Raw genomic sequence first — 57,671 nt, forward strand, 5'->3', positions numbered from 1 at the left:
AGCAAATTGTTGCTGGGGCTTTGCGATATCTATTTAGTTCTCGTAGTAGTTTGGGTGATGATGGCCATCATTAAAGCAGGAGGAGATTTACTAAAAGAGAAACCTAGCTTTAGGGGTAAACCGATAGATAGCTATCTGCAGGTCATCCGTATTTTGCTGTATCTGTTTGGTACGGTGGTGTTGTTTTCTAACCTAACGGGAAAATCGCCAGTGGCATTTTTTACGGCAATGGGTGCTATTTCTGCTGTGCTGTTATTAATGTTTAAGGACACGATTATGGGTTTTGTAGCCAGCATCCAAGTAACCACCAACGATATTGTACGTATTGGTGATTGGATTACCATGCCTAAATACGGCGCTGATGGCGATATCTTAGAAATTAACCTTACTACGGTGAAGGTGCAGAATTTTGATAAGACAATTACCACTATTCCTACGTACTCCTTAATTTCTGATTCATTCCAAAACTGGCGTGGAATGCGCCAATCTGGGGGACGAAGAATCAAAAGGGCAATCAACATCAAGCAATCAAGTATTCGGTTCTTAAAAGAAGAGGAATTGGCCCAATTTGAGCAAATCCAATTGATTAGTTCTTACATCCAACATCGCCAAAAAGATATTGAAAAACATAACACACGTACCAACGCTGATAAAAGCTTGTTAATTAACGGTAGAAACTTGACCAACGCAGGCTTGTTTCGTAAGTATATCGATAGCTACATTTCTAGCCATTCGGGAACGAATAAGCGCATGAACATTATGGTAAGGCAGTTAGCACCTACGCCACATGGCTTGCCTATTGAGATTTATGTATTTGCCAACACTATTATCTGGGCAGAGTACGAACATATCATGGCTGATATTTTTGATCATATCATTGCCGCTGCGCCTTATTTTGGGCTACAGATTTACGAAGCGGAAGGTTCAGGAGATGTGAAGCAATTGGAAATGTTAAATCAGGGCTAACTATCTAAGTTGTGAGGGGAAATCTTCATCTGGAATAGGTAGCAGTTCTTTTTTATTGTTCTTTAACAATTTGACCCCAAAGAAATAAAAAGCAAAGTTTATTGTGGCAAAGAGTGTTAAGCCAATGAATATTCCAATTATATAACCAATAGCATCTGCTCCATCTTTCTGCAGATTAAAGCGGGCTTCTCTTAATATAAAAGGTTATAGAGCCAGATATGATAGCAAATGTTAGAAACAAGCCTATCAGAATTAGAAGAGCGCCAAATATTTTTCTCATTACCGAATATACGTTTTGGCTTTAGTTGAAACAACATAATTTTATATATTTGCGCACACAATGGGCCCCGTAGTTCAACGGATAGAATAGAAGTTTCCTAAACTTTAGATAGCAGTTCGATTCTGCTCGGGGCTACTTTTTAAAGCATCAATCAGAAAATGGTTGGTGCTTTTTGTTTATTGATTGTTATAGAATTGATAAACAATCTCCATAATCCGATGTTAACGTTATTAAATATTTTATTATGGCTAAGCAAAAAGAAAAAGACCCCTGTTGGAGTGGCTATGAACAAGCTGGTACAAAGAAGAAAGGTGACAAAACAGTCCCAAACTGTATTAAATCAGATAAGAAAACAAAAAGCAAGAATTAGTTAATAGACTAACTCGCTAAAAGATAACTGGTTTTACCCAAACAACTCCTTCAAAATTGGGAATCTTTCTTCGTTACGTATAATTAACGGAGTAAGCAAAATAGGCACAATAACCGACACCAAAAAGGCATCCCAACCGAAGTATTCCATCCCTCTGAAAATAAGCGAATAGAGGAAAAATACAATCATATGGGTGAAGTAAAGCACAGTACTACATTTCCTTAAAAAAGCATTGTTTTTTACGCTTTCTAACTTTAAGTTGATGGTTAAATAAAACAGCGTGATAGGCAAAAAAGAAAACAATAGCGGCGATACAATCTCAACTTCATACAGCTGAAAAGCAACGGCAACAATGATCATCAATAAAACAATCCATGCAGACAGCTTGATCTTGTTGAGCGCAATTAATCCGCCAACCATCAAATAAAACATACCTGTAAATAATCTTCCTGTTAAGAATAAATATTTAATGGCTCTGCCAATAGCCAATAATAGGCTGTTTTCGCTTTCTTCTTTTACCAAATAATTAAATATAATGGCGATGATAAAAATGATTACTGAGGCGATAAAAACACCTTTCCATTTAAAATTAATTAACGTCAAGAGATAGATAAATGCGATGGAATAGGTCATTGAGAGTAAAAACCATAATGGCCACGAATAATAATTTTCGCCAAAGAAAAAGGTGCCTCTAATAAATAGAACTAAGTCTTTTTGGAATATGAGGTCATCAGTGAAATACCGCCAAAGTGTAATGGGCAGAAAAATGATGGTCCAATAGAGGTATAGTTTAAAAATCCTAAATAGATAAGGCCTAATCGTATCTAGTTGATATTTCTTATCGTCAGTTCTGTACACCTTTGAAAAAAGGAAAAAACCTGCTGCCATAAAGAAATAGGGTACCACTAATAACAGCGATGTTTCCCATAACTGCATAAAAATGAGATTGTCTACGTCCTTAAATGGATGGGTATGTCCTGCGACAACGAAAAGTGCCAATACAAACTTAGTGACATCTATGCCCTTAAATTCCTTTCTCCCTACTGAACGTGTTGTATCCATGAGTAAGCCGTTTAATTTAGAAACTAGCCCTAATGGGAGGTAGGCTGCGTATCTTATTAATTTTTGCCGCTTATTAAGAGCGATTGTTTGTAACGTTAGCTATTTCAAAAGGTAGGTGTAATCTATTAACGAATTTAATAAATTGCTGTAGATAGTAACAAGATGTAATTAAGATTTGTTTGTAAGGGATTTATATATAGTTGATTGTAAACAGAAAAGGGAGCAATTTTGATCTGCTCCCTTTTCTGTTTATTAATTTTATGCTTAATTGGTAATGGTAAAATTATTAGGATGAATTACGGTTTGCCCGCCAGTTCGTATCGAAAGTTTCATTGCTCCAGGCGTTACGTTTGATGGCACCGCTACAATCATGGTATTTTCGGTAACACTAATTGGCGTAACGGCTACGGTACCGAATATCACTTGTCCACTACCCTGGTAAAAAGCTGAGCCTTTAATGGTAATTAACGTACCTGCTACACCAGAGGTTGGCGTAAATGAAGTAAATGTTGGGCCAAGTATATCAAATTCGCCTGGAATTAATATTCTCTTATTAGACGGGTCGAAGGTTAATTTCACTTTGCCTGCATCTATGCCCGTGGGTACAATTACTCTTAAGTTAGTTGCCGAAGTGGCTGTTGCGTAAGCGTTGACGTTTCCAAATGAAACGTAATAACTTGTGTTTACAATGAAATTACCTGCAATGTTTACTTCTTTGCCAGGGCCGCCTGATGATGGGGAGAAACCAGTGATTTGGTGACCTAATACTTTTAGCTTTTTAGGTGCCTGTACCTCGTGAGGACCAACTCTATAATATATTGTGTGCTCTCCCTCTGGCGTGCTGGCTGGAACGTTGTAGCTGAAAACGCTACTACTAGAATAACCAGCATTCTGATATTCTCCGTTACCTATTTTTATCATTTGTCTATTGGCACTTCCATCATATTGTGTAGGGAAATTGTTACCGCTAATGGTGATGTTTTGCGTTGGTAAAACGGCTTCTGGGCTCACCGAAGTAATTTGTGGTGCAGCTACGGTAAATACACCTAATGTTTTTCTTTGGCCATTGCTCATTACCGATACGTCTGATGTTTCGCCCACACTAAATGGTACCAAAACTTGCGAATAATAGTTGCCGGTATTGGCTTGAAAGTTGCCAAAATAGATGGGTATGCTGCTACTATAATAAGAATTGTTCGGCATGTTGTCTCCAGAAAGGGTAACTAAAGTGCCAACTGGGCCAGTTTTAGGCGAAAAATCTTTGATGTTGGCCAGTATGGTAAAATACATCGAATTGGTAGCCACTGCACCATCTATAGCTATCGTTACCGATATCTGTTGATTATGATAAGCGTTGATGCCCCCAGGTATTTCTACACTTAATTCGGTATCTGTAGCGCTAATAACTCTCGCTTTTACGTTTTGGAAGTTTACTACTACAGCGTTGATATTGGGATTGTAGAATTTTCCAGCAATCTTAACTACATCACCCGATTGGCCAGAACTTGGTGAAATAGCACTACTGTTTGGCCTAGGTAAGCTAGCTGAAATAGCTGAACCAAATACCGTTCCTTTGTCATCGGCGATGTAGGCCCTGGCCCAAATCATATTCGAGTTAGAGCTGTTTAATGTGATGTTGGTTAACGTTTTGCTAAACTCGCCTTCTGTTGGATTGTTACCTAAAGATACTTTAGTTCCACTATTTTCGTCAGGAACAGAAGTGCTAGTGCTGTAGATAAATCCGTAATCTATAATTTTTTGTTTGCCCTTAGTAATGATATTGCCTACCAGTGTTACACTATTATGGGAAACAGGAGTAATGGTTAACGTCTGTATTTCTGGAGGCGATAATTCATCTTTCTTGCAACTGTTTAAAACTAGAGCAAAAAGGCAAAAAATGCTAAAAAGAGTTAATTTTTTCATGAGCGTATATTAAAACGAATAACCTATACGAATACCATTTACAAGCGAGGTGCCAAATTTACTGGTTGAGTTATTACTGTAATAATTTGGAGTTGTAGGGTTCTGTCCGGTTACGGTTGCCTCTGGTGATTTGTATTTTGTTTTAGAATAACCTAGGTTAAATTCATACCCTAAAAAGAAATCTTTTGCCATGTAAAAATCGAAACCTGCAACTGCGGTTACGCCAAAGCGATTATAAGCATTTTCTGTAACCTTTGTTATTGTAGTGGTGTAATAATAATAAGGTGGCGTACCAGCTTGAATGTATTGGGAAGTATATTCTACCCAAGCATTTTTAATTTTTGAAGTAGAGGCGTTGTTAGAGATTTCTTGGTTAGCACTTTTTGTTCCCCAAAAAATATCGGCTCCAATATAGGGAGATAGTCTTTTAGTTCCTTTAAAGTGTTTTTCGATACCAAAGTTTAAACCAAAACTGGTGCTTTTTCTTTTCTCGGAAGTGAAGTTAGATTGAGCTCCGTAAGGAGTGCCATAGTTTTGAGCCGAATCAATAGTGTTAACGTTAAAACCTAATCTTAAGGCTAATTGAGGAGATAGAAAGTATCTTCCTTTTACCTGATTAAGTACGTTGTTGAAACTTAAATTTCCTTTGAAAGGGTTGAAGTTTAATTCGGTAGCGAAGCTTCCTTTAGTAGGTTTGAAATCAGAAGTTTCAGATTCTTGAGCGCTAGCATAGAGCGAGACCATTGCGATTGCAACGGTTAAAAACATTTTTTTCATTAGACGGGTTAATTTTTGCTGCGAATATAATTGTTATTCGCTGAAAGAGAATAGAATAAGTTGAACTTTTAGTGGATAAGCACTGTATTGAATTTGATAAACAGTTTAAATAGATTTTCGAAGGCTGTTAACGGTAATTTTTTGGCAATATCGTCCACATCGTGATATGCAGGAGAGCCACCCTGTGTATATAAGAAAAATGCTGGAACTCCCTTTTCGGTAAAAAAATGATGATCGCTGTTGGCGGCTTTTCCCCTAGGATTAATTTTAGTTAGGTATTTATGCTCGGCATTAATCTTGTTGAGCAATGCAAATTCTTGGGGATGTATGGTCGCATTGACAACTGTAGCTCCAGCATCGCCATTGCCCAATAAATCTAAATTCCAAAGAAATCGAATGTTTTGTAAAGGGAATAGCGGATTTTCGGTAAAATACTTAGAACCCAACAATCCAGCTTCTTCTGCCGCAAAGGCAATAAAAACAATGCTGTACTTTGGTGGATTGGCAGCGTAGTACTTTGCTAGGTTCAATAACATGGCTATTCCGCTGGCATTATCATTAGCACCCGGGAAATAAATCTGTTCGCCCATTCCTCCCAAATGATCATAATGTGCGGTAAATACAATCATTGAATCGGGCTTTGCGGTGCCCTTTACCATGGCTAATACATTTGCCGCTTTAAAATTAGGCTCTAATCTGTTCTCTACATCAACCTTAATCACCGTAGGGTTAGTTATTACAGCTTTTTGACTGATTTCGATAATCGTGTAATCCAATACTTTTTGCGAAACCGACCAAGTTAGTTTAGGCTGTAAACTGATAGCGATACTTCCGCTTTTACCTAGATACGTAAGACTATCTTTTTTGACGAGGCTATCGGTAATGCTTATTCCTTTGCTTGCTTGGTGTACGATAAAGTCTTTTCCTGCGATTAATTTCCTTCCATCTAGCTTCACCTCCATTTTACTTGGAAAAGTGTTTACAGCGAAGGAAAAGCCTTGTTTAAAATCATTACTACTAATAGGCACCAAACCAAAGCTTCTAAATTCCTTTTCAATATAGTTGGCGGCTTTGCCCATCCCATCTTTGGTATAACCACGGCCCCAATACTTTTTAGAAGTTAAGGTGTTGATGGTTTTCTTTGCGTAGTTTAAGTCTTGTGCGAAGGCATTAGAACCAAAGAAAAAAGAAATGAATAGGAGGAAAGGTAAACGGTACATACGAAAAAATGCTTTGTGCCCACAATATATAAAATTGCCGACACAAAGCATTCGTATTGCTTTTTAATAAGGATTATCCTTTGATTAAATAAGCATTGATGATTTTAGTAATTTCTTCTTTGTTTTTAGCCGATGACCAGTTTTCTTTTACAGATTGTGCATTGGCAGCGAAGAATTTCTCGTAAAGTAATTTATTATCTACTTTCGGAGCCAATTTGATTACTGTATTGTTAGCAAAAACATTGTCCCAAATGTCGCGGGCATCTTTCCAGAATGGGGCATTTTTCTTCCACCATTCTTGTGAGTAGGCAAAAGATTTAGGATCTGTTTTAACAAATTCTTCTAAGCCTTTTTCTTGCGCAATCATTTTATCTTTTTCTCCTGGCGTACGAACAATTTTCTTGTTGTCTTGCTCAAACATCCAGCCGTTTGGTGTTAAGTATACAAAGTTACGACGGTTTAACACGTTATAATCGTTGCGCTCAGTGTGCTCGCGGCGAGGAAGCGGAGAATCAGAATAGCTTAACCATTGCGACCTGCCATCTACATGCACCCAGCTACCAATAGCTTGGTAACGCGGACTGTCATCCACTTGGAATACTTTTTGAGTCCATTTACCTTTAGTTTCTTCAGGTTTTAAGGTAAGGGTTTTCCAAGTGTCTTCTTTATCAAAAGCTAAGATTTTTGGATCTTCGTAAGTCCAATCTTCACGCCAGTGCTTAATGATCATGCTGTCGCCTCTCATTACCAATAAATGCTGAATCACGATTTTTTTAGGAGAGTCTTCCACAATAATGGCGATTTCTTTTGCAGAAGAACGATGTCTGTCGTGATACTTGTAGTCATCATTAGGAGAAAAAGTTTCTGCATAGTTAAAAGTAACCTTGTAAAAGCCAGCTAATGCTTTAATTGCGTTACGGTCTTGCTCAAATTTGTTTTGTGCAAAGGCAAACGAACCCGATAAAAGTAAGACTGCCAATAAATGTATTTTCTTCATGTTTTTATAATTGCTATTTAGACTTATTCCAAAGTATCTGCAAATTAACAAACCATAATTCTGATAAGCAAATTATTTTTAATTATTCTAAATAAGTTTAGTGACTTGGTTTTGATTTGTTTCTTCGGCCCCACCAAATGATACAACCAGTGATAGGTAAACTTGCGGCAATTAAACTGGCTATAAATGCCAGTATTTTCCCTGGAATGCCGGCAATGGCACCAATATGGATGTCATAGTTCATCCGTATGATTTTGTCGGCGGCAGAGGTATTAGCGAATTTTCCAAATATGTGTTTCACTTCAATTTCTTTTAAGGTGTGTTGGTCGAAATACCTGTAATCTGCTTTCCAATAGGTGCTAGGATCTGGATTTTTAGCAATTTCTACAGTTCCTTTTTTATCCTCGGGAATGTGTACATCCATACTTCCTTTAAACTTTGGGTCTTCCTTCATAAATCTTGCCCATAATTGATCTGCCGCTGCGGCGTTTAAATTCAATTTGGCAATAGATGTCGTATCAGAATAGGTTTCTTCAAACATTGTGATGCTTTTACCACCAGAGCTCACCCAATAAACAGATTTAGAAAACCACTGAAAACCCATGATCATACCTGTTAAACCAATAAAAATGGCAACGAAGGTGATATAAAAGCCTAAGACGTTGTGCAGATCGTAGTTTAACCTGCGCCATTTCGATTTCAACTTTACAGAGAATCTTTGTTTCCTAGCTGCTTTACTTTTTGGCCACCATAAAATCAATCCCGAGATAAGCAGGAAAACGAACATCATTGTGGCTGTGGTTAAAATCGGTTGCCCAATTTCTGGAGGTAGCCACAAGTAATAATGCCCCATGATGATGATCCTAAAGAAATCCTCATCCATATTTTTAACCTTTAAAACTTTACCGCTGTACTGATCAACAAATACGGTATAGTAGTAGGCAGGGACATCGTGATAGTAAACTACCTGTGCGGTTCTGCCAGGCTGATAATTTACGCTGTGCGCTTTCTTGTTTGGCAAAGCTTTATCTGCAATTGCTTTGAGTTGAGTTGGCGGTAAAAGAGGTTTGCGCTGTGTTTCAGTAAAGCGATAAGATTGAGTCGCATCTTCAATTTCTCTTTCAAATGCTAGGATGCAACCCGTAATACCCAGAAATACCACAAAAAGCCCGGAGATTAAACCGAGCCATAAGTGTATTCTGCCTATCCAGTATTTAAATTGATTTTTCTTTTTCTTTATTGGCTTTCTAGCTTCCATTCTGTATCATTTGAAAGCCAACCAAGCTTTGTTTTGATGGTTGGCTTTTTATAATTAAAATTTATAAGCTATGCTCAATCTATAATTTCTAGGCGCTTCAGCTTGCCAAGAATAAACACCTAAATCGTAGTTAGGGGCATTCCAATAGCCGGTGTAGTAAGCTCCCGTGAATAGATACTTGTCTAGTACGTTGAAAACATTCGCATTTATTCTCAAGCTTTTATTTTCCCAGAATAAACCGCCATCTAATTTGAAATAGTTTGGCAGATTACGCTCTTCGTTAGTACCGCTAAAAGTACCCATGGCACGACCAGCTAAATGGCTGAAACCAGCGCTAATACCAGTGCCTTTTAAAGCTCCGTTTTGTAAGGTATAGCTTAGCCAAGCGTTTGAGGTATGTTTAGCAAAGCCGGGTACTACTTCTCCCACTGCCACTCCTTGTACTCCATCAGCAACTTTGGTAATTTTTCCATCGGTGTAGGCATAGTTGGCAATTAGCTTTAAACCTGCAGTAATTTCACCTCTTACGTCAAATTCGATACCTTGTGCTCTTTTCTCGCCAATTACGATGCTATAGTTTTCTCTGATAGGGTTTGCGGGATCAGCAGGATTCGGAATAAAACTATTCGTCGGGTCTGTGCCTAGTTCATTTTGCTTCACTATCCTATACACCGATAGCGTAGTATTCCATTTGCCATCTAGCCAATCTTTTTTAATACCTGCTTCATAATTGGTTCCAGTTAATGGCAGGTTTTCTTGACCATTACGTAAAATGCCTGATTGTGGTACAAAAGATTGGTCGTAAACTGCATAGATTGAAGTATTCTTGTCAACGGAGTAACTTAAGCCAAGTCTTGGTGTCACTTTTTTCGCTGTATTAGGCGTACCACCATAGGCAGATTGGTTAACATAAGTATATCTTCCTGCCAAAGTCAGTCTCAATTTATTATTGAAGAAACCTAATTCGTCCTGGATATAAGCGCTAAGGTATTTTTGATCGATGTTGTTTGCTGCACCTCGTTCCTGTAGACTAAGGCTTCTATCAAATGAAGGATATCCATTACCTGGAAAGCCATAATTTGGATTATTGACATCAAACGGTGCGCTGGCCAAGTCTAAATCATGAGATTGGTTAAAGTCTGCTATGTAATGTTTCTTACCTCCATCAAATCCAGCTAAAATTCTGTGTACAATACCACCCGTATTTGCTTGGCCATTGATGAAAAACTGAGCCAGTTTCATGGTGCTTTCTGCATCCCAAATACCTACATTTCTGATAATGGTATTGTTTGTATAGACGGCCGATGGCCAAGAACTGTAACCGGTTTGCAGATATTTTGAGTAAGCCACTTGCGCAGTAGCTTTCCAAGTATCACTGAAATTATGTTGTAGGTTTACAAATGCGCTATGGTCGTTTATTCTCGTGTCTGGTACTCCAGGCTGCGTAAAAGTAAAGTCTCTAGGCAGTGTAGCGTAGCCGTTAGGACTAAAGATATAATACGAACCTACTTCCGTCATCTTTGCGTTTTGTAAAGCATATTCTGCAGTAATTTTGGTCTTACGGCTTAATTGATAACTCAACGACGGAGCGAAAGTGTATCTATCGTTGCTTTCATAAGGTCTAAAAGAGCCTTTAGTTTGTGCTGCTGCATTCAGTCTAAACAAGAATTTACCGTCGGCGGTTATTTTATGGTCAAGATCTATGGCAGTTCTGTATAAATCAAAGCTTCCAATGGTGAAAGAAACCTCCCCTTTATTGATTCCAGTAGGTTTTTTAGTTACAACGTTGTATAAACCGCTCGGATCGCCATTGCCCAACATAAATCCAGCTGGACCTTTTACAAACTCAATATGATCTACAAAGCTCATGTCTTCGGTTAAGGGCCCCCAGTAAGAGTTTACGAAATTAAAGCCATTACGCATTGCTTGTACTTGCGATCCTCTCATTTTAATATTGGTGTATAAGTCGCCCCAATGTTCTGATCTAGCAGCACCACTTACATTTCTTATCAATCCATCGCTCATACTAATAATTTGTTGATCTTTAATAAGTTGCTCGCTAACCGTTTGGATGTTTTGAGGAGCTTCTAATAGAGGTTCATTTAATCTAAGAGAGGCCGATGGCAAACTAACCTTATACTTGTTTTTCTTGCCTTCAATGGTAACTTCTTGAAGTGCCTCTTTATTTTCGGTAAGTATAAAATTCAAGCTGGCTGTTTCTCCAGCAGTTACGGTGATGTTTTTCTCTTGGGAGATTAAACCTACGGCACTCACTTTTAATGTATAATTGCCTGGTTTTATCTTATTCAATGTGAAGTTTCCATTATCATCAGATAAGGTATTTTGAGTTAATCCTTTTAGGCCAACACTGATAAAGGCGGCAGGTTGCCCGTCTGATGTGGTAATTTTTCCTTTGATGGTAGAGGTCTGTTGAGAGAAAGCGTTAAGACTTAGGGATAGCAGCATAAAAACTATCGTGATTGATCTTAAAGTAGCTTTAGAATACATTTTAATTTTTTATTTAGACTTATTATAAATTGTGGCAAATATAGAGCGTAATTTTTTAATTACAAATTAAAATGAGATTAGAAGATAGATTGATGTAAAACTTGTCAGCTTTTCTGCTGTTATAGCAAAAAAACATCGTTATGGACATTAGATCTAATGAACCTTTTTGGTTAGTAAATAATGGAATTTTAAATGCTTATCCCTCGCTAAGAAAGGATATGGTTTGCGATGTACTGATTGTTGGTGCTGGTATTACTGGAGCATTAATGGCACATGCATGTGTTGGTGCAGGTTTTCATACCGTCGTGATTGATAAGAGGGAAGTAGCTAACGGGAGTACCTCTGCAACAACTTCTATGTTGCAATATGAAATTGACGTACCACTTTATGAATTGGAAAAACTAATAGGCGAAGTAGGAGCAATAGCGAGTTACAAAGCTTGTCGAAATGCTATTGATAGGCTAGGGCGTATTGCCGAAGATATAAAATCTGATGCGGGTTTTACCAAGAAAGATTCGCTTTATTTTGCCAATACAACAAAAGATGTAAAGTGGCTAAAGCAAGAGTTTGAAAAGAGACTAAAGGCTGGTTTCGAAGTACAATGGTTAGATGCAAAACAGATTCAAGCGGACTATGACTTGAAAGCGGAAGGTGGAATTCTGTCAAAAGATGGCGCAAGTGTAGATGCATTTCGTTTGGCTCATCAATTGCTAAACTATAATCAAAAGCGAAAACTAGAAATTTATGATAAAACAGCACTCAAAAAGGTAAAGTACCTGAAAGACGAGGTGTTGATAGAAACGAACACAGAAGCAAAAATTAGGGCTAAAAAAATTATCTACTGTACTGGATATGAAAGCACACAGGTTATCCCAGAGAAGATAGTGAAGCTGAAAAGCACCTATGCCATGGTTAGCGAAAGAATGGATCAAATTCCATCCTCGTTAAACAATACCTTATTTTGGAATACCGACAATCCATATTTATACATGCGTACCACGGCTGATGGAAGACTATTGGTTGGTGGCGAAGACGAGAACTTTAAAAATGCTACGCTACGAGATGCTTTGCTGAATAAGAAGGAAGAAAAGTTAACAAAAGCAATTCATAAGCTAATGCCCAAAACGGAATTTATAACAGACTTTGTGTGGTGTGGTACTTTTGGCGAAACCAAGGATGGTTTGCCTTATATTGGTCCTCATCCCAAATTCCCAAACACTTATTTTTGCTTGGGATTTGGAGGAAATGGGATTACATTTTCGGTAATTGGTGCCGATATGATTGTGGGTATGTTGCAAAATGAAATAGACCCCTTTGCTTATTTCTTTAGGTTTGGCAGGTAATTATTGGTGGGTAATTACCTGTCCGTTAAAAGTTCTTTCGTTGTTGCCTGGGTTAAACTTGCCACCAGCAATAATGGTATAGAATTTTCCATTTACTAAAGTGTGCTCGACAGTAGTTTTAGCTGTACTCGCAGAAGTTTCTTTAATTTCGAAAACCTTTGCACCAGCATCTACAGCTGCAAATGCGCTATTTTTCTTAAAAGCTTGGTTAGATGCTAAATTGGTGGTTGCATCTTTGATACGTAAATCTAAAGCAGTTGCATCAGGCGATAAATTAATGAAACGTACGTAAGCTTTGTCGGCTGCTGGAGTCCCAAAATCATCTGTAACAAGCACACCATCAAAGCTTCCGGTGTTGCCCGTTAAATATAAAGTAGAAAAAGTGTTGTTGCCTACCGCAATGCCAGTTTTAGTGTAAACTGAAGCCGTTTCACTCGCTATGGTAAACTTGCTTTCGTAAGTGCCTGCAGTAAGTTGGGTATATTTCACACCTCCTGCATAAGGTAAAGCAGCGCTATTCAATTTTGAACCATTTAGATATACGTCATGAGTAGCGGTGCTTGGTGAAGCATTATAAATACTTAAAGAACCATATTCTGTTACTTGGGTATCATTTTTTCCGCAAGCAGAGGCCAAAGCAACTATTGCGATTGCGAATATGCTATATAATGTTTTGAATGAGAATTTGGTATAAGTTGTATTCATGTTTAAGAATTGATGACTAATTAGTCGTAAGATTATTTTCAAATATACAAATATTGCTTTTATCGGTTTTATTCTGATGTTAAACTTTGTTAAATCGAATCAGAAGACAAGTTTTAAAAGAAAAGACCCGAATTTACTTCGAGTCTTTTAAAATCTATGCAATTAAGTTTTTGATGGCTTGATTTACTTTCTCAAATCCAAATTGATTTAAGGTTTGTTTCATTCCTGCAGCAATTTCCTCATTCATCAAGTTTCCAATGGTACCTTCATGCGTATGTTTTACTTCGTACATGGGTTTAAATGTTCCAGTTTCAATCTGCTCGCCAACTACTTTGTAGGCATCCCTAAAAGGCATCCCGTTTAAAGCTAAGTCATTTACCACTTCTACGCTAAATAGGTAATCATATTTTTTGTCTTTAAGGATATCATCTTTGATACTGATATGCTGCAACATGAAAGTGGTGATTTCTAAACATTCGTTCAGTGAAATAAAGGCTGGGAAAAGATTTTCTTTCAATAATTGTAAGTCCCTGTGGTAACCTGATGGCAAATTGGTGGTCATCATGGCTATTTCGTTAGGCAAAGCCTGAATTTTATTACAACGAGAACGTACCAGCTCAAAAACATCTGGGTTTTTCTTGTGCGGCATAATGCTACTTCCAGTCGTTAATTCGGATGGGAAACTGATGAACCCGAAGTTCTGGTTAATGAACAAACAAACATCCATCGCCATTTTTGCTAAAGTTGCCGCTACTGACGACATGGCCTGTGCTAAAATACGTTCGGTTTTGCCACGTCCCATTTGGGCGTATACTACGTTATAATTTAAGCTTTCGAAGCCTAAAAGTTGTGTGGTTAAAGTTCTGTTTAATGGAAATGAAGAACCATAACCGGCAGCCGAACCTAATGGGTTTTTATTGGTGATCTTCCAAGCGGCCAACATCAATTCCATATCATCTGCCAAGCTTTCGGCATAAGCGCCAAACCACAAACCAAATGAAGATGGCATCGCAATTTGTAAATGCGTATAACCTGGCAACAATTTGCTTTTATGTGCTTCGCTCAGCTGAATTAGCTGATTGAACAAAGCTTCGGTGTTACCTACCATTTCTTCAATGCAACTACGGAAATATAGCTTCAAATCCACCAAAACTTGGTCGTTACGTGAACGCCCACTGTGGATTTTCTTGCCGGCTTCGCCGATGCGTTGTGTTAACAACCATTCTACTTGCGAGTGCACATCTTCTACGCTTTCTTCGATAACGAAGTTACCTTCTTCAATTTCTCTGTAGATATTTTTTAAAGCCACCTGAACTTCCGCTAGCTCTTCGGCGGTTAACAGATTGATGGTTTCTAGCATTTGCGTATGCGCTAAAGAGCCCAATACATCAAACTTTGCCATTTGCAAATCCAACTCTCTGTCTTTACCTACAGTAAAGTTTTCTACAAATTGGTTTACATCAATATTTTTCTGCCAAATTTTCATTGTATACGTATTTGTTTTTCAATTATTATGAAGTTTGCTAAAGCAATTTTCATAACATTAACTCCGTCATTGCGAGGAACGAAGCAATCCTTTTTAATTAATACTTGCTGTAAAGATTGCTTCGTTCCTCGCAATGACGAGTAGCCTAAGCAATCAGTTAAATTCTATAATCCCACCACTGGTTTTAACATCGCAATATAACCCTCAATCCCTTGTCTAATTTCATCTACATACAAAAATTCATCTGCCATGTGTGAGCGACCAGAAAAACCTGGGCCACATTTTAGCGATGGAATAGACAATAAAGCTTGATCTGAAGTAGTAGGTGAGCCGTAGGTGGTTTTTCCTAAGGCAATACCTGATACTACAATTGGATGGTTTTTATCAATCGACGAAGGTTTTAGTCTTACCGAACGAGGTTTCACTTCGCAATTTACATGTTGTTTAATGATTTCTACCACTTCTTCGTTGGTATAAGCATCAGTTACTCGAACATCAACTGTGAAAGTACAATTTGCTGGCACTACGTTATGTTGCGAACCAGCATTGATAATGGTTACCGTCATTTTCACCGGACCAAAAACTTCAGATACTTTCGGGAATTGGTAAGTACGGAACCATTCGATATCTGGTAAAGCTTTGTAGATCGCGTTCTCTCCTTCTTCCCTCGCTGCGTGACCAGCTTTTCCGTGAGCAGTGCAGTCGATGACCAACAAGCCTTTTTCGGCAATAGCCAAGTGCATTTCTGTAGGTTCGCCAACAATAGCAAATTCCAGTTCTCCCAAATCAGGGATCACCAATTCCAAGCCATCGTTACCTGAGATTTCTTCTTCGGCAGTTGCCGCTAAACAAAAGTTGTATTTTAAACCTTCTTGCTCGTAGAAATACAAGAAAGTAGCAATTAGCGAGACCAAACAACCACCGGCGTCATTACTGCCCAAGCCAAACAACATACCATCTTCAATTGCCGCATCATAAGGATCGCGGGTATAGCCCGAATTTGGCTTCACCGTGTCGTGGTGCGAATTCAGTAAAATGGTTGGTTTAGCCGCATCGAAATGCTTGTTGTAAGCCCAAACATTATTCAGCTTACGGTTGGTTTTAATGCCGTGTTCTCCTAAAAACTGCGCAATTAAATTCGCAGTTCTATCTTCTTCCTTGCTAAAAGACTGAATGCGTATTAAATCACGCAATAATTCAGTACTTTCTTTAATTAATCTATCTATCATTCTATTTACGATATTAGAATTACGATTTACGATTTTGTTCGTTTCTGCGAATAGTTACAATTGATGCCACTATGATTGACAACAGTTCATTTCCCTCTTCCCAATTCTTTCGGATAATATCTTTTTCATTTGGGTTGAATTCTTCCAACAATTCTAGAAAAAACATCGTTTCATCTAATTCTTCTTCAACTATCTTCAATTTATTTACGAAATCTGCAGTAGATTTTGCTCTACATGCAGCTCTATAATTTGCCCCAACCGAACTAGAACATCTTACCAATTGATTAGAATAGTTTTTATTTACTACGTTATACGACAAGCTCGAAATTAGCTTAGCTATTGATATCGAATATGCTTTCGTTCGCTGTTTTAACATCTCGCTATTCATAATCGTAAATCTAAAATCGTACTTCGTAAATCCCCTTATTCATTATACAGTCCACCAGCTTTTTTAGCTGATAGTTTAATTCCTTTAATTAGCGATGAACTGAAACCATTATGCTCCATTTCATTTAAGCCTGCAATGGTACAACCTTTCGGCGAAGTTACCTTATCTATTTCAGTTTCTGGGTGGGTTTGGTTCAACAAAAGTAAATCTGCTGCCCCTTTTGCTGTTTGTACCGCCATTTTCAGCGCATCATGCGCATGAAAGCCAATTTCTACACCACCTTGTGATGCCGCTCTGATGCTACGCAAAAAGAAGGCGATACCACAAGCACATAAAGCAGTTGCCGAAGTCATCAAATCTTCTTGAATAGTGACTACAGCACCAACGGTTTCGAATAAAGTTACTACTTCGGTTAAATTTTCTTCCGAAGCATTATCTGTAGCCACGCAAGTCATGCTCTGACCAATTGAAATTGCGGTGTTTGGCATGGCTCTAATCACCTGCACATTTTCGCCCAACTCCTTGCGAACGTCAGCACAAGTTACTCCAGAAATTACCGATACAAACAATTGCTTTTCTGGATTTACGGCAGGAGCTAATTGCACTAAAACTTTTTTCAATTGCTGCGGAAGTACCGCTAAAACAACAATATCAACGTCTTCAATTGCGGCTAGATTATCATCGCTTACTTTAAATCCTGCAGCCACTTCCTCTGTCATCATTTTGATGTTTCTACGGGTTAAAGTGATATTTTCTGCCTTGCAATAAGCTTTGTTTACCAGTCCTTTCGCTAAAGACAGTCCGATATTTCCGCTACCGATAATGGTTATTTTTTTTGCCATGATTAAAATTCTCCTTCGGATTGATTACACCGATTATTTGATTACACTAATTTCTATTTTTTGAAAACAGTTGCGATGCTCTTTTTAATGTTAGTCCTGCCTGTCCCGTATTTATCGGGGCTATTCGCTCTAATCTTTTTTAAACTTCTTGTCATGCTGAGCTTGTCGAAGCACATTTCATCGCTCACAATGCTTCGACAAGCTCAGCATGACACGCAACGGAAGTTTCTACTTAAAAAAGTATTTCCGCTGCTATCAGGTTTATTGAACTTCTTTCGTGCAAACTACATCAAACCTAAATCTTCCGTCATTGCGAGGTACGAAGCAATCTTAAAGCGAAAGATATTTAACCATAGTTGTAAGATTGCTTCGTACCTCGCAATGACGAGATGGCTAAGCTAGGCCAAAAACCTTAAACCCTACACATTCTACCTTTCAGCTTTACTTCAACAACTTCGTTCCAAACGTTCCTTTTTCAATTTCAGCTAGTTCATCGGCTTTGCCAATATAAACCGAAGTAACCCCTTTGTTAATTGCTTCAAACGCATTATGCAATTTTGGTATCATTCCGCCAGCTACCGTGCCATCAGCTTTTAATGGCTCAAAATCTGCTGACCGGATTTCCCTTACTACAGTTGCATCATCATTTACATCTTTCAGCACCCCTTTCTTTTCGAAGCAATATACCAAATGTGTTTCGTATGCACTAGACATCGCTACTGCTACCGCCGAAGCAATCGTATCAGCATTGGTATTTAGCAACTGCGTTTCACCATCGTGAGTAATGGCGCAAAGTACAGGAACAAATCCCGCCTGTAGCAAATTAGCTAAAGACGAAACAGAGACCGAATTTTCATCTAAATCTCCCACAAAACCATAATCTATTTCCTTTACTGGGCGCTTTTTCGCTTTGATGATATTTCCATCCGCACCAGTCAAGCCAATTGCATTTGAACCTTTGGCTTGCAGTTGCGCTACAATATTTTTGTTAATTAACCCAGCATACACCATGGTCACCACCCGTAACGTATCGATATCGGTAATCCTACGTCCATCCACCATTTTTGCTTCAATACCTAATGATGCACTGGTTTCTGTAGCAATTTTACCGCCGCCATGAATTAATATCTTTGGACCTTCTAACGCCGTAAAATCGTTTAAAAAATGATGTAAGTTCTCAGAATTATCAATGACGTTTCCGCCTATTTTGATGATGGTTAGTTTTTGCATAGTGTCTTCTCGTCATTGCGAGCCTGCGAAGCAATCCTAAAGGGTTTGCCAAGTTAATACTCTTTTAATGTAATGTTTCAAACAAGTCTAACCAATTTGGATTGAGACTTTTCACTAATTCTATTTTTTGTTGTCTACTTCCTGATTTAATTCTCTTTTCTTCAGCTATAGCTTCTTCAATATTTGGATAAAAAATGAAAATATACTAGTTTAAAACATTTATATCTTGAAGTAAAACTGTTCTGGTAGACATTGTTTTTGTGCTGCCAAACTCAATTTCTTAAATCAGATGTTACACCTGTATAATAAACGTTATTAAATTCATTTTTTACGATGTAAACACAGGCACCTCTTTGCATTACAAGCCTCGCAATGACGGTAATGTTATTTTAATTCTTCCAACATTGCTTTTAGTACCGCTTGTGCAGACCACAATCTGTTTCCTGCTTCGTGGATAACTAACGAATTTGGTCCATCCAATATTTCAGAAGCCAATTCTAAATCGCGACGAACTGGCAAACAGTGCATTACTTTTGCGTTGTTGGTTAGCTTCAGTTTCTCGTTATTCATCATCCATCCCTCTGGAAAGTCTAACAACTTACCATATTCCTTGTAGCTACTCCAGTTTTTCACGTAAACATAATCAGCATCAGTGATAGCTTCATCTAAGTTATGAGAGATTTTTGCTCCAGTCGTAAAGCTTTCTTCTAACTCAAATCCTTCTGGTTGTGCAATGGTAAAATCTAACATGCCTTCGGCTTGCGCTCTGCTCATCCATTCGGCGAAAGAATTTGGAACTGCCTGCGGCAAAGGTTTAATGTGTGGTGCCCACGCCAAAACTACTTTCGGTACTTTTCCATTAGCCTTTTCTTCTGCGGAAATTGGGTTGGTTTCGGTGATGGTTACTAAATCCGCTAAACTTTGTAGAGGGTGTCTGGTAGCGCTTTCTAAGCTCACCACAGGTACACCACAAAACTTCACAAACTTATTGAAAAACTCCTCGTTGTAATCTTCTTCTCTGTTTTGCAATTTCGGGAAAGAACGCAAACCCAAAATATCGCAATACTCGCCCATTACGGCAGCAGCTTCGCGGATATGTTCCACGGTGGTACCGTTCATGATGATACCATCTTGCGTTTCCAAAGCCCAGCCTTCCTTATCCATGTTCATCACCATTACGTTCATCCCTAGGTTAAGGGCCGCTTTTTGGGTACTTAAACGGGTACGCAAGCTTGGATTCATAAACACCAATCCGAGGGTTTTATTTTTACCCAAATCGCCGTAAGCATAAGGATTGGCTTTTAATGCCAATGCGCTTGCTACTAATTGTTTGATGTCCTGCACATCACTTACCGATGAAAATAATTTCATTTTTTATAGTTTAAAGGGGTAAGGTTTAGAGGTTTCCCTCAATTATTATTTCGTTATTGCGAGGCACGAAGCAATCTTAGTGCAAGATGCTTACAAAAGTTGTAAGATTGCTTCGTGCCACGCAATGACGGGTCGTTTATATTATTTCACTAATTCAGCAAATGCTTTTAGGAAATCGTCTGCGTTTTCCTTCGTCAAATTCAATGCTGGCAATAAACGAATTACATTAGGCTTAGCTTCACCAGTAAAAATGAAATGTTTGAACAACAAATCTTTCTTTACATGAGCTAGTTCTTCTGGTAACTCAATGCCAATCATTAAGCCTCTTCCACGAACTTCTTTTACTTGCTCGAATTTCTTCAATTCTTCGATTAAGTAAGTGCCAATTTCTTCAGCGTTTTTCATCAAGTTATCTTTTTCGATAACTTCTAGCACTGCTAATGCTGCTGCACAAGCTAGATGGTTGCCGCCGAAAGTGGTACCCAATTGTCCGTGCCAAGGTTTAAATTTTGGTGCAATTGAGATACCTGCAATTGGAAATCCATTACCCATTCCCTTAGCCATCGTGTAAATATCAGCATCAACGCCAGCCCAATCGTGCGAATAGAATTGTCCTGTTCTACCGTAACCACATTGTACGCTATCAGCTACGTAAACAGCATTGTACTCATCGCAAAGCGAACGGATTTTTTGCAAAAAGCTCTTAGAAGCTTCTTTGATACCACCAACCCCTTGAATACCTTCGATAATTACCGCAGCAATTTCATTTCCATGTTTTGAAAATTCATCAGCTAAGGCTTGCTCATCGTTAAAAGGCAAGAAGATGATGTTCTCGGTTTCATTTACTGGAGCTACAATTTTCGGATTATCCGTAGCAGCAACCGCTAAAGAGGTACGTCCGTGGAAAGCACCTTTAAAAGCGATGATTTTCTTTCTTCCGTTGTAGAAAGAAGCTAGTTTTAAAGCATTTTCGTTCGCTTCTGCACCAGAGTTCAATAAGAACAATTGGTAATCGGTTTTTCCAGAAACCTGACCTAATTTCTCCGCCAATTGTGCCTGCAAGGGAATTTTGATAGAGTTAGAGTAAAACCCAACTTTGTTTAACTGATCGGTTAAACACTGCACATAATGCGGGTTGGTATGGCCAATGCTAATTACCGCATGCCCGCCATATAGGTCTAAATATTTTTGTCCGTTAGCATCCCAAACATTGCTGCCTGCTGCTTTGGTGATTTCTATGTCGTTTAATGGATATACGTCGTATAAGTTCATTTTGTTGTTGCTGTGTTGTTGTCATGTTGAGCTTGTCGAAGCATCTGCAAGCGATAAAACAGATGCTTCGACAAGCTCAGCATGACAGGGTGTTTAAAAATTTGCAGCCTTTAAGCGCAAACCACTGTTCTCTTCCAAACCAAACATTAAGTTCATATTCTGAACCGCTTGTCCGCTGGCACCTTTTAAAAGGTTATCTATAATGCTGATGATAAATAGTTTATTGCCATGTTTTTCTAAATGAACAAGGCATTTATTGGTATTTACCACTTGCTTTAAATCGATGTTTTTCCGGCTTACGTGAGTGAATGCATGACCAGCATAATAGTTCTCATACAATTCGTAAGCTTGCTCTTCCGTCAAGTCGATTTCTATGTACATTGCCGCCAAAATACCTCTAGTGAAATCTCCACGTTGTGGGATGAAGTTTAAAGCCTCTTTAACTTCGCCCTGCAGCTGAGTTAAGCTCTCGCCAATTTCATTTAGATGTTGGTGTTCGAAAGCCTTATAAATCGAAAGGTTGTTATTTCTCCAGCTGAAGTGTGAGGTTTTGCTCAAACTCTGACCTGCGCCCGTAGAACCTGTAGTTGCATTGATATGCACTTCGCTCTGCAATAATCCTTTTGAAGCCAATGGCAATAAACCTAATTGGATACAAGTAGCAAAACAACCGGGGTTCGCAATATTTTGTGCCGATTTGATTTTCTCTTTGTTCAGTTCTGGCAAGCCATAAACGAAGTTACGGGTTGCAAGTTGCGAGTTTTGGGTTAACCTAAAATCCTGAGATAAATCAATGATTTTAACTTTTGCATCAATCGGGTTTGCTTCCAAAAACTTCTTTGCATCGCCGTGACCAACGCACAGAAACAATACATCGATGTCTTGCGAAATTTGGTCTGTAAATTTCAAATCAGTATCACCAAATAAATCGGTATGTACGTCCGAAATTAGATTGCCAGCGTTACTGCTGCTATTTACAAAAGCAATTTCTACTTGTGGGTGGTTTACCAAGATACGTAGCATCTCGCCACCTGTATAACCTGCTCCTCCAATAATTCCTGCTTTTATCATATTTTTTCTAGGTTTAGGGTATAAGGTTTAAGGTAAAAGGTCAACTGCATGCCTTTAGACCCTTACCTTATTTTATTTCAATTTTATAAAGTAAAAACTCTTCGTCTGGTCCCTGTTTTACAAAACCAATTTGCTCGTAAAGGCTTTGCGCTGTAAAGTTATCAACGGCTGTTTCTAGCTGAACAAAAGTAGAGCCTTGTGCTTTAGCAAAATCCATCACGGTCTTAATCAGCATTTCCCCAATTCCCTGTTTGCGGTAATCTGGGTCAACAAACAAATCGTTCAGTATCCAATTCTTAGTTAATCTGGCAGATGAATATTTTGGATAAAGCTGTGTAAATCCTACTGGTTTATTTTCATCTAAAGCCACAAAAATTATCGACTCGTTGTTTTCTAATCGAGCATCAATGAAAGCCTTTGCCATTCCTAAATCAGAGAATTTACCGTAAAATATTCTGTACTGATTAAACAAGTTAACTACTAAGTCAGCTTCATTTAAATCGATACGTTTTATTTCTATTTTACTCATTTTTTAGGTTTAGGGTTTTTAGAGTTAAGGCTTAGGGTCTTTGGCGAAAAACCTTACGCCTTTTACCTCAAAGCTTTTACCTTCAGACGCTACGCTTCTGAGTTCACTTTATGCCAAATCATTACCTGGTTACCGAAAATTTTAGAGAAACCTTTCACATCTTCCCCGCTCCAAGCATTGTTCATTTCGCCGTAGCTGCCAAATTTATTGCTCATTAAATCGTTAGCACTTTCGATACCGATGATATGGAAACGATATGGCAACAACTCTACAAATACTTTTCCATTAACAGTGCTTTGAGTAGAGCTTAAGAAAGCTTCCATGTCTCTCATAATCGGATCGTGGAATTGACCTTCGTGCAACCAGTTACCATAAAATGATGATAAGTTTTCTTTCCAGCTCAACTGCCACTTAGTTAACGTGTGTTTTTCTAAAGCATGGTGCGCTTTGATGATTACCATTGGTCCTGCAGCCTCGAAACCAACACGACCTTTAATACCGATAATGGTATCACCAACGTGGATATCACGACCTACGCCGAAAGGAGCAGCAATTGCTTGTAATTTTTGGATTGCTCTCACTGATTCCAATTTCTCTCCATCAACTGCAACCAATTCACCTTTTTCAAAAGTTAATTCTACTTGTTTAGCTTCAGTTTCTGTTACCTGAGTTGGCCAAGCGCTTTCTGGCAACGTTTTGTTAGAAGTTAATGTTTCTGCGCCACCTACCGAAGTACCCCACAAACCTTTATTGATTGAGTATTTTGCTTTTTCCGCAGTGTAAACCACGCCATGTTTTGCTAAATATTCTATCTCCGCTTCGCGAGATAATTTCAAATCTCTAATTGGTGTGATAATCTCCACACCTGGAATAAGGATATTGAAAATCATATCGAAACGCACTTGGTCGTTACCTGCACCAGTACTACCGTGAGCTACATAATCAGCACCAATTTTCTTTACATAATTGGCAATAGCTGTAGCTTGGCAAACACGCTCTGCACTTACTGATAATGGATAAGTTGCATTTTTTAAGACGTTACCATAAATCAAATACTTGATGCTATCGTTGTAATAGTTTTCGGTTTCATCTACCGCAGCGTGCGAAGTTACACCTAAAGCATAAGCCCGTTCTTCAATTTCCTTTAGCTCATCTTCAGAAAAACCACCAGTATTTACTACTACCGAGTGTACTTCTAAGCCTCTGTCTTTGGTTAAATGAATGCAACAGAATGAGGTATCTAAACCTCCGCTAAATGCTAAAACAACTTTTTTCTTCATCTTGTATTTAATTATTACCACCTTAGACACCTAAGAAAACCTTAGCTAGATGGTTGATATATGTTATATATTTTAAATTCTATTTTTTTACCAGTTAAAACACTTTAAAAAACTTAAACTCAGTTGTACTAAAGTGTCTAAGGTGGTTAAATTAATTATATATCTATTTATTTAAAAACGCTAAAAATAACAACATCGATTTTAAATCTGTACCACCTTTGTTCTTCTCTATTAAACGCTGCTTAATGCGCATAAAACGTTCATAAAGCTTTGGTTTTCTCTGCAATTCTTCCGCAAACTTTTTCGCTTCCTCATGCTTTTTCTCTGCAGGGTCGTACAACATTGCGGTACACATACAGATTTTGCGCTCCTTCATTTTAAGGATATCGAAGTTCACGCAGCTTTGGCAACCTTTCCAGAAATCTTCATCCTGGGTAAGTTCCGAATAGGTAACAGGTTCGTAGCCTAAATCAGAGTTGATTTTCATTACCGCTAAACCAGTGGTTAGCCCGAAGATCTTAGCTTTAGGATACAGTTTTCTCGATAGGGCGAAAATTTCTTCCTTGATAGATTTTGCTAATCCAGCTTTACGGAATTTAGGACTTACAATTAAGCCAGAGTTGGCCACAAACTGACCATGGCTCCAAGTTTCGATGTAGCAAAATCCAGCCCACGTGCCATCCTTATGGAAAGCGATGACAGACTTTCCCTCCTGCATTTTACCTGCAACATATTCTGGCGAACGTTTAGCGATACCTGTGCCTCTAGCTTTCGCAGATTCGGCCATCTCTTCAACTATTTCTTCTGCAAAAACACGATGTTCAGGAAGTGCGACTTGCACTATAAAATCGTTATTATTCATTAATTCTTTAACGAAAAAATATGGTATTCTTGTTAATTGGATTTTTAGTGAGGATCAATTCCTCATGGGTTTAAGTTCCCTAGGGGTAAGACTTAAATCCGCGGCGTAAAGAGCTGCCGACTTGTAGTGATATGAAATACGGGGTGTAAACGCTCAATAAAATAGCCGTTAGACGCCATATTCTTGGCCTCTAAAACAGATAATTTATGTGCAATTTGTTTACTCATTTTTTAATCAAATCAATTGTGTAGAATTGATTGTGGCGCAAAGGTTTAAATAAAATTTGAGTTGTGCAATACAATTCGCATTTTTTTACATTTTGTTTATCATTTCTTAATGCACCCGAAGCGTACTCCGCCTGTTATCAATAAAAAAATCCCATTGGACTATGCTAATGGGATTTTTTTATTGAATGTCTTCAGGTTTATCGCAATTCTATTTCAGACTTTCCCATAAGGAATCCATCTGCATACAAGAAAATGCCATAATTGCCTTTGATGAAAGTTCTGGGGTTAATCCAATCTATCTTGAAGGAAGTGCCATCATTGTTATACGAAATCTCAATGGCTCTGCTGTATTGCATTTGTTGCCCATCCGCTTCAAACATGTTGCTCTCATCAGCAATTAAATTACCTGCTGGATCAATCACCCTGAGAAAGATTTTATGGTACGTTTTTTCTGCTAAGTCATTTGGGGCAATACCGAAATCAATAGTTAATTTATTGGTTGCGCTGGCTTTAGTAACTAAAGCGCTTTTGCCGTTATCTTTTACCCTAAAAGCACTCACGTTAATATTAGAAGCTTTTAAAGAAGAACCAACCTTTACTTTTCTATTCAGATTTCTATTTTCTCTTCTTAAATTTTCTGTTTGTTCGTTATAATCGTTGATGCTTGTTTTTAAGCTATCACGTTCTGTTTTAAGATAGGAGTTTTCCTGCTCTAGAATCGCAATTTGATTATTGTAACTCTTTACGAAATCTTTTAATGAATTGATTTGCTTGTGAGCCTCGTCTAGTTCCTGCTGAGTAAGCTCTCCTTTTTTTAGCGCTAACTTCAATTCAGCAATTTTCTCCCTAGCTAATTTTTGCTCTTCAATTAACCTATCATTTAAGGTCACATTTAGCAGGTTTACTCGGTCAAGTTCTACTTCTATTTTCTCTACTTCAAGTTTAAGGCGGTCTTTTTCGGTGTTTATTGTAACAAATCTGCTAGTTTGCTGCCTATCTTTAAAATATAGATAACCGTTTATCCCTAGTAACGCTATAATGACAATAATCAGGAAGTAAACTTTGTTACGATCTACCTTGTTATCTGCCGCTTTTTCTTGTGTCTGCATTGTTTTTCTCAGTCTCGAAAGTAATTATGTAAGCGTCAATTGAAGTGCTAACTTAACAATAAAATCAAAAAAGTATAAAAATAATGTCACTTTTGTATGCTAAAGCTCGAAAGTAACGTTAACAGAATAGCTTATTATCAAATCATTTAGGAATGCCCTACCACTTATTGAAGTACAACATCTTTACGACTCTTTTTTTCTTATTCATATCAGCGTCAACATTAAACGCTCAAGAGGAGATTAAAATTGCACCTAAGCGAGAATTTCGTGGTGTATGGGTGGCAACCGTTACCAATATCGACTGGCCATCTAGGCAGGGCTTATCTGTAGATCAGCAAAAGCAAGAACTGATTGCCATTCTAGAGCAGCATAAGAAGACAGGATTAAATGCCATTATTCTACAAATTAGACCAACAGCAGATGCGGTTTATGCTAAATCAAGAGAGCCTTGGAGCCATTGGTTAATGGGTAAACAAGGCTTGGCACCCGCTGCGGGTTACGACCCTTTAGCTTTTGCAGTTAAGGAATGCCACGAAAGAGGAATGGAGTTACATGCTTGGTTTAACCCGTACAGAGCAACGATGTCGGCAAGTCAGGTCACGCATCCAGAGCATATCACTAAACAAAAACCTGAACTTTTTTACCGTTACGGCGGACAAATCCTTTTTGACCCGGGGATTCCAGAAAATAGAGAATACATTACCCAAGTAATACTAGATGTGGTAAAAGGTTACGATATTGACGGGGTTCATTTCGATGATTATTTCTATCCATATCGTATCGCTGGACAAACTATTAACGATAGCGCAACCTTCTCGAAATATCCTAACGGGTTTGTTAAAATTGATGATTGGAGAAGAAACAATGTTGATTTGTTGGTGAAGATGGTGAATGATAGCGTACATCATTACAAAAAACACATCAAATTTGGTATTAGTCCTTTCGGGATTTGGAGAAACTTTAGGGAAGATACTTTAGGCTCTAAAACCAATGGCTTATCTAACTATGGAGAGCTGTATGCTGATTCTAGAAAATGGATAAAAGAAGGATGGGTAGACTATATCAATCCGCAGATTTATTTTTCTTTTTCTCGTGCTGCGGCGCCATTTAAGGTACTGTTAGACTGGTGGGATAAAAACACTTACGGTAGGCATTTATATATTGGCCAAGCGGCTTACCTTATCCATAATGGTACTACAAAACGAGAACCAGCATGGGCTAGACCTAACGAAATCCCAAACCAAATCAGAGCAATTAGATCGAGTAATAGAGTGCAAGGAAGTGTTTATTTCAGTTCCAAATCCTTATCGACGGTAGCTCGTGGCCTAACGGATTCTTTAAGAAACGATTTTTACAAATATCCAGCTTTACCACCGCTAATGCCTTGGATAGATGACGTGGCGCCAAATGAACCTCAAAATTTAACAGCTGAGGCAACTGCAGATGGTATCCAGTTAAAATGGACAAGACCACTGAAAGCTAAAGATGGTGAAACTGCGTCAGGCTATGTCGTTTATCGCTTTAACGAAGGTGAGAAAATAGATGTTTTGAACGCTAGAAATATCGTACGTATTACCTTCGAAGATTATTCGTTCTTTTTGGATACTAATGTGGAGAAAGGGAAACGTTACAGTTACCTAGTGACGGCTTTAGATCGAATTAAAAACGAAAGTGATGCAAGTGGCCCAGTAGGGGTAGAGGCGAAGTAAAAAGAAAAATAAAAATGGCGCTTAACTAAGCGCCATTTTTATTATAGTAAACTATAGACTTACGAAGTTTAACTTTAGATAATTGATTTTCAATTGTAAAGTTGAGGGCTTAGCCGTTTTAAAACTTCGTAAGTCTCAGTGCTTCAATTCCTAGTTCTCAGGTAACAATACCAAACGAATATAATTATCACCGTTTAAGTAATTCTGTGCTGCGGTTTTGGTTGCTTCAACAGTTACGCCGTTAATGCGTGCCGTGTTGCCTAAAACTTGCTCCAAATTATCGCCATATTTTAAACGATTGGTTAAGTACCCTAACCAATATCCATTTTCACGGATGCTTAACTCTTCCTGTCTCAACTCTTCAGATTTAAATTTCTGTAAATCTTCTGCAGTTACCCCATTTTTAGCAAAGGCATTCACCTCTTCTATAGCAGCATTCACCAGCTTATCTACATTAGCCCTAGCACAGCTAAAAGAAATAGTGAAGTAGTAATGAGCTGTAGGGTTTTTCTGTACGCTTAATGATACGTTAGGACTATAAACACCACTTTCTTTCTCACGTAAACGCTCGGTGATTTTAATATCTAAAGCCGCTTTTAAAGCATCTAACATTACATTATTATCTGCGTTGTAAGTATAGTCGTTATGAAAAACCAATTGTACATTTGCTTTATCTTCCAGTCCTTTTTTAACCGTTTTGCTTACTTTTCCTTTTGGAGGGTTAACACCATTATCTACAAAGTTTTCGTTTTTGTTTAACGATGGTAAACTCGCTAGGTAAGTAGTTACAAAAGGTTTGATTTTCTCTACGTCGAAATTACCTACAAAAACGAAGGTTTGTCCGCTAGCATCGGCAAAGCGATCTTTATAGAAAGCAAAAGCTTTGTCTATGTTGATTTTATCGATATCAGCTAAGTTTGTTGGCATCCCACGTTTGTGGTAATTAGCCATTACTGCTTGTACCGTATCTGCAAAAACGCTTGATGGGTTACTGTTCTTATTGGCAAGAATTACTTTGTAATCGCTGATGTTTTTATTGAAAATCTCAACGTCTTTACGTGGATTTGTAGCACGAGCGTAAATCAGTTGAAAAGCGGTCTCTAAATCTTTCGGAGAAGCGCTTCCTGAGAATCCTTGATACAAATCATCAATGTAAGCGCCAGCCGAAGCCGTTTTGCCTGCCAAGTATTTAGTCAATTGGGTTGGATTAAAATCACCCACACCGCTTTGCGCAATTAGGTTGGCGTTATCAGCAGAAATGAAATCGTCGTTGCTGGCTAAAGAAGCACCACCTTTGCCAAACGAAGTAAAAATCACTTGGTCATTTTTGAAATCAGTAGGTTTTAAAACTACTTTAACGCCATTGCTCAACGTTAATGTAGTTACGCCAACTTTATCGTTTTTGGCTTCGCTTACAATGGTTCCAGCTTTTGGAGCCTGCGCAATTAAAGGTTTGTTTACTGTGTTATCTATATAAGGAGTTACGCCATTGCCAGCGGTTTTAATTGCAGCTAATAGGGCAGCTTCTGTCGGCAGGTTTTCTTTTTCCTTTTCAGGGGCTTGCACCACTACAATCTGATTGGTTTTGGTCACCATTGCTTTGGCAGCCGCGTTAACTTCTGCTAACGTGGTGTTTTGTAACAGCTTTTTAGAAAGCTCGTAAGTGTACTCGGCAGATGGAATAGCTGCACCAATTAAAAAGTTGTTCAGGTATTGCTGTACATAAGCCGAAGATTTGGTTTTATCTTTTTCCTTGAACTGCTTTTCGATACCTGCTTCCATTTTCTTTTTAACGGTTTCTAGCTCGCCTGCAGTAAAGCCAAATTTAGCCATACGCTCGTTTTCTGCCAAGGCAGCTACTATAGCTTTTTGCAACTCGGCACCCGATTTTGCTACAGCTATTGTTTGCAATGCGCTAACATCCCAAACTAAACCACCTTGATAAGGCGCATAAGTGCTTTGAGCAAATAAGAAAGGTGCAGTGCCTTTTTGAGTTAATTCTGTAATACGTGCACCTAACATGTTGTTCGCCATGCTCTGTAGCAATTGGGTTTTGTAATCTGCTTCAGTTTTTACAGGTCCTTGCTTTTGCTTGTAAATTACCTGTGCAACGTTGTAAGGTTGCTCTTTATCTACAGCAATTTTAATTAAAGGCTGTGCATTGTCAGGAATGTTATAGTAAGTTCTCGCTCGCTCCGTTTTAGGATTAGCTAAGCCTGAAAAGTTAGCAATAATTAGTTTTTCAACTTCGTTCACGTCAAAATCACCAACTGCAATTACACTTTGTAAGTTAGGGCGGTACCAATCTTTATAGAAATTACGGATTTTATCGTGAGTAAAATTCTGTAGAATCTCAACTTTGCCAATTGGAATACGCTTAGCATACTGAGAATCTCCTAGTAAGAAAGGCAATAATTGGTTGCTCATTCTTTGTTGTGCATTTTTACCACGCTGACGGTCTTCCTCTACAATTACACCACGTTCATTGTCAATTTCTTTTCCATCCATGGTGATTTTACCAGCCCAGTTAGCTAAGATTTTAAAGCCAGTTTTAAAAACTTCGGCACTATCTGTAGGAATTGGCAATTGGAAAACAGTTTGGTTAAAACCAGTGTAAGCATTTAAATCTGCACCAAAACGTACACCCGCTTTTTGTAGGTAATTGATGATTTCGTTTTTAGGGAAATCGGTAGTTCCGTTAAAAGCCATGTGTTCTGTAAAGTGAGCTAAACCTAATTGGTCTTCGTTTTCCATCAAAGAACCAATTTTGGTTCCTAAATAAAGCTCTGCCCTGTTTTTAGGCTCAACGTTTTTTCTGATGTAATAAACCAAGCCATTTGGCAACTTTCCAATTTTAACATTTGGGTCGTTAGGTAAAGTTTGGCTAGCTACAGGTTTTGCGGCAGTTTTAGCTGCTGTAGCTTTGGTTGGAGCCTTTTTTTGTGCAATTGCTGGTTGAGCTAAGGCGATAGAAAGAGCGCCAACAGCAAGTAAATGCAGATTTTTCTTCATTTAAATAATTTTAGTTAAGAGGTAGAATTCGTTTTTCAATAATTAGATAGGGTATAAGCGATAAAGTTACAGAAATGAAATTGAATGATAAGATGACTAAATGAGATCAAAATCTCCTCCCGAAGTTTAAGGATTTCGACCACTCAATACTGGCCTGTATTCTTTGTTCATTGCTCTTTATTCTTTGCTCCTTTAAACCTTAATAATGATATTTCTCTTGTACATTACCCAAAGAATAATATACCAAAAGAGTACAAAAGCAATGGCATAGGCTAACGAAGCATTTAATGGATTGGAAAAGCTGTTAGCAAACCACGCTTTGTTTACGTAGTTCAAGGCTCCTATTTTTTCTCCCTCAAAATCAACTTTGAACATGTTTACCAATCGTGGCATTAAGCCTGATAAGAAGAAAACGGTAATCGCATTTACGCCATAAACCACAAAAGGTTTCGTAAAACGATTGTACTGGTTCACATCTATTAGCCAGTAAGAAAGCGATAAGATAATTGTCGCCAATCCGCCCGTGTAAAGCACGTAAGAGCTAGTCCACAACGATTTGTTGATAGGGAATTGTAGATCCCAAAGTAAACCGCCAATAAATAGCAACGTGCCCGCAGAAAATAACCAAGCAATTTTAGTAGCGGGTTCAATGGTTTTCTTTTTAAGGTATGTTCCTACTAGCACGCCAATTAAACAGGTGCCAATAGCAGGAAGTGTACTTAAAATTCCCTCTGGGTCCCAAGTTTTGGCTGATTTCCATAGATGTGCTTCCGTTAAAAGGGTTCTGTCTAACCAAGCACCTAAATTGGTTTCCTTTTCTAAATTGGCAGGGCCGAAATCAGGAACGGGTACAAAATTCATCAATGCCCAATACCCAAAAAGTAATACCACAATGGTTTGAAAAAGCCTTTTATCGCTCAGCTTTAAAAATAGAATGGACGATACGAAAAACACAACAGAAATTCTTTGCAAAACACCAGGTATCCTCACAGTTTTTAGTGACTCCATAAAATCGAAATCACTAAAGTTTCTTGGAAAAAATGCTAGGATAAAACCTAAAAGGAAAAGCGTGATGGCTCTTTTTAAAGCTTTTAAAATAGTGTTGCCATGTGTGGCTTTGTCTTCTCTTTTGCTGCCCATTGCGTAGGCAATAGAAACGCCAACGATAAACAAAAAGAAAGGAAATACTAAGTCGGTAGGTGTGCAACCGTTCCATTCTGCATGGCCTAATGGCGGGTAAATGTGCGCCCAGCTTCCTGGATTGTTTACCAAAATCATTGCGGCAACAGTTAGGCCTCTAAAAAAATCGAGTGATAAGAGACGTTGTGGTTTGGTTTCCATGCTTATAAAATAAAAAATCTTCTATCCTTAGTTTGTTTAGCTAAAGATAGAAGATAAATTTTAAACCCTCTCTGCCCTTCGGGCATCTATTGAGGTTTGTTTATTTTGTTTTAGCCTCAATGAGCTCGCTATGCTTCGGTTCTCCCTAAAAGGGAGAGAAAAAGAAGTGTTGTTCCCTCTCCTTTTAAAGGAGAGGGGGTAGGGTGAGGTTTAAAAATGAAATCTCACAAAAGCTTCCATCGCTTCGTAATCTGCTAAGCCTAATTCGTCATAGGTTTTTGCAGTTTCGCGATTTCTGTCTTCTGCTCTTTGCCAGAATTCTCTAGGGTCATCACCAGGGAAAACTGGAATATCTTTTTGTGATTGATGTTTGAAGATAGCCAATTTCTTGCGCTCCACTTCCTTAGGGCTTAATGGAACCGCCATTTCAATTTCATGTGGTTCAAACTCGTGCCATGCACCACGGTACATCCATAACCAGCAATCTTCAACCCAAGCCTCAGTACCTTTTAAGCGTCTCAGCGACTCCACAATTAAGTTAAAACAAACAATGTGTGTGCCATGTGGATCTTCAAAATCACCAGCAGCAAATACTTGTTGTGGTTTTACTTTTTGAAGTAATTCCATCGTTAATTGAATATCAATCTCAGAAACTGGATTTTTCTTCACTTTACCGGTTTCATAGAATGGAAGTGCCATAAAGTGAATATTTTCATCAGGTAAACCTGAGAAACGAGCACCTGCAATCGCTTCACCCTTTCTAATTAAGCCTTTAACCAATTTAATCTCTTCGGTATCTACTTGATTAGGTAACTTGTTGGCCATAAACTCACGCATATCTTCGTAAGTTTTTCTCATATTGGTTTGATCAATGCCCATTTTCTCAGAAAAATCGATATTGAACTCAACAAAGCGCAATACATCATCATCCCAAACAGCAGTATTACCAGAGGTTTGGTAAGCAACGTGTACCTCGTGACCTTGGTCTGCCAATCTGATGAACGTACCGCCCATAGAAATTACATCATCATCTGGGTGCGGAGAGAAAACAATTGCTCTCTTTTTCGCAGGATTTGCTCTTTCCGGACGTTGGCTATCATCAGCATTTGGTTTACCACCTGGCCAACCTGTAATGGTGTGTTGTAGCTTATTGAAGATGTCGATGTTGATATCATAAACAGGACCTTGCTCTGTAGCCAACTGCGCCATGCCATTGTTGTTATAGTCGTCTTCAGTTAACTTAAGGATAGGTTTTTTAAGATGCTTTGCTAACCAAATTACCGCTTTACGGGTAAGCGTTGGGGTCCAATCGCAATCTCTCGCTAACCAAGGTGTATCGAATCTGGTTAAGTCTAAAGCTGCATCTTGATCGAGAATAAATTCTACATTCTCTGAAAGTTGCAAATAAGTTGCAGGTACCTCGCTAGAGATTTCACCTTCAACGGCCTTTTTAATAATTGCGGCTTTTTTTCTATTCCAAGCCATCAGAATAATCTCCTTGGCTTTGAAAATAGTACCGATACCCATGGTAATGGCTTTGGTAGGTACATTAGATTTACCACCGAAATCACGGGCAGCATCTCTACGGGTAAGGTCATCTAGCGTAACTAAACGGGTTCCGGAGTTTGGTGCAGAACCAGGCTCGTTGAAACCGATGTGACCTGTACGTCCGATACCTAAAATCTGAATATCCAGTCCGCCAACACTTTCTATTTTCTTCTCGTAGTTTAAACAGAAAGCTGGAATTTCTTCAAGACTTAGGGTTCCATCCGGAATGTGTACGTTGCTTTTGTCTATGTCGATATGATTGAAAAGATTTTCATTCATGAAGTGAACATAGCTCTGTACCGAATTAGGTTGCATTGGATAGTATTCATCCAAATTGAAAGTGATTACATTTTTAAAGCTTAAGCCTTCTTCTTGATGTAATCTAACCAATTCTGCATAAACAGCAACTGGCGTGGCGCCGGTAGCTAAACCTAATACTGCATTTTGGTTTTGTTGTTGTTTTTCTTTGATTAGTGAAGCGATACGGTTCGCAACGCTTAGAGAAGCTTCCTTAGGATTTTTAAAAATACTAACTGGTAGCTTTTCGAACCTCGTTTCTTCTAATAGATTTAATCTTGCCATTAATCTTTGGTTTTATTATTGAACGGAGCAGTAAATATAGAATAGTTAAAGAGAAAAAAAAATAGCTATCGTTAACTATAACAACGACTTTCTGTTAAAAAGTGGCTTTAAAGGCCTTCTCAAGCGTTTGCACTTTTTAAAAAAATTAAAAAACTTTTTTTCAAGAAGGTTAAAGAAGCCAGTTTTTGAATAAAAAATGTAGATACGCTTAACTTTATCAAAACAACTTGTACCTTTCGCCATCCAAATATTTTGCATTCAAATCATCACAATTTCATGTCAGTTGGCATCCAAAAAAAATGAAGGCTAAAAGCTGTTTGGATAGGATTAAACCATAAAGCTCTAAAGAGAAAATAAAATTTATGCTGATGAAAAATCAAATCGAAAGTCTATATCAGAAATCTAAAAAAGAAGAAAAATTGATAATCGGTCTAATGTCGGGCACTTCTATGGATGGCTTGGATATTGCCCTTAGCTCTTTCAAAGGTAGTGGCAGCGAAACTGAGATCAAACTCTTGCATTTTAAGACAGGCGATTATACCGACAACTTTAGACAACAGGTGAAATCAATTTTTTCGAAAAAAACGGTTGACCTGGAGATGGTTTGTTTAATGAATGAGCAAATTGCGCTTACTCATGCCAAACTAATTAACGAGGCAATTGCAGAATGGGGTTATCACAATGAAGATATTGATTTCATTGCCAGTCACGGACAAACCATTTATCATGCTCCAAAATCATTACATGGGCAAGAGGGTTTGCCAAATGGCACGTTACAAATTGGTGACGGCGACCATATTGCAGTAAATACTGGAATTATTACCCTTAGTGATTTTAGACAAAAACATATTGCTGCTGGTGGCGAAGGAGCTCCCTTAGCCGTTTATGGAGATTACCTTATATTCTCTAAACAGGGAGAAGACAGGATAATGTTGAATATTGGCGGTATTGCCAATTATACTTACCTGCCTGGAGATTTAAGTGCTTCTAAAGTTTTCTCTACTGATGTTGGTCCGGGAAATACTTTGATGGATCAATATGTTCAACAACATTTTGAGGGTTTATACTACGATAAAGACGCAGCAATTGCACTAGCTGGAAAAGTGAATGTACAGTTGTTGAAAGAACTTTTAGCAAATGATTTTTTCGCTGCGGATTTTCCAAAAACAACAGGCCCAGAGCTTTTCAGCATGGATTATCTCGAAAAGGCTCAAAAGGCATCTGGCACTGCAGCATTGGCAAAAGAAGATGTGATGGCTACGCTTTGTCATTTTTCTGCACAAGGTATCATCGGGTCAATCAAAAGGGCACTGAGAGATCTATCTAAACCCGTTTTGTATTTAAGTGGTGGAGGGATGCACAATCCATTGCTGTTCTCGCTTTTACAAGCAGAATTGCCAGAAGTAGTATTTAAAACTACGTCAGATTTGGAGGTTAATCCAGATGCAAAAGAGGCTGTTTTATTTGCACTATTAGCTAACGAAACCATTTGCGGTAGCCAAATTTACTTTGGCGAAAGACAAGGAGTGCCTTCTGTTTGTATGGGTAAAATTAGTTTGCCGAAATAAATTTCTCAAAATTGTAATGTTGTTTGCAGCTTAATGCGAATAATTGCTGATATTCGCTCTGTAATTAGAGTTTTTATGTTTGAAAGCAGCAAATTACAGAACAACTAACCATTTTTATACAAATCTAGTATGAGTAAATTTTACATCTCATGGCGTGTCAAATCGAGAGCACTCTTTTTGACGCCAATCCTATTGCTGTTATTCTTTACGGCAAATGCACAAACAAATCGTTACGTAATTACTGGTAAGGTTACAGAAGATGCCAGCAAGTCGCCTATTCCAGGAGCTGGAGTAAAGGTACAGGGAACTAACTTTGCTGTTGCAGCCAATACCGATGGTAGCTACTCTTTAGTAGCGAATTTGGCGCCAGGAAACTATCAAATAGCAGTAACCTTTATTGGTTACAAAACATCAACTAAGCAGGTAACTTTGGGTAGCAATACCAACGTAACCGCCGATTTTTCTCTAGCACAAGATGCGATGGGATTAGATGAGGTAATTGTGACGGGTACTTCTCAAGGAACTACAAGAAAGCAATTGGGTAACTATATCACTTCAGTAAAAGGAGATGATTTAAATAAAGCACCTAGCGGAAACGTACTTTCATCAATGCAAGGTAAGGTTGCGGGAGCGCAAATTACTCAAAACTCTGGTGATCCAGCTGGGGGTATGTCGGTTAAGCTTCGTGGTATCAGTTCGGCTAATTCATCTACAGAGCCTTTGTACATTATTGATGGGGTAATTGTTAACAACTCGACAACCAGAGTAACAAACACCACTGGTAATTATGATGGAGCTAATTTTGTTGGAAGCATTGGCCAAAATAGAATGGTGGATATTAATCCGGCTGATATTGAAAGAGTAGAGGTGTTAAATGGAGCTTCTGCTGCGGCTATTTATGGTTCAAGAGCAAACGCTGGTGTAATTCAGATTTTCACTAAAAAAGGTGTTGCTGGTAAAACTCAAGTAAGTTTCAATACCAATTTTGTAATCAGCGAATTACGTAAGAAGATTGAAGTGAACCAATCGCCAGTTAAATTTGGTGGAAGTGTTGATTCATTTACTCAGGATGTTATACAAACCGTTGCTCCTGCACCAGGCGCCACTCCTGTATTGCTAACTAATACTACCGCTGTAACACGTTATGATTATCAAGACTACATCTTTAGAACGGGTGTGGGTACGGATAACAATCTGTCAATTTCTGGTGGTGGTGAAAATACTAAAGTCTATACTTCTTTCGGTTATTTTAACAATCAAGGTATCATTAAAAACACTGATTTTCGAAAATATAACTTCAGAACAAATTTAGACCAAAAGTTAAACAATTGGGCTAGCTTATCTGCTGGTTTAAATTATGTGAAAAGTGCTGCGAACGAAAAGCCAGATGGCAACTCTTTCTTCTCGCCAATGAACTCTGTTACTATTATTGGCAACTTTCATGACATTTGGAGAAGAGATGCCAATGGAAACCTAATGGCTGTAGGAGAAAGAGGGCGTGTAAACCCTGTTTCTGTTATTGAAGATATTAAACAAAGACAAGAAGTAGACAGGATTATCGCTAACTCTACGTTGAAATTGAATCCTGTTAAAAATTTAACAATAGATTTTACTTTGGGAGTGGATAATTCATCTCAAAATGGAACTACTTATATACCGCCGTATACTTATAACGTAAATCCAGATTTCTTTGGTGGAGGTGCTCTAATGACTGCCACTCAAAATGGTTACACCAGTGCTGCAACCAATAAAGCTTTAATGTTTAATAATGAGATTAATGCTACTTATCAAGCTAAAATCTCTGATTTATTAAGTTCGGTAACACAAGTTGGTTATTCGTACCAATATGAAAAAGGTCAATACGCCTTATTACAAGGTAGAGGCTTGGCACCAAAAATTAGTACAATTAATGGCGCAGCTACACCATTGCCAAGCGCAGAGGGAAGAACCGAACTATCTATTAGCGGCGCTTATATTCAACAGAACTTTAAATACAAAGATCACTTGTTCGTAACAGGTGCCTTGCGTATGGATGAATCTTCGGTTTTTGGTAAAGACAATAGAAATCAACTGTATGTAAAAGCAAGCTTAAGTTATGTGCTTTCTTCTGCTGATTATTGGAAGACAACTAGCTTTTCTTCTTGGTGGAACACATTTAAGTTAAGAGCAGCTTATGGACAGTCTGGTAACTTGACAGGTATTGGTGCATACGAGCGTATCAATGCATATAATGGACAGGCATTTGTAGGTAATACTTCTTTGTTTAGTCCTTTTCAGTTAGCTAATGAAAATGTTAAGCCAGAACGTCAGGATGAGTTAGAGGTGGGCGCCGACTTAGGTTTCTTTAACAATAGATTGAATTTAAGTGTCAACTATTACAATAAAAAGGTAAAAGATCTATTGCTTTCTCAAGTAATTGCGCCTACCGAAGGTTATACCAGTTTCCTAAATAATATTGGCTCTTTAAAAAACACTGGTTTTGAGTTTGTTTTAGGAGGTACACCTTTAAAAACTGAAAACTTCAGTTGGACTACCTCAGCTATTTTTAATAGGAACAGAAATGAGGCTTATAACATAGGTGCAATGAGATTGTTGAGCACTAATCCGGGTGCTCCAGTTGCAATTATTGACGGAAAGCCTTTAGGTGTTTTCTACGGAACTTATTTTGCTAGAAATGCCGACGGAAGTTTAGTGACTAATGCGGCGGGCATTCCGCAACAGGCAAAAGCCGCAAATGGAGATCCGTTAAGAAAAGTGCTAGGGGATCCAAATCCAGATTTTAACTGGTCATTTGTAAATGATTTTAACTATAAGAGATTTGGTCTACGCATTCAGTTAGATGGTGTGCAAGGTGGCGATGTATGGAACGCAGATTGGAGAACTAGACAAGGCGTTGGTAATGGTAAAGTAGCCGAGCAAGAGCAAATGGGCTTATTGCCTAGAGGTTATGTGGCTGGAGTTTATGCCATTGAAGAATGGAGAATTGATGACGGTTCTTTTGTGAAGTTGAGAGAAATTTCTTTGAGTTACAATATTGGAAAGGTTAAATCTATTAGTAACATGACGGTAGTATTAAGCGGTAGAAATTTGATTTCTTGGGATAATTACAAAGGCTATGATCCTGAATTAAATTCAGCCGGTCAGTCAACTATCCTTAGAAATATCGATTTTGGTTCGGTGCCAATTCCAAGAACCTTTAGCTTAGGTTTACAGGTTAAATTTTAATGGTTTTAAGGAGAAAAATGATGAAAAATATTAAGATAAATTCAATATATATAGCTTGCGGATTGTTGACAGCTGCAAGCTTGGTGTCATCTTGTAAAAAAGATTTCGAAGATCCGTCTAGAGCAAAGGTAGATGCTGCTTTAGGCTCAAGTCAGGGATTATCAGCTGTTGCAGTTGGTATTCAACGAACTTATTCGCTTGGAAGGACTGGTGTAGTATTTAATTCTATCGCAGCGGCTGGATTTTCTAGTAATGAGCTAAAATTGCTGAATTCGGGTAATATCCCTGAATTACAATTGAGTACTGGAGGTAATGCCGTTGATGCTACTAATACCATTTTGTTCAATATGTGGGCAACTTCTTTCAAAGTCATCGACGAGAGTAATAAAGTTATCGCTAGTGCTGAAGCCTTGGGAGATAAAGGTTATGCATCGGGTTTAATTGGCTACGTAACCATTTTTAAAGCATTGTCTTTAGGGACAATTTCATCATTTTGGCAACAGGTTCCGGTTACAACGGGTAAGAATGTCCCTTTCGTTACAAGAGATCAAGGCTTTAGGGCGGCTATAGCTGCTATTGACAAAGCATTAGCTGCAATTGCTGCAAATCCTATATCTGCTCAGTTTACTGGTGTGCCAAGCATGAATATTGTGAATACATTGCACGCCTTAAAAGCTAGGTATGCATTATTTACAGGGCAATATCCTTTGGCTTTAAGTGAAGCAAATGCTGTGTTGTCAAATACTGGTGCATCGTTAGTTTTTGATAGCGCTAATCCGAATGTTCTCTTTAGCATTATTAGTTCTAATAACGTATTTCAGCCTACAGATGCTAATCTGGGATTACCAGCATCCTTGGCTCCTAATCCAAATGATAAACGTATTCCGTTTTACACAGCAATGCAGGGCACACCTACTGCTACTTTGCGTATGACTGGTTTTTCAACAAAAGTAGATCAGGCTATTCCGATCTTTTTACCAGGCGAGATGACTTTAATCAAAGCAGAAGCCCTACTTCGTCAAACTACGCCAGATGTAGCTAATTCGTTAATTGAGTTAAATAAAGTTGTGACCAAAACGACAGATGCATTTGGCGTTGCAGCAGATCTACCACCACTTGTTGGTCCTTTTACACCAGCAGAATTGTTGGAGCAAATATATAAGCATAGAAGTATTGAGCTTTTTGCTTCTGGTTTAAAACTAGAAGATATGCGAAGGTTCAATAGACCGCAAGCGGAAATGAAGCGTAGCTTTATGCCTTATCCTTTCCAAGAAAGAGACAATAATACAAACACACCGGCAAATCCGGCATTTTAATAAATAAGAAAGGGAGGCTAAAAACCTCCCTTTCTTATTATATGATCTGCAAATCTTTCGCTTGATAAGCGGTTAGAATATCGTCTTCTGGCTCTAGCTCAGTAATCAAATATTTAATTGTGTCTAGTCCAGCAACTTTTAACCTTAGAGTTGTTCCCAACTTTTCCGAGATACACAATACCGCCGTTTTTTTCGAAGAGGCAATCATTGCTTTCTTTAATTGGTTAATCTCCCAATCGGTATCTGTAACGCCATCTACTGGATGCAGGGCGCTGGTTCCCATTAAACAAAGATCGGCTCTAATGTCTGCCAATTGACTAATTACATGGCCGCCATAGCTGATTTGCGAGTTTTTAGAAAATAAACCACCAATTAAAATGACCTCTATTTTTTCGTATTTGGCTAGCTCTACAGCTACAAGCGGACTAATAGTAATAAATGTAGCATGAAGATGCTGGGGCAGCTGCTTAGCCAATTCTATTACCGTTGTCCCGCCTCCTGTTAATACAACCATTCCATCTTTAATTAATGAGGCTGTTTTTTTGGCGATGGTAATCTTTGCATCCTTCGCATAAACCTTACTGTCGTCAAAAGACGATTGGTAAGATTTGGAAAGTGCACCTCCGTGTACTTTGTTTAATAAGTTGTCATCAGCAAGTTCCTGTAAATCTCTTCTGATGGTATCTTCTGATACGTTCAATAAATCTACCAAATCTGAGCTTAGCACACGATTGTGCAAGTTAATTTGGCGCATTATCATATTGTGGCGTTCCTTCTTTAGCATTATAAATGAAATGTTTGACGCAATTAAGGTAGCAAAAAATATTTTTAATTATGAATATGTAGTGAATTAAGCGTCACGTGATTGCGGATTTTTGCGGGGTTTGTTGGGTAATTTATTCTTTTGTGTTAAAATTTTGTTAAAATTTCTTTTTTTACTAAAAAACATTTATCATATTTACGTAAGCTTTAATGATAATGCGTTAATGTGCGTTTTTTATTATGGCTTAAAATCAACGAAACAATTAATTACTATTAACCAACAAGAGTTTATGAAAAAAAAATTACTCATGCTATTCTTGGCAGCTTTTCTTTTAGCTATACAAGCAATGGCACAGCAGGTGACTGTTACGGGTAAGATTACATCTTCAGAAGATGGTCAGCCTATACCTGGGGCTACAGTTAAAGTGAAGGGTACCTCTGTGGCAACTCAAGCAAACACAAACGGTATTTATACCATTAAGGCAAATACAGGAGATGTATTGCAGTTTGCTTACTTAGGTATGATTACCAAAGAGCAGACGGTGGGAGCTTCTACTAACATTAACATTACGCTTGTAACTGATTCTAAAGCCCTCAATGAAGTGGTAGTTACCGCCTTGGGCCAAAAGGTTAATAAAAGAGCATTAGGAACATCTCAACAAGAAGTGAAAGGTGAGGACATCGCCCAAACTCAAAGGGAAAACTTTGTTAATGCTTTGCAAGGTAGGGTTGCGGGTGTCGAAGTAACTAGCACTTCCGGTGTTCCAGGAGCTTCTTCATCAATTACGATTAGGGGGGTGAGTTCTATTAGTGGAAGTAACCAACCTCTAATGATTGTTGATGGTCTGCCAATAGATAACAAGACACTGAACACTTCAGCATTCGTTTCAGAGTCAAGCTCCAACACTTCACAGGCAAATAGGAACGCGGATTTTACCAACAGATCTGCTGATATTAACCCCGAAGATATAGAAAGCTTGGTGGTGTTAAAAGGTCCTGAAGCGGCCGCTCTTTACGGTATTGATGCTGCAAACGGAGCGATTGTAATTACAACAAAGCGTGGAAAGCCTGGAACTGGAACGATAGATTATAGTAACAGCTTTAGAATAGATGCGCCTAGAGGAAAGCCTGAGGTGCAAAAAGAATTTGGTATTAGTGGTGCTACTACTGGTTCATTTCTTTATTTTGGAAATGAGTATTTGCCAGGTACAACCTTTTACGATAATATAGACGGTTTTTTTCAAACTGCCTTAACTCAAAAACACAACTTATCAATGAGTGGTGGTTCAGAAAAAATTAGTTATAGATTTTCTACCTCATATACCGACCAGAATGGTGTTATACCTAATTCGCTTTATGATAGAATAAATATCACTGGAGCGACTCGAGCCACTATCAACGATTGGCTAAAAGCTGATTTATCTTTGAACTACACGTATTCAAACAATGAACAAGCTAGAAAAGGAGCTGGAGGGCCACTTATTGGTTTACTTGTTTGGCCTCAAACAGATAATGCAAAAGATTATTTAACTAGTATCGGCACAAGAAGAAGAGTTACTACACTTGGTGCGGGCGAAATCGATAACCCTTATTTCAGTGTAAATAAGAACAGGATTAGTTCAAAAAATAATAGGATTATTTCAAATCTAGGATTAACGATAACTCCGTTTAGTTGGGGTTTTTTCGAAACGAGAATTGGTATTGACAACTACACTAACGAGAATACTATTTTCAGACATCCCGAAAGTGCGTCAGGTTTTTCTTATGGAGGTATTTTAGATGTAGCTAACGATGTTACTAGAAATATCAACATGCAAAACTTGTTTAACATTAAGAAACAAGAGCTTGTAGAAGGATTAAGCTTCGATGCTACAATAGGTCAATCTTTTCAAGATTTGAGATCGAACATCAATTCTCTTTATGGGGAAGGTTTGTTAGATCCTAATTTTATTTCTGTAAATAACACAAGTATCAGAAATGCAAGAAGTACTTTAACCAGAAGAAGGTTAGTAAGTTTCTTTTCTAGAGCAACGTTAAATTATAACGATTATCTATACGTAACAGGAACAATTAGAAATGATAGAACTTCAACTATTCCTATCGATAGATATTCATTCTGGTATCCTTCGGTTTCGTCTAGTTTTGTTTTTACTGATGTTCCAGCATTTAAAGATGCCTTAAGTAAAATATTTACCTCGGGACGCTTTAGAGCAGCTTATGCACAAGTAGGTAAAGATGCTAGGCCGTACGCTTATTTACCATATTTAGAATACAAGCCAACTGTAGGTGGTGGTTATGGCTATAGTTTCTATGGGCCTAACCCAGATCTAAAACCAGAGTTTGCTAAATCTTATGAGTTTGGTTTAGAACTTGCTTTCTTTAAGGATCGTTTGGGCTTAGACGTAACTTACTACAACAAGAAAACTGTTGATCAAATTGTTAACGATATCAGAGGTAGTTATTCTACAGGATACATTCTATTTAACTTAAACGGGGGGTCAACCCAAAACAAAGGGGTTGAGATTTCGTTAAGAGGTACGCCTGTTAAAAACAAAAACTTCAGCTGGGACATCCTAGCAAACTTTGAAAAGGCAAAAGGTACTGTACTAGCGTTGCCAAATTCACTTCCTGAATCTTATGTCTCTGATACTTGGTTGTACGGTAATGTAAGAAATGGAAATACACCAGGTGAATCTACAAGGTCTTTAACTGGACTTTTTTATCTTCGAAATAATGAAGGACAAATCTTGATTGACCCAACTACTGGTCTTCCATTAAGATCTACAACTTTTGTTAGCGGAGGATATGATAGGCAACCTGATTTTTCTTTAGGTATCACAAATACGTTTACATATAAAAGCTTCTCTCTTTCTTTCTTAGTCGACATTAGAAAAGGAGGAGATATTTTAAATGCTACAAATCATTATTTGTCTACTAAAGGGTTGGGGATGAATACACTAGATAGAAGTGAGCCAAGGATTATCAATGGTGTAATTAGAGATGGTTTGGAGAACTCAGCGAATCCTACAAAAAATAATCTTATTGTAGTTCCTCGTTTTCAAACAGGATATTACACAGATATGAGTGAAGAATTATTCATAGAAAAAGATGTTAATTGGGTTAGACTTAGAGATGTTACTTTAAATTATCGTCTTCCTAGCACTTTATTAAAGAAACAGAAGTTTGTAAAATCGGCAAGCGTGTTTGTAACTGGTACGGATTTATTCTTGATCACTAATTACACAGGTATGGATCCAATTGTTAATGGAAACAGTGCGGCTGTAGGTGGTTCAGGAGGTGTCGGTATAGATTTTGGTAATTTTCCTATGCCAATGGGTATAAACTTTGGAGTTAGAATAGGACTATAGTTAAAGGAGAAATATAAAATGAAAAAAATATATATATCATGCTTGGTGGCTTGTACGGTAGCTCTGGGCAGTTGTAAGAAATTTCTAGATGTAAATACCAACCCCAATGCTCCATCGTCGGTAGCTTCTAATGTTTATCTAGCTCCAATGATACACTGGATGGTGACTGACGCTGCTTATGAGGGTCGTCACATTGGAAGATATACTCAAAACTGGGCTTTACCTGGAACTTCATTGAGTACTTGGGACAGGATGGGCTATGATGCAGCAAGTGATAATGGTGCTCAAACCTATAGGGATGTGTATTGGGTTTTGGGGCAAAACCTTATCGATATGATGGCTAAAGCTGAAGCTGAGCAGAGATGGGATATACTAGGTGTTGGCTACATTTTAAAAGGTTGGGGATGGCAAACATTAACTGGTATTCATGGCGAAATAACCATTAAAGAAGCATTTTTGCCTAATAAAACTACCTTCGCCTACGATACCCAGCAGTTTGCTTACGAAGAGAGCAGAAGATTGATTAACTTAGGTATTCAGTATTTGCAAAGAACAGATGGCTTTGTTAGTAGTACGAATATGGCGGTTGGTGATAAAGTGTATAATGGTGATAGAGCTAAGTGGATTAAGTATGCTTACGGTTTATTGGCAATTAACTTGAATCACTACAGTAATAAATCTACTTATGATCCTGTGGCTGTAATAGACGCGGTTGATAAATCTTTTGCTAGCAATGCTGATGATCTATTGTTAACTTATAGCAATACTGGTAATGACGATAGTAACTTTATGGGGCCTAGACGTCAAAATTTTCAAAACTATCGTCAATCTGAATTTATTGTGAGATTAATGAATGGAACTGAATTTGGTGGAGTTGTAGACCCAAGGATGTCAAGAATGTTAACGCCTAACCCAAGCGGTACTTATACTGGTGTGAATATTAATAGTACTTATAATGCAACAGCTTTAGCTGCGGTAACTTATCCTTTTAATATTTGGGGTTATAGAGCGAACATAAGTGGGGGTGCGTCTACCATGTACTTATTCCATGACAAATCGAGATACCCAGGTATGACTTACTCGCAGTTGCAATTCATCAAAGCTGAAGCTGCATATAAGAGAAGCGATAAAATTACAGCGTTAGATGCTTATAAAAAAGCAGTTTCTTCACATATAGATTTTGTAAACGCAAGAAATACAGATAACGTTCAATTGGCAACCCAGATCTCCGCTACAGAGAAAGCAGATTTCTTGGCTAAACCAGAAATTATCCCTACAGACCCAAATAACTTAACATTGGCGATGATTATGTCTCAAAAATACATTGCACAATGGGGATGGGGACATTATGAAACTTGGATGGATTTAAGAAGATATCATTATACTGATAAGGATCCCGTAGTTACAACAAAACAGGTTTTTATGGGCTTTGCTTTACCAACCTCTTTGTTTGGTGATAACAATGCTAAGACTGTACAGAGAATCAGACCTAGATATAATTCCGAGTATGTGTGGAATAGAGCCGAGTTAGATAAGATAGGTGGCTTAGCTACAGATTATCATACAGTGCCAATGTGGATTACTCAACCATAATATAGATAAGATTATGAAAAATAGATTAAGAGTTTTAATAATAGGTTTGATCTCACTTGCACTTTATTCGTGCGAGAAGAATGCAAATCAAATTATAGATACGAAAGAGTTTAATGGGCCTTTTTTAAGGGGATATAACTTTTCCCCTAGTGGACCAACTGTAAATGTATATGTAAATGACATCAAAGTAACAGCTATTGGATCCACGAATGGAAAAGAAGCTACAGCAGGAATTGCGGCCTATGGCGTATTTCCTACAACAAATAGTTACGTGAATCTAACATCAAAAGGAAATGTAACCGTAAAATCGGTTATTCCTTCAACTGCTACAACAAATCCGGGAGTGGTAACTTCTACTATAAACGGCGATTTGCAGGAAGGGAAATATTATTCTTTCTTTACTTGTGGGCTATACAACACTACAGACAAAACTACTTCTTCAGTTATTTTGGAAGATAAAATTCCTACATTAGACACCGCTGCTGCTTATTTAAGGTTTGTTAACTTGGTGCCAAATGCACCTAATGGTTATGATTTAGTAATTACAAATAGAGCTACTTCACAAGTAATCAATCTAAGTCCAACTCTTGCTTTTAAGGCCGCTAGTGATTTTGTTAAGGTTCCAGCTGGAATATATGACTTAAGAGCTTCTTCTGTAGGTGGTACGGTAATCAATAGAACCGAGCTTACTATCTCTAAAAGTTATGTTTACAGCTTAATTACCAGAGGTACGGCAGTTACTGCAAGTACGTTGGCTATAGATATGACCCGGAATAGGTAAATATTTGTTTTAAATTTATTCATAGCCCATCAACTTAGGTTGGTGGGCTTTTATTTTTTCTTAACTTTGCATCAAAACCTTTTCACCAATGGCAAATTTTACCCTTACACCTGAAACCTGGCAAAAAGTAAAAACTAAGTTTTTAAGAAAATACCGTGAATTAGCTGCGGTAGAAATTTCTTTTACGCCTGGACAGGAAGATCAATTGGTTCAACAATTGGCCAAGTTGGTAAACAGAGACAATGCTTATGTGGAGTTTACTATCCGCAAAGCCTTAGCAGATCCAGACGGAAACAGACTTTAGTCATCTCTATACCCTTATTTATTACTTTCCGCTAAAGTAACAGCCATGTGGTTTGAAAAATCATGATGGTTTTAGTAAATTTACTTTCTATAGTTTTTGTGATGTCTTGTTGTGAGATCGTAAATCGTAGCTATTTAAATTTTAGCTAAAATGAAGAAAGTAAAAATAGCGCTTTTTGGCGCAGTCATAGCCGTTACCACCCTAACCTTATCTTTCAAGGAAGATTTATTTTTAGTATCAAAAAATCTTGATGTATTTGCGTCGCTATACAAGGAAATCAATATCAATTATGTAGATGAAACTAATCCTGCAGATTTGATGAAGCATGGTATTGATGCGATGCTGGGCAGTTTAGATCCTTACACAGAATACGTTCCCGAATCAGAAATTGAAGATTACAAGCTGAAATACATCAGCACGCAGTACGGTGGAATAGGCGCAGGGACCGTTACTATTGCTGGAAAACTATTTGTAAACGAAATTAGCGAAGGGCACCCTTCACAAAAGAATGATATCCGACCAGGAGATCAGATTGTAAAAATCAACGGAGTAGAAATTGAAGGCAAAGAAAGATCGCAAATTAGCCAGTTGCTACGCGGTCCAAAAGGTACGCCAGTAAATTTGATGTTGTTGAGAGACGGAACGGTAATTAATAAAACCGTTGTTAGAGAAGAAATTAAACAACCTAATGTTTCCTATTCAGGGATGTTGGATGACCAAATTGGTTACATCCGTTTAGATAAATTTTTAGAAAACTCTGGTCAGGAAGTTAGGGATGCCTTAGAGCAAATCAATAAACAGAAGCCAAAAGGACTGATTTTAGATTTGAGAAATAACGGTGGAGGTATTTTACAGGAAGCGGTGAAAATAGTTAACCTATTTGTAGATAAAAATGTATTGGTGGTTACTCAAAAAGGAAGAAATCCTGAGAAAAGTATCACTTATAAAACTACCGCTAATGCTGTTGCACCAACCTTACCTATTGTGGTGCTCATTAATGGATCATCGGCTTCCGCATCAGAGATTGTTGCCGGTGCGATCCAGGACTTAGATAGGGGCATTGTGGTGGGGCAACGCAGTTATGGTAAGGGTTTGGTTCAGCAAACGTTTAACTTGCCTTACAACAGCTTGGTGAAAGTTACCGTGGCTAAGTATTATACGCCATCTGGGCGATGTATACAAGCCTTAGATTATACGCATAAAAAGCAAGATGGTTCTGCAGAGAAATTTGCTGATAGCACCTTAAAGGCTTTCGGTACCAAATCAGGAAGAACAGTCTATGACGGTGCCGGAGTTTTTCCAGACATCGAGATTGAGCCAAGTAAGTATAGCCCCGTTACCATTTCGCTGTTGACCAAGAATTTGTTTTTCGATTATGCGAATGCTTACAAAAAGACGAACAAAACAGTAGCTTCTGCTAAAGATTTCCAAATTAGTGATGCCAATTATACGCAATTCATTGCTTCGCTTGCAGATAAAGATTACAGTTATATATCAAGGTCAGAACGTTTGTTAAACGAATTAAAAAAGGAAGCAGAAAAAGAAAATAAAGCGGAAACCGTTAAAGCTGATTTAGAAGCCTTGAAAGCTAAAATGACCACGGCTAAGAAAAACGATTTGAACGCTCATAAAGCAGAAATTAAACGTGCGTTAGAGACACAGGTGATTAGTCGTTATTTTCACGAAAGGGGTAGGATAGAACAAGCGTTCCAGTACGATAAAGAGATAGCTAAGGCGAAATCATTGTTTGGTAACCAAAGCCAGATGTTGGCGATCTTAAAAGGGGATGGTGCCTATAAAAATATTGGTAGCCCAACGTTAAAAGTAAATGAAGTAGAGAACTAATAACGTCATTATTAATATAGTGTTAGTTCGGTTCAAGGATTATTTATAATTCTACCTAATTGTTATTGAAATAAATTTTTTAGCTCACCGCCGCTGGGCTCCTACTTTTTGACCGCAAAAAGTAGCAAAAACTCTCGGTTGCTTATTTTTCTTTCAAAGAAAGTGATTTGGCTTATTGCTGCTACCCGAAAACCGCTTAAGCGCTCTTGAACACAATTGAGACAATATATACTTGTGAAAAAATAAGAGACCGAAAATTAGCTGAACGGAGATTTGAGAGGCTATCGCTAGTAAAGACACTAGTTTTCTTATCCCGAATTCAAGTTAATTAATACTAATTGTCAAATTTAAAGGCATAAAAAATCCCCAAGGTTAGCCTTGAGGATCTTATAATATTTTAAGATAATCTTTTACTGATCTTATTGCTCTGCGTGTAGTCTCACCTTTAAACCTTCCATTGCTGGGCTTAACTGTATTTGGCAAGCTAATCTAGAGTTAGGAAGCAAATCAGGCAAGGTGTCTAGCATCGCATACTCATCGTCGCTCATTTCGTTTAGCTTCTCTTCGCCTTCCAAAACATCTACACAACAAGTAGCGCATAAAGCCATGCCGCCACAAGTAGCTAGAACATCGTACTCGCTCGCTTTCAGAAATTCCATTAAACTAAGCCCCATATCCGTTGGTGCTACGTGGTCTAAGGCATTTCCTTCTCTATCTTCTATAACAATATTAATATCGCTCATAATTATGTTTTTCGCTTTATTAAAACTCGCTTACGCCATTAACGGTAGTGTATTTCATTGTATATTTTACACCGGGGTTCATGTACTGGTAGGCACTGTGGCTCATTAATGAAGCTTCGTGGAAACCACATAAAATCAGTTTTAACTTATTGGTGTAAGTATTGATATCGCCAATAGCATATACTCCCGGTACATTGGTAGAATAATCATCTACATTTACCTCGATAGCACTTTTACTAATGTTTAATCCCCACTGCTCAATTGGGCCTAATTTAGGACTTAAACCGAACAAAGGAATTAAATGATCTGCCGCAACAGAAATAGTTTCCATGGTTTTGTTATGGATAATATCAACCGTTTCTAATTTGCCCTCGCCATGTACGGCATTAAGGTTACTATTTAAAATTAAGTTGATTTTTCCTTTTTCAGCTAATTCCATCACTTTAGCAACAGAATCTGGAGCTCCTCTAAAAGCTTCGCTACGGTGTACCAAAGTTAATTCGCTACAAACATCAGCTAAGAAGATAGTCCAATCTAAGGCAGAGTCACCACCACCAGCAATTACCATTTTTTGGTCACGGTATTTCTCTGGGTCTAAAATCATGTAGTTTACACCACGACCGTTTTCAAATTTCTCTAGGCCGGCAACCACAGGCTTACGAGGTTCGAAACAGCCCAATCCGCCAGCAATTACTACAACTTTGGCTTCAATCACTGTTCCCATATTGGTGGTCAACACAAAATCTGCTTCGCCTCTTTTCTCTAAACCTTCAATTCTTTCGCCCAAAGTAAAACCCGGGTGAAAAGGTTTTCCCTGCTCCATCAAGTTATCAACCAGCTCTTGAGCTAGTACCGAAGGGAATCCTGGGATATCGTAGATAGGCTTTTTAGGATATATTTCTGATAGCTGACCGCCTACCTGTGGCAAATAATCAATTAAATGACAACGCATTTTTAACAAACCCGCTTCAAAAATTGCAAACAAACCAACTGGCCCAGCGCCTATAATAGCTATATCAGTAGAAATCATAATGAATAAAATTTCTGCAAAAGTACAAAATTAAGTTTTAAAAAAAGTAAGCTATTTAGATGAATTCTAGATAGAAAGTCAAAAATTCTAGTAAATCTATAGAATTAGCGTTTTTGTAATGGTTTTAAGGTGCCTGAGAGACTGATATTTAATTTTTTATTTTAGGACATAAGCTTAGTATTAGAAGAATGTGCTATAGCTAATATGACTAAAAACATATATTTCTTGTAGCTTTTCTTTGCTTTTGTTAGTATTGTTGATGCCTGAATTAGAATATCTACTCGTATTTATGTTTTTTTTCGCTGTATGGGCCATTTGTTTCCTCGTCTGCGGACAATCGTGGCAGTTAATTGCGGCATTTATTCCTTTTTCGATAGGAACATACATTTATTATGGAGGTAATATGGGAGTCGATTTACTTTTGCTGATTCCCGTTTTGGCATTGGCCGTGGTTGATATCCACATTGTTTTAAGTAAACCAAAGTTTAAGGGGGTAGCTTGGTATATCAATTATCTACTGATCATACCATTGTTAGTTGCCTATGTTTATTATGCTGGGGAATTTGCGAAATCTGATACTTGGATTGGTATAGCATTTACCCACCTTTCAATGTGCTTAATTATCGTTTACGCTGGTAAATTCTGGTTTTCCGACGTGCTGCTTCTACTAATTAATCGCTTATGGATAAAAGAAAGGAACTCGCTACAAACTCGGATAAACAATGTCTATATCAAAGGTACTGGCAAATCAAGATCTTATTACGCTTCCATTTATCAACTGGGAGATACAGAAATCTCGGGTTTCTTTTATCAGTATGTACGTTTTAAGAAGATAGGTTCGCAAGATAAAGTTGAATTGGTGCTTAAAAAAGGATGGCTGGGCACTGAATTTATCTCGGGTTTCCCAAAAATTTTGGAGAGAAAGCTATAACGTTTTAAAGATTGATATCGCCGCTTTGGTCGCTAATCCGTTAATCACTATCATTTAAGCTTTTTGCTTACCTTTGGCTCATATGACCGAGAACATATATTTCGCTTCAGATTTTCATTTAGGCTCACCGAACCATACCGAAAGTAGACGGCGTGAAGATCGTATTGTAAGCTGGTTAAATTTTATCACACCTACTTGCAGCGAACTGTTTTTAATGGGCGACGTATTCGATTTTTGGTTCGAATATAAATATGTGGTGCCAAAGGGATTTGTAAGATTGCAGGGGAAATTGGCAGAAATGTCGGATAAGGGGATCAAAATCTATTTTTTTAAAGGTAACCACGACATGTGGGTAAAAGATTACTTTATCAAAGAGATGGGTATGCAGATCGTAAGCGACGAGCTGATTATTGAGCGTGGCGGTAAAAAGTTTTATTTGCACCATGGTGATGGATTGGGGCCTGGCGATAAAAAATATAAGTTTCTAAGGAAGATTTTCAGAAATCCGATTTGCCAGTGGCTGTTTGGTATCGTACCCCCACGTATTGGCATGGGCATTGCCGCTAGCTGGTCGGCACATAGCAGGGCGGCAAGTAAAACCGAAGAGGTTTTCTTGGGCGAGGATAAAGAATGGCTGGCCATTTATGCAAAAGAGCAACTGCAAAAACAGCATTTCGATTATTTTGTGTTTGGACACAGGCATTTGCCAATAGAAATGAAGCTGAATGACCGAAGTACTTACATAAATACTGGCGAATGGCTAAACTATAATTCATACGCTGTGTTTGATGGGCAGGAGTTGAGGTTGGAATATTTTGAGAAAGACAAGTAGTGTATGAAGTATTATCGTCATTTCGACTGTAGGGAGAAATCTAGCAAGATGTCTAATTCTTTACGCTTTAGGATTGCTTTATTCTTCGCAATGACGATCCCGTCCAGTTTTATTGTTTTATTGTTTACTTGTTTCGCCGCAAATGCGCAATTGAAACAAGTTGCCCAAATAGATACCACTGCCAAATCTGTCTATGTAGATAACCTAGATCACATTTACCTCCTTTCGGATAGAGATGAACTGTTGAAATATGATGCCAAAGGCACTTTGAAGTGGCGTTATAGCAACAATCGTTTCGGTAAATTGCACAGTGTGGATGTTTCGGATCCCCTACGTACAGTGCTTTTCTACGCAGATTTTCAACAGGTAGTAGTATTGAACAATAACCTCAACGAAATTACCAGCTACTCCTTTGCAAAGGATGGAAATTTATTGGTTTCTACGGTGGCATCTGGCAATAATAACAGCTTGTGGATTTTCGACAGAGCTGCCAATGCACTGATTAAATTGAGCAGTAATTTTACAGAGGATGTGCGTTCGGCTAACCTTTTTCAGCTTTTTGATGAAGTAGTTGATGCCAAGAAAATGGCAGCTTCTGACCAATACGTTTTTTTACAGCGAAAGAATGAAGGCATATTGCAATTTGATAGGTTTGGTGGTTACGTTCGGGAGTTGCCTATTGATAGCCTTTCTGATTTTAATATCACCAGTAATGTCATCGCTTACTTTAAGGGCAACGACCTGATCAAATATCATCCTACCACTTTTGAGAGTTCTAAACAGCAGTTGCCTGTATCTCTTCCAATTAAGCAGGTAGCGGTAGGCAATAAATTAATTGCGGTGTTAACTGAAAAAGCCGTATTTTTGCTGTCCGATAATTAAAGCGCTTGTTTATTGCATTGTTTTTAGTGTAATAAACCCGATTGAAGCGGTTGTACTTTTTTGTCGCAGATGCTTCGACAGGCTCAGCATGACACCAACAAAAAAGACAAGAGTGTAAAGCGGGGCTTGCTTTAATTGGAGTAATAATATTGATTTTCTTATAAAAATATGTTAGATAAATTAGAAGCTATTAAGTTGCGTTGGGAAGATGTAGAAGAGCAGTTGAGTAATCCGGATGTGATACAGGATATGAAGCGTTTTGCTGCATTGAACAAGGAATATAAAGACTTGACCAAGATTGTGGAGGAGTACAAAGTGTACAAGAACGTAATGAGCAATATTGAGGCAAATAAAGATATTTTGAACAATGAGAAGGATCCGGAGATGAGGGAAATGGCGAAGGAGGAGCAGGATTTATTGTTGGTGCAGCAAGAGGAATTGGAAGAGCGCATTAGGTTGATGTTGATTCCAAAAGATCCTGAAGATGCGAAAAATGCAGTATTTGAAATTCGTGGAGGTACGGGTGGTGATGAGGCAGCACTTTTTGCTGGCGATTTGTACCGTATGTATACCCGTTATTTCGAAAGCAGAGGCTGGAAAGTAGAAACTGTTGATGTAACTGAAGGTACTGCTGGTGGTTATAAAGAGGTGATCTTGAAAGTTTCTGGTGATGATGTTTATGGCACCTTGAAGTACGAAAGTGGGGTACACCGTGTACAGCGTGTCCCAGATACGGAAACTCAGGGTAGGGTACATACATCGGCGGCTTCGGTAGCGGTGTTGCCAGAGGCGGAAGAAATTGACTTTTACTTGAACCCAGCGGATATTGAACTGCAAACATCGCGTTCTGGTGGTGCTGGTGGACAGAACGTAAATAAGGTAGAAACTAAAGTGCAGTTAACACACAAACCGTCGGGATTGGTAGTGGTTTGTCAGCAAGAGCGTTCGCAATTGGGTAACCGTATTATTGCCATGGAGATGTTGAGGAGTAAGCTTTATGATATCGAAGTGCAAAAGAAAAACGGAGATATTGCGGCTAAACGTAAAACAATGGTGTCAACAGGTGATAGGTCTGCGAAGATCAGAACTTACAATTATCCGCAGGGTCGTGTAACGGATCACCGTATTGGTTTAACCTTATATAACTTGCCTTCAGTAATTGACGGTGATATTCAAGAGTTGGTAGAGAAGCTACAATTTGCTGAAAATGCAGAAAAAATGAAAGAAGGAGCAATTAATTAATCCTGTTCTTTCATTAAATTTATACAAGACCCCGACACAACTGTTGGGGTTTTTTGTTTTTTAACGTTGTTTTTGAAAAATAATTAATTGTAAATGAGGTGTTTTTGTGTGGTGTTAAATTATTTTTAAATTATTGTTGAATAAATGAAATATTCGCTCTATATTTGCATCACCAAAACGGAAAACGATTGTTTAACGTTAGCGAACGGTTCGGTAGTTCAGCTGGTTAGAATGCCGCCCTGTCACGGCGGAGGTCGCGGGTTCGAGTCCCGTCCGGACCGCAAAAAATCCTCAATCTGATAAAGATTGGGGATTTTTGCTTTTATAATGTTTTGCTGCTATTAGCTCAGAAGATCGAAACTAACCACAAAGGCACAAAGACCACAAAGTTTTGGTCTATTATAAAAGCAAGCATTTACTTTGGGAAATGCCCGCTTTCTGTTTATAGTAGCAGATCTTTTTCCTAGTTTCTACCCTGTGTTCCTGCATTTCTACATGGTTAACCAAGCTTTAAGTTTGCGAAACATTGTTAATAAACAGTACTCTTCATTTGGTAAAATGGGTATTCGTCTTGATGACCTATTGAAATTGACGTGTAAATTGGGATAATTTTTAATTTTTACTTTGTTGTAAAACATTGTTTTACAGTTTTTTAAATGGTTGTGTTTCAGGCCTAGCTTTGAAACATGGAATCAGCAAAATACATCATCTGTAGAGCTTGTGCATTACCGAAGGACGCACAACTATCAATCTATTGGGAACAGTTAAAAGCATTAATCGCAAGTGCTTCTCCAAGCTTATTTGAACAGATTGCCAATACAGATCATTCAGCACTTGACCAGCTCGATAAACGTACGAGGATCAGTATTGAACGCTACTTTAATCGAACTAGGTTCCGTCCCGTTCCGTATGGAAAGTTCTCGACAGTGGGATTGCTGCGGAACGAAGAAAATAAAAATGATGAACCTGTGCTCCATACTCAAATGGAACTGCTCAACTTTAGAGATTGGACGGAGATCAAAAAACTGGCAACGGCTGCAATTACTTGGACAGATGAGTTGATGTGGCGTACACAGGCTACACTCTATACTCATGAGGGTACACATTACTTTTTCCAATCTACCGAAGGCCAAACGGAGCTGTTTTCCTTAAATGGATTTGAAGAACTAGACCGATTACTTAGCTTTTGCAGCTTATCAAGGTCGACAGCAGAAATTAAAGATTTGGTGGGAAATGATTGGGATTTTTTCAGGGATATGATGTCCCAACTTTTGGAGCTTCAGGTATTAGTGCATAGCCATTTGCCTAATATTACTGGAGCAGATTATTTTCAACGTATTGGCTTAGCAACTTTTGGAGAGCAATTAAATGACTATTCGATTTATATCAGACATGCAGCTAAAGGTTTTTGTAATATAGGCTTGGAGCAGGAACTTGAACGTTATGTAGCTTTTGCAAATGAACATCTGCCGAGCCCAACTTTGAATGATCTAGCTGAATTTAAGCTACAGTTCACGAAGCGTTATGAGAACCAATGGCAACCTTTAGCACGGGTGTTAGATCCAGAAAAGGGCTTGGGCTATGCAGGGCTTTCTAATTCGGGTAATGATGATCTCGTCACACTGTTGCCGAAACAAGAGCTTATGCCACAATATCTGTTGCTGGATGATCTTTCGATGTTCTTGCTGAATGGGATGCTTGGTGGCAAAGCCGTAAATCTCGAAAATTTTACCGGTAAAAATATAGATCGTGTAGCACTGCCCAACACACTTAATGTATTGCTACAGCCAGCTAAAGATGGAGTATGGGCCGTAGAGCATATTGGCGGACCAAGTGCAACTAACTTACTGGGAAGGTTTGCTAAAGATACGCATATCGCCAATTTTACTGGAGAATTGGTCGATTTAGAGCAAAAAGCTAATGCTGAAGTAAAATTCTTTGACATTGCCTATCAAACAGACCAACGGACGGATAATATCAACCGTCGGCCACAACTCTATGAATTAGAACTAACTCTCGGTGGTTGGTCAACTCATCCCAAGCAGTTACAGTTGGCAGATTTATTTATTAACGTAATTGGAGATGAACTGGTGTTGTATAGCAATCGCTATCAATGTCGTGTGGTGCCTAGAATGGCTTCGGCATACAATATTCTTCGCTCTAGTCATCCTTTGCTACGCTTACTTGCCGATTTACAGTATCAGGGTATGCAACATCAGTTCTTGCCAGATTTAGAGCAGCGTTTTCCTAATATGGATTATTATCCTCCCTTAAAGTTTGGTAAGCTTTTATTGCAGCCTGCGAAATGGAAAGTACCTTCTTCAGCAAAAGTTGCTAAAACCGAATTAGACAAATGGCTGGATGAAAAGGTGTGCAATAGGTTTATTCGTATTGGGCGCTCAGATCAGTACCTATGTTTAGATTTAGAACTCGACATGGATCGAGAATTATTATGGGATAGCTTACAGCGAGATGCAGGACTACAGTATATCTCTGATTGGCCTTCGGGAGGTGAGCAGGGGATGTTGGATACCGAAGGAAATCGCTTCAGCTATCAGTTGCATTGGGCATTAACCCATCAAAAGCAAGTTTATGCACCAGTAACTGTTTTCAACAAGCCGCCACATCAGAAAAACTGGTCTGTGGGAAGCGACTGGTTTTTTATGTCTCTATATGCTTCGCCCGAAAATCAAACCCATATACTCAAGGAGTTAATTGCCCCGCTATTATTGAAGCATGAAAATGTGGTGCA

General features: G+C 38.3%; 43 protein-coding genes and 2 tRNA genes (2 of these 45 only partly in view). 19 read left to right on the top strand and 26 right to left on the bottom strand.

The genetic code is table 11. The features are described 5' to 3' along the window. The 3 genes from CRO54_RS18375 to CRO54_RS21625 all read left to right on the top strand — a co-directional run. On the top strand, positions 1-966 hold the 3' portion of the coding sequence (locus CRO54_RS18375; protein ID WP_097133536.1) for a mechanosensitive ion channel family protein. It extends 318 nt beyond the left edge of the window; the window shows 966 of its 1,284 coding nt (coding positions 319-1,284); the start codon falls outside the window, past its left edge; its stop codon occupies positions 964-966. 343 nt (positions 967-1,309) lie between these two features. Next, a tRNA-Arg gene (locus tag CRO54_RS18380) sits at positions 1,310-1,381 on the top strand. Positions 1,382-1,490: 109 nt separating this feature from the next. Then, complete coding sequence (locus CRO54_RS21625) at positions 1,491-1,616, top strand: hypothetical protein (protein ID WP_262710555.1); 126 nt, start codon at positions 1,491-1,493, stop codon at positions 1,614-1,616. Positions 1,617-1,649: 33 nt separating this feature from the next. Here CRO54_RS21625 and CRO54_RS18385 read toward each other — a convergent pair whose 3' ends face one another. The 7 genes from CRO54_RS18385 to CRO54_RS18415 all read right to left on the bottom strand — a co-directional run bounded on the left by CRO54_RS18385 (position 1,650) and on the right by CRO54_RS18415 (position 11,361). Further along, entirely contained in the window at positions 1,650-2,678 is a 1,029-nt protein-coding gene (locus CRO54_RS18385) for an acyltransferase family protein (protein ID WP_097133537.1), read from the bottom strand. Between the two features lie 264 nt (positions 2,679-2,942). Further along, positions 2,943-4,601 (bottom strand): IPT/TIG domain-containing protein, encoded by a 1,659-nt coding sequence (locus tag CRO54_RS18390; protein ID WP_097133538.1) that lies wholly within the window; start codon positions 4,599-4,601, stop codon positions 2,943-2,945. Between the two features lie 9 nt (positions 4,602-4,610). After that, positions 4,611-5,378, bottom strand: a complete 768-nt coding sequence (locus CRO54_RS18395; RefSeq protein ID WP_097133539.1) for a hypothetical protein — start codon at positions 5,376-5,378, stop codon at positions 4,611-4,613. Positions 5,379-5,446: 68 nt separating this feature from the next. Then, positions 5,447-6,598: a M28 family metallopeptidase gene (locus tag CRO54_RS18400; protein ID WP_097133540.1), complete on the bottom strand. Its 1,152-nt coding sequence runs from the start codon at positions 6,596-6,598 to the stop codon at positions 5,447-5,449. Positions 6,599-6,671: 73 nt separating this feature from the next. Beyond that, the gene (locus CRO54_RS18405; RefSeq protein WP_097133541.1) at positions 6,672-7,595 is read right to left on the bottom strand and encodes a DUF6607 family protein; all 924 of its coding nucleotides are present in this window, start codon (positions 7,593-7,595) and stop codon (positions 6,672-6,674) included. 97 nt (positions 7,596-7,692) lie between these two features. Next, positions 7,693-8,853, bottom strand: a complete 1,161-nt coding sequence (locus CRO54_RS18410; RefSeq protein ID WP_097133542.1) for a PepSY-associated TM helix domain-containing protein — start codon at positions 8,851-8,853, stop codon at positions 7,693-7,695. A 54-nt stretch (positions 8,854-8,907) separates the two neighbouring features. Next, entirely contained in the window at positions 8,908-11,361 is a 2,454-nt protein-coding gene (locus CRO54_RS18415) for a TonB-dependent receptor (RefSeq protein ID WP_097133543.1), read from the bottom strand. A 140-nt stretch (positions 11,362-11,501) separates the two neighbouring features. On the opposite strand from CRO54_RS18415, the gene CRO54_RS18420 reads away from it, so the two are divergent. After that, positions 11,502-12,704, top strand: coding sequence for an NAD(P)/FAD-dependent oxidoreductase (locus CRO54_RS18420; protein WP_097133544.1), 1,203 nt, complete (start codon positions 11,502-11,504; stop codon positions 12,702-12,704). Here the strand turns inward: CRO54_RS18420 and CRO54_RS18425 are convergent, their stop codons facing one another. From CRO54_RS18425 to CRO54_RS18495, 13 genes are all read right to left on the bottom strand, one after another. Next, on the bottom strand, positions 12,705-13,409 hold the full coding sequence (locus CRO54_RS18425) for a DUF4397 domain-containing protein (protein WP_097133545.1): 705 nt from the start codon (positions 13,407-13,409) through the stop codon (positions 12,705-12,707). 154 nt (positions 13,410-13,563) lie between these two features. After that, the gene (argH, locus tag CRO54_RS18430; protein WP_097133546.1) at positions 13,564-14,895 is read right to left on the bottom strand and encodes an argininosuccinate lyase; all 1,332 of its coding nucleotides are present in this window, start codon (positions 14,893-14,895) and stop codon (positions 13,564-13,566) included. Positions 14,896-15,059: 164 nt separating this feature from the next. After that, positions 15,060-16,124, bottom strand: a complete 1,065-nt coding sequence (locus CRO54_RS18435) for a M20 family metallo-hydrolase (protein ID WP_097133547.1) — start codon at positions 16,122-16,124, stop codon at positions 15,060-15,062. 19 nt (positions 16,125-16,143) lie between these two features. Further along, on the bottom strand, positions 16,144-16,512 hold the full coding sequence (locus CRO54_RS18440; RefSeq protein WP_097133548.1) for a four helix bundle protein: 369 nt from the start codon (positions 16,510-16,512) through the stop codon (positions 16,144-16,146). A 35-nt stretch (positions 16,513-16,547) separates the two neighbouring features. Next, a complete protein-coding gene (proC, locus tag CRO54_RS18445; RefSeq protein WP_097133549.1) occupies positions 16,548-17,354 on the bottom strand; it encodes a pyrroline-5-carboxylate reductase in 807 nt (268 codons plus the stop codon). A gap of 441 nt (positions 17,355-17,795) precedes the next feature. Beyond that, a complete protein-coding gene (argB, locus tag CRO54_RS18455; RefSeq protein ID WP_097133551.1) occupies positions 17,796-18,584 on the bottom strand; it encodes an acetylglutamate kinase in 789 nt (262 codons plus the stop codon). A gap of 384 nt (positions 18,585-18,968) precedes the next feature. Then, on the bottom strand, positions 18,969-19,955 hold the full coding sequence (locus CRO54_RS18465; RefSeq protein WP_097133552.1) for a Rossmann-fold NAD(P)-binding domain-containing protein: 987 nt from the start codon (positions 19,953-19,955) through the stop codon (positions 18,969-18,971). A 141-nt stretch (positions 19,956-20,096) separates the two neighbouring features. Next, entirely contained in the window at positions 20,097-21,227 is a 1,131-nt protein-coding gene (locus CRO54_RS18470) for an aspartate aminotransferase family protein (RefSeq protein WP_097133553.1), read from the bottom strand. 93 nt (positions 21,228-21,320) lie between these two features. Further along, complete coding sequence (gene argC, locus CRO54_RS18475) at positions 21,321-22,298, bottom strand: N-acetyl-gamma-glutamyl-phosphate reductase (RefSeq protein WP_097133554.1); 978 nt, start codon at positions 22,296-22,298, stop codon at positions 21,321-21,323. Between the two features lie 67 nt (positions 22,299-22,365). Next, complete coding sequence (locus CRO54_RS18480) at positions 22,366-22,827, bottom strand: GNAT family N-acetyltransferase (protein ID WP_097133555.1); 462 nt, start codon at positions 22,825-22,827, stop codon at positions 22,366-22,368. 89 nt (positions 22,828-22,916) lie between these two features. After that, a complete protein-coding gene (gene argG, locus CRO54_RS18485) occupies positions 22,917-24,107 on the bottom strand; it encodes an argininosuccinate synthase (protein ID WP_097133556.1) in 1,191 nt (396 codons plus the stop codon). Between the two features lie 163 nt (positions 24,108-24,270). Beyond that, positions 24,271-24,969, bottom strand: a complete 699-nt coding sequence (locus CRO54_RS18490) for an N-acetyltransferase (RefSeq protein ID WP_097133557.1) — start codon at positions 24,967-24,969, stop codon at positions 24,271-24,273. 424 nt (positions 24,970-25,393) lie between these two features. After that, on the bottom strand, positions 25,394-26,305 hold the full coding sequence (locus tag CRO54_RS18495; protein WP_097133558.1) for a hypothetical protein: 912 nt from the start codon (positions 26,303-26,305) through the stop codon (positions 25,394-25,396). A gap of 152 nt (positions 26,306-26,457) precedes the next feature. Here CRO54_RS18495 and CRO54_RS18500 point away from each other — a divergent pair, with 152 nt between their 5' ends. After that, positions 26,458-28,014: a glycoside hydrolase family 10-like protein gene (locus CRO54_RS18500; RefSeq protein ID WP_097133559.1), complete on the top strand. Its 1,557-nt coding sequence runs from the start codon at positions 26,458-26,460 to the stop codon at positions 28,012-28,014. A gap of 150 nt (positions 28,015-28,164) precedes the next feature. On the opposite strand, the gene CRO54_RS18505 is transcribed toward CRO54_RS18500, so the two are convergent. From CRO54_RS18505 to nagB, 3 genes are all read right to left on the bottom strand, one after another. Beyond that, entirely contained in the window at positions 28,165-31,026 is a 2,862-nt protein-coding gene (locus tag CRO54_RS18505) for a M16 family metallopeptidase (protein ID WP_097133560.1), read from the bottom strand. A gap of 192 nt (positions 31,027-31,218) precedes the next feature. Next, positions 31,219-32,367, bottom strand: coding sequence for an acyltransferase family protein (locus CRO54_RS18510; RefSeq protein ID WP_097133561.1), 1,149 nt, complete (start codon positions 32,365-32,367; stop codon positions 31,219-31,221). A 210-nt stretch (positions 32,368-32,577) separates the two neighbouring features. Further along, positions 32,578-34,497: a glucosamine-6-phosphate deaminase gene (gene nagB, locus CRO54_RS18515; RefSeq protein ID WP_097133562.1), complete on the bottom strand. Its 1,920-nt coding sequence runs from the start codon at positions 34,495-34,497 to the stop codon at positions 32,578-32,580. Between the two features lie 368 nt (positions 34,498-34,865). Here nagB and CRO54_RS18525 point away from each other — a divergent pair, with 368 nt between their 5' ends. The 3 genes from CRO54_RS18525 (at position 34,866) to CRO54_RS18535 (ending at position 40,606) form a co-directional block, all read left to right on the top strand. Further along, positions 34,866-36,065: an anhydro-N-acetylmuramic acid kinase gene (locus CRO54_RS18525; protein ID WP_097133564.1), complete on the top strand. Its 1,200-nt coding sequence runs from the start codon at positions 34,866-34,868 to the stop codon at positions 36,063-36,065. 129 nt (positions 36,066-36,194) lie between these two features. After that, positions 36,195-39,290, top strand: a complete 3,096-nt coding sequence (locus CRO54_RS18530) for a SusC/RagA family TonB-linked outer membrane protein (RefSeq protein ID WP_097133565.1) — start codon at positions 36,195-36,197, stop codon at positions 39,288-39,290. Positions 39,291-39,310: 20 nt separating this feature from the next. Beyond that, positions 39,311-40,606, top strand: coding sequence for a RagB/SusD family nutrient uptake outer membrane protein (locus CRO54_RS18535; protein ID WP_097133801.1), 1,296 nt, complete (start codon positions 39,311-39,313; stop codon positions 40,604-40,606). A gap of 37 nt (positions 40,607-40,643) precedes the next feature. Here CRO54_RS18535 and CRO54_RS18540 read toward each other — a convergent pair whose 3' ends face one another. Further along, entirely contained in the window at positions 40,644-41,390 is a 747-nt protein-coding gene (locus CRO54_RS18540) for a DeoR/GlpR family DNA-binding transcription regulator (RefSeq protein ID WP_097133566.1), read from the bottom strand. Between the two features lie 268 nt (positions 41,391-41,658). Between CRO54_RS18540 and CRO54_RS18545 the strand changes: the two genes are divergently transcribed. The 5 genes from CRO54_RS18545 (at position 41,659) to CRO54_RS18565 (ending at position 49,259) form a co-directional block, all read left to right on the top strand. Further along, a complete protein-coding gene (locus CRO54_RS18545) occupies positions 41,659-44,736 on the top strand; it encodes a SusC/RagA family TonB-linked outer membrane protein (RefSeq protein WP_097133802.1) in 3,078 nt (1,025 codons plus the stop codon). An 18-nt stretch (positions 44,737-44,754) separates the two neighbouring features. Further along, entirely contained in the window at positions 44,755-46,329 is a 1,575-nt protein-coding gene (locus CRO54_RS18550; protein WP_097133567.1) for a RagB/SusD family nutrient uptake outer membrane protein, read from the top strand. Between the two features lie 13 nt (positions 46,330-46,342). After that, positions 46,343-47,110: a DUF4397 domain-containing protein gene (locus CRO54_RS18555; RefSeq protein ID WP_097133568.1), complete on the top strand. Its 768-nt coding sequence runs from the start codon at positions 46,343-46,345 to the stop codon at positions 47,108-47,110. An 88-nt stretch (positions 47,111-47,198) separates the two neighbouring features. Continuing rightward, positions 47,199-47,414, top strand: coding sequence for a hypothetical protein (locus tag CRO54_RS18560; protein ID WP_097133569.1), 216 nt, complete (start codon positions 47,199-47,201; stop codon positions 47,412-47,414). Between the two features lie 150 nt (positions 47,415-47,564). Beyond that, the gene (locus tag CRO54_RS18565) at positions 47,565-49,259 is read left to right on the top strand and encodes a S41 family peptidase (protein ID WP_097133570.1); all 1,695 of its coding nucleotides are present in this window, start codon (positions 47,565-47,567) and stop codon (positions 49,257-49,259) included. 419 nt (positions 49,260-49,678) lie between these two features. On the opposite strand, the gene CRO54_RS18570 is transcribed toward CRO54_RS18565, so the two are convergent. Together CRO54_RS18570 and CRO54_RS18575 are read right to left on the bottom strand one after the other, a co-directional pair. After that, positions 49,679-50,002 (bottom strand): 2Fe-2S iron-sulfur cluster-binding protein, encoded by a 324-nt coding sequence (locus tag CRO54_RS18570; protein WP_171047938.1) that lies wholly within the window; start codon positions 50,000-50,002, stop codon positions 49,679-49,681. Between the two features lie 19 nt (positions 50,003-50,021). Beyond that, positions 50,022-51,032 (bottom strand): NAD(P)/FAD-dependent oxidoreductase, encoded by a 1,011-nt coding sequence (locus tag CRO54_RS18575; RefSeq protein ID WP_097133572.1) that lies wholly within the window; start codon positions 51,030-51,032, stop codon positions 50,022-50,024. A gap of 259 nt (positions 51,033-51,291) precedes the next feature. Here CRO54_RS18575 and CRO54_RS18580 point away from each other — a divergent pair, with 259 nt between their 5' ends. The 6 genes from CRO54_RS18580 to CRO54_RS18605 form a co-directional block, all read left to right on the top strand. Continuing rightward, a complete protein-coding gene (locus CRO54_RS18580; protein WP_097133573.1) occupies positions 51,292-51,963 on the top strand; it encodes a hypothetical protein in 672 nt (223 codons plus the stop codon). Positions 51,964-52,045: 82 nt separating this feature from the next. After that, positions 52,046-52,795 (top strand): UDP-2,3-diacylglucosamine diphosphatase, encoded by a 750-nt coding sequence (locus tag CRO54_RS18585; RefSeq protein WP_097133574.1) that lies wholly within the window; start codon positions 52,046-52,048, stop codon positions 52,793-52,795. 48 nt (positions 52,796-52,843) lie between these two features. Further along, positions 52,844-53,677, top strand: a complete 834-nt coding sequence (locus CRO54_RS18590) for a hypothetical protein (protein ID WP_138765859.1) — start codon at positions 52,844-52,846, stop codon at positions 53,675-53,677. 168 nt (positions 53,678-53,845) lie between these two features. Continuing rightward, positions 53,846-54,919 carry a peptide chain release factor 1 gene (gene prfA, locus CRO54_RS18595; protein WP_097133576.1) on the top strand — a complete coding sequence of 358 codons (1,074 nt, stop codon included), beginning with the start codon at positions 53,846-53,848 and terminating at the stop codon, positions 54,917-54,919. A gap of 207 nt (positions 54,920-55,126) precedes the next feature. Beyond that, a tRNA-Asp gene (locus CRO54_RS18600) sits at positions 55,127-55,200 on the top strand. A 405-nt stretch (positions 55,201-55,605) separates the two neighbouring features. Further along, a protein-coding gene (locus CRO54_RS18605) for a thiopeptide-type bacteriocin biosynthesis protein (protein WP_097133577.1) crosses the window boundary here: on the top strand, positions 55,606-57,671 show its 5' portion. 673 nt of this gene lie beyond the right edge of the window; the window shows 2,066 of its 2,739 coding nt (coding positions 1-2,066); its start codon is at positions 55,606-55,608; its stop codon lies beyond the right edge, outside the window.

Source organism: Pedobacter xixiisoli, assembly GCF_900215335.1.
Taxonomy (GTDB): Bacteria; Bacteroidota; Bacteroidia; order Sphingobacteriales; family Sphingobacteriaceae; genus Pedobacter; species Pedobacter xixiisoli.

What these genes read in the sequence shown, in the direction of transcription:
- CRO54_RS21625 (WP_262710555.1), top strand. Translation starts at nt 1,491, where the DNA reads ATGGCTAAGCAAAAAGAAAAAGACCCCTGTTGGAGTGGCTATGAACAA.
- CRO54_RS18385 (WP_097133537.1), bottom strand. Translation starts at nt 2,678, where the DNA reads ATGGATACAACACGTTCAGTAGGGAGAAAGGAATTTAAGGGCATAGAT.
- CRO54_RS18390 (WP_097133538.1), bottom strand. Translation starts at nt 4,601, where the DNA reads ATGAAAAAATTAACTCTTTTTAGCATTTTTTGCCTTTTTGCTCTAGTT.
- CRO54_RS18395 (WP_097133539.1), bottom strand. Translation starts at nt 5,378, where the DNA reads ATGAAAAAAATGTTTTTAACCGTTGCAATCGCAATGGTCTCGCTCTAT.
- CRO54_RS18400 (WP_097133540.1), bottom strand. Translation starts at nt 6,598, where the DNA reads ATGTACCGTTTACCTTTCCTCCTATTCATTTCTTTTTTCTTTGGTTCT.
- CRO54_RS18405 (WP_097133541.1), bottom strand. Translation starts at nt 7,595, where the DNA reads ATGAAGAAAATACATTTATTGGCAGTCTTACTTTTATCGGGTTCGTTT.
- CRO54_RS18410 (WP_097133542.1), bottom strand. Translation starts at nt 8,853, where the DNA reads ATGGAAGCTAGAAAGCCAATAAAGAAAAAGAAAAATCAATTTAAATAC.
- CRO54_RS18415 (WP_097133543.1), bottom strand. Translation starts at nt 11,361, where the DNA reads ATGTATTCTAAAGCTACTTTAAGATCAATCACGATAGTTTTTATGCTG.
- CRO54_RS18420 (WP_097133544.1), top strand. Translation starts at nt 11,502, where the DNA reads ATGGACATTAGATCTAATGAACCTTTTTGGTTAGTAAATAATGGAATT.
- CRO54_RS18425 (WP_097133545.1), bottom strand. Translation starts at nt 13,409, where the DNA reads ATGAATACAACTTATACCAAATTCTCATTCAAAACATTATATAGCATA.
- argH (WP_097133546.1), bottom strand. Translation starts at nt 14,895, where the DNA reads ATGAAAATTTGGCAGAAAAATATTGATGTAAACCAATTTGTAGAAAAC.
- CRO54_RS18435 (WP_097133547.1), bottom strand. Translation starts at nt 16,124, where the DNA reads ATGATAGATAGATTAATTAAAGAAAGTACTGAATTATTGCGTGATTTA.
- CRO54_RS18440 (WP_097133548.1), bottom strand. Translation starts at nt 16,512, where the DNA reads ATGAATAGCGAGATGTTAAAACAGCGAACGAAAGCATATTCGATATCA.
- proC (WP_097133549.1), bottom strand. Translation starts at nt 17,354, where the DNA reads ATGGCAAAAAAAATAACCATTATCGGTAGCGGAAATATCGGACTGTCT.
- argB (WP_097133551.1), bottom strand. Translation starts at nt 18,584, where the DNA reads ATGCAAAAACTAACCATCATCAAAATAGGCGGAAACGTCATTGATAAT.
- CRO54_RS18465 (WP_097133552.1), bottom strand. Translation starts at nt 19,955, where the DNA reads ATGAAATTATTTTCATCGGTAAGTGATGTGCAGGACATCAAACAATTA.
- CRO54_RS18470 (WP_097133553.1), bottom strand. Translation starts at nt 21,227, where the DNA reads ATGAACTTATACGACGTATATCCATTAAACGACATAGAAATCACCAAA.
- argC (WP_097133554.1), bottom strand. Translation starts at nt 22,298, where the DNA reads ATGATAAAAGCAGGAATTATTGGAGGAGCAGGTTATACAGGTGGCGAG.
- CRO54_RS18480 (WP_097133555.1), bottom strand. Translation starts at nt 22,827, where the DNA reads ATGAGTAAAATAGAAATAAAACGTATCGATTTAAATGAAGCTGACTTA.
- argG (WP_097133556.1), bottom strand. Translation starts at nt 24,107, where the DNA reads ATGAAGAAAAAAGTTGTTTTAGCATTTAGCGGAGGTTTAGATACCTCA.
- CRO54_RS18490 (WP_097133557.1), bottom strand. Translation starts at nt 24,969, where the DNA reads ATGAATAATAACGATTTTATAGTGCAAGTCGCACTTCCTGAACATCGT.
- CRO54_RS18495 (WP_097133558.1), bottom strand. Translation starts at nt 26,305, where the DNA reads ATGCAGACACAAGAAAAAGCGGCAGATAACAAGGTAGATCGTAACAAA.
- CRO54_RS18500 (WP_097133559.1), top strand. Translation starts at nt 26,458, where the DNA reads ATGCCCTACCACTTATTGAAGTACAACATCTTTACGACTCTTTTTTTC.
- CRO54_RS18505 (WP_097133560.1), bottom strand. Translation starts at nt 31,026, where the DNA reads ATGAAGAAAAATCTGCATTTACTTGCTGTTGGCGCTCTTTCTATCGCC.
- CRO54_RS18510 (WP_097133561.1), bottom strand. Translation starts at nt 32,367, where the DNA reads ATGGAAACCAAACCACAACGTCTCTTATCACTCGATTTTTTTAGAGGC.
- nagB (WP_097133562.1), bottom strand. Translation starts at nt 34,497, where the DNA reads ATGGCAAGATTAAATCTATTAGAAGAAACGAGGTTCGAAAAGCTACCA.
- CRO54_RS18525 (WP_097133564.1), top strand. Translation starts at nt 34,866, where the DNA reads ATGAAAAATCAAATCGAAAGTCTATATCAGAAATCTAAAAAAGAAGAA.
- CRO54_RS18530 (WP_097133565.1), top strand. Translation starts at nt 36,195, where the DNA reads ATGAGTAAATTTTACATCTCATGGCGTGTCAAATCGAGAGCACTCTTT.
- CRO54_RS18535 (WP_097133801.1), top strand. Translation starts at nt 39,311, where the DNA reads ATGAAAAATATTAAGATAAATTCAATATATATAGCTTGCGGATTGTTG.
- CRO54_RS18540 (WP_097133566.1), bottom strand. Translation starts at nt 41,390, where the DNA reads ATGCTAAAGAAGGAACGCCACAATATGATAATGCGCCAAATTAACTTG.
- CRO54_RS18545 (WP_097133802.1), top strand. Translation starts at nt 41,659, where the DNA reads ATGAAAAAAAAATTACTCATGCTATTCTTGGCAGCTTTTCTTTTAGCT.
- CRO54_RS18550 (WP_097133567.1), top strand. Translation starts at nt 44,755, where the DNA reads ATGAAAAAAATATATATATCATGCTTGGTGGCTTGTACGGTAGCTCTG.
- CRO54_RS18555 (WP_097133568.1), top strand. Translation starts at nt 46,343, where the DNA reads ATGAAAAATAGATTAAGAGTTTTAATAATAGGTTTGATCTCACTTGCA.
- CRO54_RS18560 (WP_097133569.1), top strand. Translation starts at nt 47,199, where the DNA reads ATGGCAAATTTTACCCTTACACCTGAAACCTGGCAAAAAGTAAAAACT.
- CRO54_RS18565 (WP_097133570.1), top strand. Translation starts at nt 47,565, where the DNA reads ATGAAGAAAGTAAAAATAGCGCTTTTTGGCGCAGTCATAGCCGTTACC.
- CRO54_RS18570 (WP_171047938.1), bottom strand. Translation starts at nt 50,002, where the DNA reads ATGAGCGATATTAATATTGTTATAGAAGATAGAGAAGGAAATGCCTTA.
- CRO54_RS18575 (WP_097133572.1), bottom strand. Translation starts at nt 51,032, where the DNA reads ATGATTTCTACTGATATAGCTATTATAGGCGCTGGGCCAGTTGGTTTG.
- CRO54_RS18580 (WP_097133573.1), top strand. Translation starts at nt 51,292, where the DNA reads ATGCCTGAATTAGAATATCTACTCGTATTTATGTTTTTTTTCGCTGTA.
- CRO54_RS18585 (WP_097133574.1), top strand. Translation starts at nt 52,046, where the DNA reads ATGACCGAGAACATATATTTCGCTTCAGATTTTCATTTAGGCTCACCG.
- CRO54_RS18590 (WP_138765859.1), top strand. Translation starts at nt 52,844, where the DNA reads ATGTCTAATTCTTTACGCTTTAGGATTGCTTTATTCTTCGCAATGACG.
- prfA (WP_097133576.1), top strand. Translation starts at nt 53,846, where the DNA reads ATGTTAGATAAATTAGAAGCTATTAAGTTGCGTTGGGAAGATGTAGAA.